Annotated in this window: 54 protein-coding genes (1 of these 54 only partly in view); 29 read left to right on the top strand and 25 right to left on the bottom strand. The window is 35.7% G+C overall.

Annotated elements, in window-relative coordinates:
* Positions 1–198 precede the first annotated feature (198 nt).
* Positions 199–1,512 carry a tRNA pseudouridine(54/55) synthase Pus10 gene (locus tag CFE53_RS03825; RefSeq protein WP_148120560.1) on the bottom strand — a complete coding sequence of 438 codons (1,314 nt, stop codon included), beginning with the start codon at positions 1,510–1,512 and terminating at the stop codon, positions 199–201.
* Positions 1,513–1,647: 135 nt separating this feature from the next.
* On the opposite strand from CFE53_RS03825, the gene CFE53_RS03820 reads away from it, so the two are divergent.
* From CFE53_RS03820 to CFE53_RS03810, 3 genes are all read left to right on the top strand, one after another.
* On the top strand, positions 1,648–2,400 hold the full coding sequence (locus CFE53_RS03820) for a TatD family hydrolase (RefSeq protein ID WP_148120559.1): 753 nt from the start codon (positions 1,648–1,650) through the stop codon (positions 2,398–2,400).
* Between the two features lie 11 nt (positions 2,401–2,411).
* Positions 2,412–2,771 carry a molybdenum cofactor biosynthesis protein MoaE gene (locus CFE53_RS03815; RefSeq protein ID WP_148120558.1) on the top strand — a complete coding sequence of 120 codons (360 nt, stop codon included), beginning with the start codon at positions 2,412–2,414 and terminating at the stop codon, positions 2,769–2,771.
* A 1,073-nt stretch (positions 2,772–3,844) separates the two neighbouring features.
* Positions 3,845–4,807: a hypothetical protein gene (locus CFE53_RS03810; protein WP_148120557.1), complete on the top strand. Its 963-nt coding sequence runs from the start codon at positions 3,845–3,847 to the stop codon at positions 4,805–4,807.
* A gap of 6 nt (positions 4,808–4,813) precedes the next feature.
* On the opposite strand, the gene CFE53_RS03805 is transcribed toward CFE53_RS03810, so the two are convergent.
* From CFE53_RS03805 to acsB, 6 genes are all read right to left on the bottom strand, one after another.
* Positions 4,814–5,158 (bottom strand): roadblock/LC7 domain-containing protein, encoded by a 345-nt coding sequence (locus tag CFE53_RS03805; protein ID WP_148120556.1) that lies wholly within the window; start codon positions 5,156–5,158, stop codon positions 4,814–4,816.
* A gap of 48 nt (positions 5,159–5,206) precedes the next feature.
* Positions 5,207–5,989, bottom strand: coding sequence for an adenosylcobinamide-GDP ribazoletransferase (gene cobS, locus CFE53_RS03800; protein ID WP_148120555.1), 783 nt, complete (start codon positions 5,987–5,989; stop codon positions 5,207–5,209).
* Between the two features lie 16 nt (positions 5,990–6,005).
* On the bottom strand, positions 6,006–6,686 hold the full coding sequence (locus tag CFE53_RS03795; RefSeq protein WP_148120554.1) for a TIGR02253 family HAD-type hydrolase: 681 nt from the start codon (positions 6,684–6,686) through the stop codon (positions 6,006–6,008).
* Positions 6,687–6,706: 20 nt separating this feature from the next.
* A complete protein-coding gene (ehbP, locus tag CFE53_RS03790; RefSeq protein WP_148120553.1) occupies positions 6,707–6,991 on the bottom strand; it encodes an energy-converting hydrogenase B subunit EhbP in 285 nt (94 codons plus the stop codon).
* Between the two features lie 534 nt (positions 6,992–7,525).
* The gene (locus CFE53_RS03785; protein ID WP_148120552.1) at positions 7,526–8,980 is read right to left on the bottom strand and encodes a phosphoadenosine phosphosulfate reductase family protein; all 1,455 of its coding nucleotides are present in this window, start codon (positions 8,978–8,980) and stop codon (positions 7,526–7,528) included.
* 499 nt (positions 8,981–9,479) lie between these two features.
* Positions 9,480–11,720, bottom strand: coding sequence for an acetyl-CoA decarbonylase/synthase complex subunit alpha/beta (acsB, locus tag CFE53_RS03780; protein ID WP_148120551.1), 2,241 nt, complete (start codon positions 11,718–11,720; stop codon positions 9,480–9,482).
* Between the two features lie 346 nt (positions 11,721–12,066).
* Between acsB and hisF the strand changes: the two genes are divergently transcribed.
* Both hisF and rpiA read left to right on the top strand, forming a co-directional pair.
* On the top strand, positions 12,067–12,891 hold the full coding sequence (gene hisF / locus CFE53_RS03775) for an imidazole glycerol phosphate synthase subunit HisF (protein WP_148121152.1): 825 nt from the start codon (positions 12,067–12,069) through the stop codon (positions 12,889–12,891).
* 10 nt (positions 12,892–12,901) lie between these two features.
* Positions 12,902–13,618 carry a ribose-5-phosphate isomerase RpiA gene (gene rpiA / locus CFE53_RS03770; RefSeq protein ID WP_148120550.1) on the top strand — a complete coding sequence of 239 codons (717 nt, stop codon included), beginning with the start codon at positions 12,902–12,904 and terminating at the stop codon, positions 13,616–13,618.
* A 1,015-nt stretch (positions 13,619–14,633) separates the two neighbouring features.
* Here the strand turns inward: rpiA and asd are convergent.
* The 7 genes from asd to CFE53_RS03735 all read right to left on the bottom strand — a co-directional run bounded on the left by asd (position 14,634) and on the right by CFE53_RS03735 (position 18,022).
* Complete coding sequence (gene asd / locus CFE53_RS03765) at positions 14,634–15,680, bottom strand: aspartate-semialdehyde dehydrogenase (RefSeq protein WP_148120549.1); 1,047 nt, start codon at positions 15,678–15,680, stop codon at positions 14,634–14,636.
* A gap of 18 nt (positions 15,681–15,698) precedes the next feature.
* Entirely contained in the window at positions 15,699–16,208 is a 510-nt protein-coding gene (gene comD, locus CFE53_RS03760) for a sulfopyruvate decarboxylase subunit alpha (RefSeq protein ID WP_148120548.1), read from the bottom strand.
* A 67-nt stretch (positions 16,209–16,275) separates the two neighbouring features.
* On the bottom strand, positions 16,276–16,461 hold the full coding sequence (locus CFE53_RS03755) for a 30S ribosomal protein S27ae (protein ID WP_148120547.1): 186 nt from the start codon (positions 16,459–16,461) through the stop codon (positions 16,276–16,278).
* The gene (locus CFE53_RS03750; RefSeq protein ID WP_148120546.1) at positions 16,454–16,765 is read right to left on the bottom strand and encodes a 30S ribosomal protein S24e; all 312 of its coding nucleotides are present in this window, start codon (positions 16,763–16,765) and stop codon (positions 16,454–16,456) included. Before CFE53_RS03750 ends, CFE53_RS03755 begins: the two co-directional genes overlap by 8 nt.
* Positions 16,766–16,777: 12 nt before the next feature.
* The gene (locus CFE53_RS03745) at positions 16,778–17,254 is read right to left on the bottom strand and encodes a GTP-dependent dephospho-CoA kinase family protein (protein WP_148120545.1); all 477 of its coding nucleotides are present in this window, start codon (positions 17,252–17,254) and stop codon (positions 16,778–16,780) included.
* 13 nt (positions 17,255–17,267) lie between these two features.
* On the bottom strand, positions 17,268–17,444 hold the full coding sequence (spt4, locus tag CFE53_RS03740; RefSeq protein WP_148120544.1) for a transcription elongation factor subunit Spt4: 177 nt from the start codon (positions 17,442–17,444) through the stop codon (positions 17,268–17,270).
* Positions 17,445–17,452: 8 nt separating this feature from the next.
* Entirely contained in the window at positions 17,453–18,022 is a 570-nt protein-coding gene (locus tag CFE53_RS03735; RefSeq protein WP_148120543.1) for a DNA-directed RNA polymerase, read from the bottom strand.
* 358 nt (positions 18,023–18,380) lie between these two features.
* Between CFE53_RS03735 and CFE53_RS03730 the strand changes: the two genes are divergently transcribed.
* The 6 genes from CFE53_RS03730 to CFE53_RS03705 all read left to right on the top strand — a co-directional run bounded on the left by CFE53_RS03730 (position 18,381) and on the right by CFE53_RS03705 (position 24,357).
* Positions 18,381–19,493 carry an iron ABC transporter substrate-binding protein gene (locus tag CFE53_RS03730; protein WP_148120542.1) on the top strand — a complete coding sequence of 371 codons (1,113 nt, stop codon included), beginning with the start codon at positions 18,381–18,383 and terminating at the stop codon, positions 19,491–19,493.
* A gap of 89 nt (positions 19,494–19,582) precedes the next feature.
* Positions 19,583–20,671, top strand: a complete 1,089-nt coding sequence (locus CFE53_RS03725) for a class I SAM-dependent methyltransferase (RefSeq protein WP_148120541.1) — start codon at positions 19,583–19,585, stop codon at positions 20,669–20,671.
* The gene (locus CFE53_RS03720) at positions 20,640–21,662 is read left to right on the top strand and encodes an iron ABC transporter permease (RefSeq protein WP_172456357.1); all 1,023 of its coding nucleotides are present in this window, start codon (positions 20,640–20,642) and stop codon (positions 21,660–21,662) included. The genes CFE53_RS03725 and CFE53_RS03720 overlap by 32 nt, the downstream gene beginning before the upstream one ends.
* Positions 21,663–21,667: 5 nt before the next feature.
* Entirely contained in the window at positions 21,668–22,423 is a 756-nt protein-coding gene (locus tag CFE53_RS03715; protein WP_148120539.1) for an ABC transporter ATP-binding protein, read from the top strand.
* 1,212 nt (positions 22,424–23,635) lie between these two features.
* Positions 23,636–24,007, top strand: coding sequence for a 30S ribosomal protein S6e (locus CFE53_RS03710; protein ID WP_148120538.1), 372 nt, complete (start codon positions 23,636–23,638; stop codon positions 24,005–24,007).
* 71 nt (positions 24,008–24,078) lie between these two features.
* On the top strand, positions 24,079–24,357 hold the full coding sequence (locus tag CFE53_RS03705) for a UPF0147 family protein (RefSeq protein WP_148120537.1): 279 nt from the start codon (positions 24,079–24,081) through the stop codon (positions 24,355–24,357).
* On the opposite strand, the gene fucA is transcribed toward CFE53_RS03705, so the two are convergent.
* The gene (gene fucA / locus CFE53_RS03700; RefSeq protein ID WP_148120536.1) at positions 24,326–24,880 is read right to left on the bottom strand and encodes an L-fuculose phosphate aldolase; all 555 of its coding nucleotides are present in this window, start codon (positions 24,878–24,880) and stop codon (positions 24,326–24,328) included. The two genes, CFE53_RS03705 and fucA, sit on opposite strands and share 32 nt — an antisense overlap.
* 230 nt (positions 24,881–25,110) lie before the next feature.
* Between fucA and oadA the strand changes: the two genes are divergently transcribed.
* From oadA to CFE53_RS03675, 5 genes are all read left to right on the top strand, one after another.
* Positions 25,111–26,814 carry a sodium-extruding oxaloacetate decarboxylase subunit alpha gene (oadA, locus tag CFE53_RS03695; protein WP_148120535.1) on the top strand — a complete coding sequence of 568 codons (1,704 nt, stop codon included), beginning with the start codon at positions 25,111–25,113 and terminating at the stop codon, positions 26,812–26,814.
* Positions 26,815–26,850: 36 nt separating this feature from the next.
* Complete coding sequence (locus tag CFE53_RS03690; protein WP_148120534.1) at positions 26,851–28,362, top strand: acetyl-CoA carboxylase biotin carboxylase subunit; 1,512 nt, start codon at positions 26,851–26,853, stop codon at positions 28,360–28,362.
* Positions 28,363–29,108: 746 nt separating this feature from the next.
* The gene (gene gatA / locus CFE53_RS03685) at positions 29,109–30,419 is read left to right on the top strand and encodes an Asp-tRNA(Asn)/Glu-tRNA(Gln) amidotransferase subunit GatA (protein ID WP_148120533.1); all 1,311 of its coding nucleotides are present in this window, start codon (positions 29,109–29,111) and stop codon (positions 30,417–30,419) included.
* 1,155 nt (positions 30,420–31,574) lie between these two features.
* On the top strand, positions 31,575–32,738 hold the full coding sequence (mfnA, locus tag CFE53_RS03680; protein WP_148120532.1) for a tyrosine decarboxylase MfnA: 1,164 nt from the start codon (positions 31,575–31,577) through the stop codon (positions 32,736–32,738).
* Between the two features lie 71 nt (positions 32,739–32,809).
* The gene (locus CFE53_RS03675) at positions 32,810–33,628 is read left to right on the top strand and encodes a DUF4013 domain-containing protein (RefSeq protein ID WP_148120531.1); all 819 of its coding nucleotides are present in this window, start codon (positions 32,810–32,812) and stop codon (positions 33,626–33,628) included.
* Between the two features lie 1,246 nt (positions 33,629–34,874).
* On the opposite strand, the gene tgtA is transcribed toward CFE53_RS03675, so the two are convergent.
* From tgtA to rpsB, 10 genes are all read right to left on the bottom strand, one after another.
* Complete coding sequence (tgtA, locus tag CFE53_RS03665; RefSeq protein ID WP_148120529.1) at positions 34,875–36,842, bottom strand: tRNA guanosine(15) transglycosylase TgtA; 1,968 nt, start codon at positions 36,840–36,842, stop codon at positions 34,875–34,877.
* A 249-nt stretch (positions 36,843–37,091) separates the two neighbouring features.
* Positions 37,092–37,730, bottom strand: coding sequence for a DDE-type integrase/transposase/recombinase (locus CFE53_RS03660; RefSeq protein WP_148120528.1), 639 nt, complete (start codon positions 37,728–37,730; stop codon positions 37,092–37,094).
* A 206-nt stretch (positions 37,731–37,936) separates the two neighbouring features.
* The gene (locus CFE53_RS03655; protein ID WP_148120527.1) at positions 37,937–38,743 is read right to left on the bottom strand and encodes a hypothetical protein; all 807 of its coding nucleotides are present in this window, start codon (positions 38,741–38,743) and stop codon (positions 37,937–37,939) included.
* 19 nt (positions 38,744–38,762) lie between these two features.
* On the bottom strand, positions 38,763–39,263 hold the full coding sequence (locus tag CFE53_RS03650) for an NIP7 N-terminal domain-related protein (protein ID WP_148120526.1): 501 nt from the start codon (positions 39,261–39,263) through the stop codon (positions 38,763–38,765).
* A 269-nt stretch (positions 39,264–39,532) separates the two neighbouring features.
* Complete coding sequence (gene aroE, locus CFE53_RS03645; RefSeq protein ID WP_148120525.1) at positions 39,533–40,372, bottom strand: shikimate dehydrogenase; 840 nt, start codon at positions 40,370–40,372, stop codon at positions 39,533–39,535.
* Between the two features lies 1 nt (position 40,373).
* A complete protein-coding gene (gene pscS, locus CFE53_RS03640) occupies positions 40,374–41,513 on the bottom strand; it encodes an O-phospho-L-seryl-tRNA:Cys-tRNA synthase (protein WP_172456356.1) in 1,140 nt (379 codons plus the stop codon).
* 1,002 nt (positions 41,514–42,515) lie between these two features.
* Positions 42,516–42,746, bottom strand: a complete 231-nt coding sequence (locus tag CFE53_RS03635; RefSeq protein WP_148120524.1) for a DUF167 domain-containing protein — start codon at positions 42,744–42,746, stop codon at positions 42,516–42,518.
* A gap of 306 nt (positions 42,747–43,052) precedes the next feature.
* On the bottom strand, positions 43,053–43,727 hold the full coding sequence (locus tag CFE53_RS03630; protein ID WP_148120523.1) for a 30S ribosomal protein S3ae: 675 nt from the start codon (positions 43,725–43,727) through the stop codon (positions 43,053–43,055).
* 21 nt (positions 43,728–43,748) lie between these two features.
* Positions 43,749–44,366, bottom strand: coding sequence for an HVO_0476 family zinc finger protein (locus tag CFE53_RS03625; protein ID WP_148121150.1), 618 nt, complete (start codon positions 44,364–44,366; stop codon positions 43,749–43,751).
* 16 nt (positions 44,367–44,382) lie between these two features.
* Positions 44,383–45,048, bottom strand: a complete 666-nt coding sequence (gene rpsB, locus CFE53_RS03620; protein WP_148120522.1) for a 30S ribosomal protein S2 — start codon at positions 45,046–45,048, stop codon at positions 44,383–44,385.
* A 181-nt stretch (positions 45,049–45,229) separates the two neighbouring features.
* Between rpsB and CFE53_RS03615 the strand changes: the two genes are divergently transcribed.
* The 13 genes from CFE53_RS03615 to hmdB all read left to right on the top strand — a co-directional run.
* On the top strand, positions 45,230–45,745 hold the full coding sequence (locus tag CFE53_RS03615) for a DUF531 domain-containing protein (RefSeq protein WP_371677811.1): 516 nt from the start codon (positions 45,230–45,232) through the stop codon (positions 45,743–45,745).
* Positions 45,746–46,313: 568 nt separating this feature from the next.
* A complete protein-coding gene (gene ahaH, locus CFE53_RS03610; protein ID WP_148120521.1) occupies positions 46,314–46,631 on the top strand; it encodes an ATP synthase archaeal subunit H in 318 nt (105 codons plus the stop codon).
* 30 nt (positions 46,632–46,661) lie between these two features.
* Entirely contained in the window at positions 46,662–48,725 is a 2,064-nt protein-coding gene (locus tag CFE53_RS03605; protein ID WP_172456355.1) for a V-type ATP synthase subunit I, read from the top strand.
* Positions 48,726–48,746: 21 nt separating this feature from the next.
* Positions 48,747–49,418, top strand: a complete 672-nt coding sequence (locus CFE53_RS03600) for a V-type ATP synthase subunit K (RefSeq protein ID WP_148120519.1) — start codon at positions 48,747–48,749, stop codon at positions 49,416–49,418.
* A 52-nt stretch (positions 49,419–49,470) separates the two neighbouring features.
* Positions 49,471–50,082 carry a V-type ATP synthase subunit E family protein gene (locus CFE53_RS03595; RefSeq protein WP_148120518.1) on the top strand — a complete coding sequence of 204 codons (612 nt, stop codon included), beginning with the start codon at positions 49,471–49,473 and terminating at the stop codon, positions 50,080–50,082.
* A gap of 28 nt (positions 50,083–50,110) precedes the next feature.
* Positions 50,111–51,265, top strand: a complete 1,155-nt coding sequence (locus CFE53_RS03590; protein WP_148120517.1) for a V-type ATP synthase subunit C — start codon at positions 50,111–50,113, stop codon at positions 51,263–51,265.
* Between the two features lie 13 nt (positions 51,266–51,278).
* The gene (locus CFE53_RS03585; protein WP_148120516.1) at positions 51,279–51,578 is read left to right on the top strand and encodes a V-type ATP synthase subunit F; all 300 of its coding nucleotides are present in this window, start codon (positions 51,279–51,281) and stop codon (positions 51,576–51,578) included.
* A 15-nt stretch (positions 51,579–51,593) separates the two neighbouring features.
* Positions 51,594–53,363, top strand: a complete 1,770-nt coding sequence (locus CFE53_RS03580) for an ATP synthase subunit A (RefSeq protein ID WP_148120515.1) — start codon at positions 51,594–51,596, stop codon at positions 53,361–53,363.
* A gap of 52 nt (positions 53,364–53,415) precedes the next feature.
* Positions 53,416–54,804: an ATP synthase subunit B gene (locus CFE53_RS03575; protein WP_148120514.1), complete on the top strand. Its 1,389-nt coding sequence runs from the start codon at positions 53,416–53,418 to the stop codon at positions 54,802–54,804.
* Positions 54,805–54,863: 59 nt separating this feature from the next.
* Positions 54,864–55,502 (top strand): V-type ATP synthase subunit D, encoded by a 639-nt coding sequence (locus tag CFE53_RS03570; protein ID WP_148120513.1) that lies wholly within the window; start codon positions 54,864–54,866, stop codon positions 55,500–55,502.
* Between the two features lie 2 nt (positions 55,503–55,504).
* A complete protein-coding gene (locus CFE53_RS03565; protein ID WP_148120512.1) occupies positions 55,505–55,873 on the top strand; it encodes a DUF22 domain-containing protein in 369 nt (122 codons plus the stop codon).
* Positions 55,874–56,087: 214 nt separating this feature from the next.
* Positions 56,088–56,993 (top strand): homoserine kinase, encoded by a 906-nt coding sequence (locus CFE53_RS03560; RefSeq protein WP_148120511.1) that lies wholly within the window; start codon positions 56,088–56,090, stop codon positions 56,991–56,993.
* A gap of 111 nt (positions 56,994–57,104) precedes the next feature.
* Positions 57,105–57,671 carry the 5' portion of a 5,10-methenyltetrahydromethanopterin hydrogenase cofactor biosynthesis protein HmdB gene (hmdB, locus tag CFE53_RS03555; protein WP_148120510.1) on the top strand. The gene runs 507 nt beyond the window's last position, so only the first 567 of its 1,074 coding nucleotides appear in the window; the start codon lies at positions 57,105–57,107; its stop codon lies off the right edge, out of view.

Here is a 57,671-nt window from a genome sequence, read left to right as displayed (position 1 = left end):
AAAAAAATATAATCTTTGTCTCTTAAATTATTCTGCATACTAGAAAAACTGGAGATTTTTATCAATCCATCCTTTAAGAAGAGTTTTTATTTCTTTTATTAATCTTTTTTCTATTTTTTTATTAATTATTTTTTAATTATTATTTTTTGTCTTGATAACAACTAGAATAACTACTACATATTAGCAATAAAGATAATGTTATTCATCATGAACCTTCAAAACATCTAACTCTTTACATACGCATTTTTTATTAAGAATCTCTGAAACTGAAGGAGTGGTTCTTCCCTCGTCTCCACTGATTAATTCTTTTATATACAACCCTCCATCACAGTATATCTTGAGTTTAAACCTCTTAGGATCCACCCTCTCCGCCCATACCTTGTATACCTTACGGATCCTCACTAGATCAGCCCTTCTATGGGATACACGTTGAGGAGTCCTCTGGTAGATGGTTAAATTCTCCAATTTTTTCTCTAACTCTGAAAGTTCCTCATCGGAAACTTCCTCCTCACATTCCACAAGTGCCAAGTATGTCTTTTTATGGGGCTTATTTTTAAATAGTATTACATCCTTCTTGCTACCGTACTCCAAGTTAAGTACTTCAACCATTCCACTTCTGTTTATCTTCTCTTTTATCTCCTCCAAGTTTACTTTCCTAATCTTAGGATTCCTTATCTCCAGGACAAAGGGCCTCCCATCTCCTAGCATTCTTACATCGATATCCTCCCTTCCAGCACCATGGAAAGCCTCACTTTTACCTTTTAGGGCCTCCATGAAGGGTTCTGCAATTATCTCCTCTACAGAGGTACTGTATTTCTTTCCAGTGTAGTTGCATTTTTCACATCCTTTTCCTTTACAGTAGCCACAGGGCCATCTAGTTTGAGGAATGCCCCTTACTAACTTTCTATACCTTCCTTTTATATATACAGGTGTAACTTGTAATCTTACCTTCTTCTTATACGGGTTTATGAGGATAACAATGTCGGGATTTTCTCTATCAACGGTTTTAGATGTTTTTTCTACTAGCAACTTTCCCATAGTTCTGTTGAACTCCTGTTTTATACTCTCCATATAGGGTGTTTTTATACTCTCCTCCAATTTTTTTACAGATTTAGGGAGTATAGTACCAACTAGGAATGTGTCGTACTGGTACTCCCTTAACAACTTTAAAGTTTTTTCCAGAATCTCTTCTAAGTTTTCCTCCTGGAATATACCTCTGCACCAGGGACATTTGCTACTGTCTACCACTTCTACATTTTCGATCTCCCTTATCTCTGTTAATCCACTTCTGTAAAGGTAAGATAGTTCTTCTTTTATTTTTTCTATTTCTTCCTCCACTTCTTCACATTTAGATTTTTCCTTTAGATTGTGCAATTTAGACTCCAATTCAATGGCCTTTGCCATCTTTATAGATCTTCCTCTCTCGTAATTTGAAGTATGGAGTAATTTGGCGTATAATCTCCCAAAACATCTATGACATAGTGGATAACTTTTAAGTATCTCTGTATCCATAGTGATCCCTTTAATACTCCTTTGATGATGTTAAAAAGTATTTTATAATACACCGATGGAATTTATATAAATTAATATTTTTATAATTATGATTAAAAATGGAATGAGATAATTATAATCAACTGGTGATTTTCCATGATCGATGCCCATACACACCTAGATGTTAGAAGTTTTGAAGATCTGGAGAAGATGGCCTTATGTGGTATGGAAATGGTTATCACCTGTGCCCACGACCCCTATAGGATGAGTGTTCCAGAGGTGTACCTCGATCACTGGGAGAGACTGATCAAGATGGAGACTAAGAGAGGTTCAATGGCAGGGATAGATGTTAAGGTGACTATAGGAGTACATCCGATGGGATATCCAAAGGAGTGGCACAGGTTGATAGAGGAGATGCCAAGATACCTAGAGGATAAAAACGTTGTGGGCATAGGTGAAACTGGGCTTCACTATCTAAGGGATGATGAGAAAGATCTCCTAAGGGAGCAACTTAAATTGGCGATGGAGTACAGTATGCCTATAGTTATCCATACACCGGAGAAGAACAAAGGAGAAGTTCTACAGGAGATACTAAAGATACTTAAAGAGGTAGAGATTGAGGAAGATCTGGTAATGATAGACCACATAAATAGGGATACTGTAGATCTCATAGATATGGATGTATATGTTGGTTTGACAGTACAACCTATGAAGATAAGTCCAGAAGAGGCTGTTGAAATTGTAGAGAACTACGATAAGAAGTTTATACTAAGTAGTGATTTAGGGAGTTTGAAATCAGATATCTATGCCCTTCCTAGAACAAGATTACTTATGAAGAAAAGAGGATTGGAGAGTAAGAAGATAGTAGAGAGTACATATAAAAATGCAAAGGACTTCTATAGGTTGTAGGTGGTGTTAGAATGAAGGTGTATAGTAACTATCAGGAATTTAAAGATACTGTAGAGAGACTTATAGATAAATATAAGGGTGAAATGGGTTGCTATGTATCTATAACAGGCTATGTAAGAAACTACGATATAGTAGATGGAAAAAAGGTGCCCTCAGAGGGGATAGTTGTAAATGATATGTCTAAAGAGATAGAGAATATATTAGAGGACGCTCTTGAGAGATTTGATATTATAGATGTAGTAGTTTACCACAATATAGGTTGTTTAAAGGTTGGAGATATAATAACCTCTATCTACGTATTTGCAAGACATAGAAAGGAGGCATTTTTAGCCTGTCAGTATATTATAGATGAGATTAAGAAGTATCACTAAGGGATTAGTTGGATAATATATTATTTTTTGAATATATTGGTTTAATGGTTATAAAAATTTTCTAACCTAATGAAAATAAGAATTATTATTAAAAATTTTATTAAAATTAAATAATAATTAATTAAAACCTTAGTTCCCACCAAGTAGTGATTAAAAGAACTATGAAAAAATGAAAAATAATAATAATTGTTATAATAAAAATCATAATGAAAATAATCAGTATAAAATCTATATATAAAAACTATTAAACATTCTAGGATCTTTCTGAACACTTAGATAAGATAGGAGATTCTTATTCTGAATCCCTGTATTAGAAGGTATACAGAGGATCATTCTCCTTCAATATTATTTTTAAAATTTTATATCTGGGATGATAGAAGTTTTTATTTTAAATTCTTTTTATTATTTTTATTATTTTTATAATTATTTTTATTATTCTTTAAACTATCCTTTTGATGGGAACTAGGGTTAATTAAAATAATTCTAAACTATTAGGTATACTAAATAATGAGAAGATAATAGCCACGAGATTTACTTTTACTTATTTTTACCTTCCTACCAATTTTTAAGATTTTTCTATTTAATTAAATTTTATTCTTATTAAAGTAATATTTTAAAAGTAAAAGTAATAAAAGAAAAATAAAAAATTAAGAATATAACTAAAAAATATTAGTCTATAATAATAATTTTAATAAATTTATTATAACAATTTTGGAATGATTATTCTCTATTTTTTAGTGTTTCAGGAAGTATCAAAGAGATAATATTTATTTCTATCCAAAAGGTATTTAACCACTTTTAAAGAGATAAAAAACAAAATAAAAGTAAAAAAACACTCCTGATTGTCTTTTCCTGTATAAAGGACTCCATCCATATAATAGAGAAGGATTAAGAAAAGTTTATCTTATTTTTTATAATATACAACAACATATACAAAAACATTTTCCAGAAAGCAAGATAAAATTAACTTCTTTTTAATTATATAACCAATCTTGATCATTAACAATCTTAATTTTTAATTTGGGATAATAATTCCTAACAATATTATAAATATAATAAAAACTGGTGGTTCCATGATACTTCCGCATAGAAAACCCTCCCTAAGAGGTTTGTTTGAATCTAAAGGAAATCTTAAAGAGTTGATAACTGTTATAAACGACTTCCTTAAATACGAGATGGATATCTCTATCCTACCCTCTGGAAACGCCGGATTATATATGGCATCCTACATACTGAAAAGTTTTGAAAAAAAGAAATGTGAAAATATTTTAGTGCCTGATATGGGAGGATGGAGAGGTTTTTTAGAGTATCCAAAAATGTTTAAATTTAACGTTGTTAAACTTAAAACTAACTTAGGTGTGGTGGATCCAAGTACACTGGAGGATGTCTTAAGGAAGAATGATATCTATGCCCTATTCTTAACAACCCTTGGAGGCTACTTAGTACGCCAACCTATGGAGGAGATAAAAAAGGTATGTGAAGATATGGATGTGATACTTGTAGAGGATGCCTCTGGAGGTGTAGGAGGAGCCTGCGGATATGGAGATATAGTAGTTTGCTCAACAGGATCTCCCAAGATAATAAACTGTGAGTATGGAGGATTCATAGGGATAAATAAAAAAATAGGAGATCTTCTCAGGGATAATGGGAAGATAGATGAGTTAAAGAGTCTCTTAAAAGCCTTCAAGGTAATGAATATATACGGTCTTATGAAGGAGGAGGCCCTCAATGCGAGGAAGACCTATAGGAGGTTGGTAGAATACTGTAATATTTTAAAGGAGGAGTTAGAAGGAGCATACTTTAGAGGTAAAGAAGGTGTCTGTGTGTTTGTGGAACATGAGGATCCAAGAGAAGTGTCAAAAAGAGTAAATGAAGTTATAAAGTTGGATAACGGAAAATCCTTCATCACCAAATGCCCCATATATGAAAGGATATTAAAAAAAGGTATAGTACTTGAGATGAAGAAGGTTGATATTCACTCCCTCTCTACCGAGGATGTCTATGATATAATAGATACACTTAAAAAGATACTGTAAAAATCATTACAGAGCATTCTTAACCTTCTCTGTACTCCTCTTCATGGCCAATCTTATCAGTCCTAGGTTTACATTGGCATCTGTAAGTACCACCAATATACCCTCTCCTGCATCAGTCATAAGTGTTTTACCGTGTTCTCCTTCTATCATCATCTGTTGTAGTGCTCCCTGGTTTATCTCAGATGCTGTCCTCTCAGCGGAACCATAGGCTGCAGAGGCCATTGCACCTATTAACTCTACATCTATCCCAGAGGGCATCTGGGCTGCTATTACAAGTCCATCTTTTCCTACAACCATTGAGCCCTTTATACCTTCTACCTTGTTCAGATCTGCCAAAATTCTATCGATCATAATTCTCACCAAAAAATTTATTATAATTTCTTATTTTTTTACAATATATTATATATATAGATTTATACCAAGGGATGCACTTAATAAAACCACCGCCCTTGTCATCTCAACGGTGGCACCTAATACATCTCCAGTTACACAGTTGATCTCACTGTTAGATCTCTTTGCAACAGCCATAGCGAAGAACACTGCAACAGTAGAACATAACACTCCAATCTTTGGTATATCTAAAATAAACGAGAGTATCATCATTATGAGATAACCTAAGGATAGATGGTACTCGTTGGTATTCTTGACAAAGTATCTCCCTGTACCCTCCTTAGAGGGAATACCACAACATGCACAGGTTAGAAGCCCTAACCTGGAAGAAGCCTCTGTTAGTACCATCAACTTCAAAAATGTCAGAAATGGAAGTTTAGAGTAGAGGTAGCCTATAGATGCCAAGGAGATCATCTCCACAAAGAATACAAACACAAGGGCACCAACACCTATATACTTATCTCTCATAACCTCCAACTTCCTCTTAGCACCTCCCATTACCATCCAGGCGTCTCCATAATCTCCCAACCCGTCTACATGGTGAAAACCCTGAATATACAACATAGTGAAGAGTACCAAGGTGCCTACTAAAATAGGTGACTCCACCTTAATATAGTAAAATGGGAAGGCTACAAGGGATCCTAAAAACCCTATAAACATTCCTATAAACAGTATAAACAGTAGATACTTAGAAATTTCCTCAAGATCACTGTGGAAATTCCCCACAGGTATCCTAGTCATAAAGGCTATCAATCCTTTAATTCCATCTATAGCATCACTTAGTTTTTTCATTCTACCTACTCTTTTCTTATTTCATTAACTTTTTTACTATATTCACAACCTCCTTTAAACTTTTAACTTCATATTTACATTTACCCTCCATATCTTTATATTTACCTCTAAGTATCCTTATGGTGTGCATACCTACCTTACTGGCAGGTATAATATCGTTATCCATCCTATCTCCCACATATACAACCTCTTCCCCCTTTAAATTCATCTTCTTAAGGGCATACCTGTAGAACTCTATGTTAGGTTTTCCAAGTCCATACTCCTCTGAAGTTATAACCTCGTCAAAGAATTCCGCAATCCCAAGTCTTATAAGTTTTTCCCACTGTTTTATAGTAATACCATCTGTAACCACCCCTAACTTTAGTCCCATCTTTTTTAACTCTATGAGAGTTTTTATAGTATCTGGATAGGGCCTCAAGAGGGCAAATTTAACGTTGTGATAGGTAATAATGCCCATGGTAACTATCTTAGGATTGTACTGTCCCTCTATAGCCTTGACTAGATCGTCAAAATGGTGACCATAATTCGAGCCCTTCTGTTTAATTATTCTCTGGAGGATATTATAGGCCTCCTCCTCTGTGGCATTCAATCCAGCATCTATCATCATCTTTATGGCCTCTCTTCTGGCCCTATCTACAAAGGTGGTAGAATCGTAGAGGGTATCATCTAAATCGAATAGTACTCCCTTTATAGTCATTTAGGCACCCTTTAATATTTTTATTTAGATCTCCTTACCTTCTCCCTCACCATATTAAAGAGACCTACAAAGTCATCCTCAGCCTTAACAGGTACAACTATAAGTCCCAATCTCCTATGCCTCTCTATCCATCCTTTGTCGTAAACTGGAACTTCTATCTTAATAGGTTCATCTGTAGGATTCCCTACTATTACATTCCTGTAGGGAAAAGCCTCTGCCTCCTCCTCACTGTAGGGTACTATAGTCTCCCTTATATACCCCCCTAACGCCATAGTTAACCTTGGAGGTAGTATCATCTTTGGCATACTGACCCCTGTTATATTAATTTTAATGATAACTATTGTTCTAATATTATTAATAATTTAGTTCTCTTATATTAAAAAGGAATTGTATATATAAATATGGTAAAATTTAAATTTTTGATCCTCTTTAATAAAAAGATAAGATTTAAAAAATTCTGTAAAAAATGGTTACGAAATAAAAAAGTAATTTATAAGAATTTGTTGAACGGTGGAAGGGAAAATGACTTTAGTTTTACAGTAAAAAGTGATTTACCTATCTTTCATATACCAATTATCAATGATACGATCTTATAATGTTTATCCCAGTACTTGGGAAACAAAAATTGGGTATAGGTTTTGATTTTTCTTTTAATTCTTATTTAAATAATAATTATTTTAATTTTAATTTTTTAAATACTTGAGGAGCCCTAAGTTAATTAAAAGAAGTAGAAATTCTATCTTTTGAAAAACATCTGCCATAAAATAATACTGGTAGAAATGAATTAGAAATGAATCAAAGTTCCTTATTAAACAGATGCACATGTATAAACTAAAAATTTACTGCTCCCTATATCTCCATCTCCAACCTCCTTTAACCCACTCCTCATCTAGGTTATTTTTCTTAGCATACTCCCTTAAATATCTCTCCCACCTCTCCCAAAGTTGAGGGTAGTACCTCTTAATCAACTCTATCTCTCCAAGTTCCATGGCAGGACAGATATAACATCCCACCCTGTCAAAACCTAACTGGTAAACTTTATTGTAAGGTGCTTTATTTTTAAAAAGGTACAGCCACACGTGCATAGCAGACCAGTGGAGTATTGGAGCACACTGTATTTGGCCCTTAATATGCTTACTTTTCCAGATACGTGGTTTTTTTGAACGGTTTATAGATTCGTACTTTCTAAGACCTACAAAGGTTAAACAGCCGTCTTTGTATCTACTTCTGATAAATCTCTCAACAGGTTTCATCTTACATATCTTACTGCACCACCTATAGTCCCTTCCAGGAGGACCATACTCCTCAAGTTTCTCCCAGAAGTCTTCAGACTCTATCTTGATCATCTCTAGGTTGTACCTTTTCTCCACCTCCTCTACGTTCTCCAAGGTTTCAGGTAATTCCAGCCCAGTATCTACAAATATCACGTCAAATTCAATTCCTCTGTCTCTAAATGCCTTCAAAGATAACAGTAGTACTGTGAGACTGTCTTTACCTCCGGAGTATGCTATAACTACAGGTTTTTTTATCCTCTCTACAGTGTTTCTCATAAACCCTATGGCCTCTTTCTCATATTTTTCAATAACATGTTCATTGGCCTGAATCATCTTATCTATAGATTCTTTTAAATCTCCTGTTTCTCTTAAATAAGTAGCCTCCTTAGGAGTTTCAGCATGCCTTATTTTAACTACCATACCCTTATCTCTCTTCATCACCTCCTGATAACCCATCCTCGCCTTCCCCACACCTAAAACCTGGGTGTCTTTAAAGTCCTCCTCATTTTCATCCATAACTAGAACTATAACCTCGTCTCCTTCCCTAATATCCTGGGAAAAATACACCACTCCAGGCCTTAAAACTGAGGCATGTCTCTCTAATATGTAAGGTACAACGTCTTTTCTAATTCCAACTATTTTCTTAAAACCTCCTGCATTTATTATTTTACGTGCCCCCTCTACAGTAGGTAGTATTGTCCAATTACTCTTTTCAACATCATATTTCAGAATAGCGAAGACTGTACCATCTAAGATAATCTCCTTCATATAGTCTACTCCAGGAGTCTTATTCAGCAGTACTATCCTATTTTTGAATATATCTTCTTGAACGTTAAATTGATCCTTTAAGATGTTGTTTATCATCTCTATATCCTTTGGAAACCCAGGTCTAACGTCTCCTGGAGGTGTTATCTTTACCTGGACAGTTTCTCTTTTACATACGTTACAGGTTTTATCCAACACTGGGAGATTACAGTATTTACACCATCTTAGATGGATCTTTCCAAGAAAGTGTTTCACAGATTTCACCTAATTTTATATTTTGATGATAATGGAATTTTTAGAGAAGGTATATTAGTATAGTTCTCATTAAAAAATTTTTTAATAAAAAATAATTATTATAAAAATAATTATAAAAAATAGCGAATAAATTAATAAGTTAAATAAAAACTCTTAATTTGTCTTAAATATAGAGTATTAAACAAAAATAGATGCAATATCTACATATTTTCTGAATATTTCTCGCAACAGGGATTGATATTTATATTCATTTAATTACAACTCTTAGACGTTCCTTATATTGCAACAGAACTCCCCACCCCTATTTATAGTTTTTTGGAAACATTGGGGATACAGATAGATTAATATTCTATTTCCTTTTTTCATTAATTTATTTCAATTTTTATAATCTCTATATTTATATTTTTAATTATTTTTTTAATTTCTATAATATCTATAACTAGCAAATATAAGAAAAAAATAAGAAGAAACATTAATGTAAGAAAAATAAAGAATAAATTTATTTAGGCCCCCTAAGACCTGGGAGTATTACTATTTCCTTTGCCTTTAGAACTATCCCCTTTAGTACCACCTTTGTATTAGGTGGTATAAGACTTATCGGCGAAACTGTTATTCCACAAGGTGTAGGTGCAATAGGTTCCTCTGTGGTTGTCTCTCTCTCCTCTACAACATCATCAGAAGTATCTTCCTTCTCCTTACCCTTCACTACAGGATGCCCCCTCTCAGTTAAAAACTTTTGAAGTTCCTCTATAGAGGATACATCCTTCTCTGTCGCTATTTTATCCCTTAGATCCTCAGGTATGGCGTCTATTACTCTCTCCTTCAACTCCGCTGGGAGCCATACTATCTTGTTCCATCCACCATCTCCCTGGAGAAACTTTGGAGACCTCATATACTCTATTGCAATACCTACAAACCCCTCCACCTGTTTCCCTCCACTACACTGGCCTGCAATAGCGGAAAACTTCATTCCATAAGGTGTCTCCCCCTTGAAGTGCCTATGTACTACACCGAAACCGTCAACCTCTGGGATGTAGAACACTATAGCCTCGAAGCATCCACAGGAGGTACATGGTTTTACTAGGGCACTGTGAAGGGCAAACTCCTCTATAGCACCTCCCGAGGTATTTTGCACCGTCTCATTTACCCCCTCGTATATCCCTAAGTTTTTATCTAGACATCTTCCCTTCTCAACGGCGAAGATAGGGCCCTCTGGATCCATCTTGGCGGCAGCCCTTGCATCGAAGTAGTTTATACTTCCACAGAGGGACGGCCTATCTGGAGTTATGATACATACATGAGTAGGTGCGAAACTCTGGCACATGATACATCCGTAGAAGACATCTACATCCTCCTCAGATAGGGATCTCGCCCTCTCATCCCTCTTTTTGTATACCTCCCTGGCCATCTCTACAGTCTCTTTAACCTTCTCAGGATCTGTTATTATTTTTACATGACACTTCTCTATTATTGGGAAGTGCTCCTTAAAGAGAACTCTTATAACCTCTCCTATGTGTTTTAACCTCAGTCCCTTGTTAAAGGCATCCTTACTGATCCTTATCCAAACGTTGTCCCTTTGGTTTAGATGCATAACTCCCTCTATGTAGTTGAAGAACTCATGGATTCTCCTCTCCAATACCCCTGCAATATCCTCCTCTAAGCCTTCTCCCGCCACCTCTACAACTATGGCAAAGGGCATAGTACTGCCCTCCTCTACACTGTCTATATCCTCTCCGACTATCTCTACTCCATCCTCTCCATCTTTCTTTATCAGAACTAACTCACAACCGTAGGATTTAGGCCCTGCCAGTTCTACGTACATGTCAGGTTTCCTTATCCTCTCCCCTTCATTCATTGGACCTACAGATACTGGAACATCGTACTCTGCAACCTTCACCTCAATTCCCTTCATCTTTAGGGCATTCTCTACAATGTTCTCAATATCTGAGGATTCTAAAGTTCCTTTAATCTCAGGTACCTCGTTGTTGGTGATCACTGGAACCCCTGCCTTAATACATCCCCCTCCCACTGCAAGGGCGATATCATCTAAAGGTCCTAAAGCCACTACAATAGCAGGTACCCTATTTTTTATGTATTCCACGATCTCCTCACTTTTACCAGGTTCTATACCTCCATATATCAAAGGAGCCCTTATTGCAAGGTTTGCAGCATGGATGGCAGAGGTGATATCCTTTCCAACAGGAACAAGGAGTTTATCTAAACCAAACTCTATACCTAAGGATATCATTTCCTGGACGATCTCGCCGATGAAGAGGCCCAATATATTCCTCTTTTGGATATCCTCTATAAGTTTCTTCAGTTTCTCCTTATCACCTACCTTACCAACTACCACAAGGATGGCAGGAATCTTACCCTCCACCAACGGCACTCCCAAATCCCTTAAAACCTCATCTGGGATAAAACCTGTGTAAGGAGGCTTGTAAGGTTCCTTTTCCAAGGCGTATTTAAGGGACTCTATGGCCTCTGCACATATTAGGGTTATAACTCCATCCTCGAGGGCGTTCTCCAATGTAGGTTCCTCTTTAATTTCCAAGGAGTTTATTAACTCTTTTAGGTCTTTAACACTCTCAATTTTTCTCCCTAAGAGACCGTAGATAATTGGGAGGTTGTAGTTAGTTCCTGGATAGCCTACTTTTATATTATCTTCTTTGTCTTTTAAGATATCTTTAGTTGTCTCCAGTACTTTTTTACTCCCTGAAATGATGCTCTCTATTAACATTTTTATCCCGCTAACGTTGTTATAACTTCACTTATTTAATGAAAGTATAAATACATGTTTAATAATCTCTTTAAAAGAAGTAATAATATTTCACAATAGATTAGATAAATAGTAATATCACCAATAGAGTGTCTTTGAGCACTAAGGTAGTATTTAGTAAAATTTTTCATTATAAAATTCTTTTATGATTCTAATTAATATTTTTATAATAAATATAATAAAAATTAAAAAAATAAAAATGGAAAATAAAAAAGAGCAATATACTTTTTTCACATGTTTTTATTTAGAGTATACAAATGGTGTATATCTATTAATTTGTATAAATATATTCTCAGAAGGTGATAAAATCTTAACGAAGAGGATAATCCCCTGCCTAGATATAAAAGAGGGCAGAGTGGTAAAGGGAACTAAATTCGTCCATCTTAGGGATGCAGGAGATCCTGTAGAGTTATCTAAGGTATACGATGAAGAGGGTGCAGATGAGTTGGTATTTCTAGATATTACTGCATCCTACGAGAAGAGGGATATACTGATAGATCTCGTTGAGAGGACTGCAGAACAGGTATTTATACCTCTAACTGTTGGTGGAGGTGTTAGGACAGTTGAAGACTTCAGGAGACTACTTAGGGCAGGTGCAGATAAGGTATCTGTCAATACTGCTGCAGTTAAGAATCCAGAATTAATTAAGGAGGCCAGTGAGATATTTGGGTCCCAGTGTGTTGTAGTTGCCATAGATGCAAAGAGGAGATACGTAGAAGGAGAAGAATTAGATACTGCCAGGGAGAGCGGTAAAAACATTGTAAAGGTTGGGGATAGGTACTGTTGGTTTGAGGTTTATATATATGGAGGTAGAAAAGAGACAGGGATAGATGCCATAGAGTGGGGTAAGAGAGTGTGGAAGTTAGGGGCTGGAGAGATACTCCTTACCAGTATAGATGCAGACGGTACTAAGAAGGGCTACGATATCCAGTTAACGAGGTTGATGTCTGAGAACGTTGGGATACCTGTTATAGCAAGTGGAGGTTGTGGAACACTGGAACATATATATGAGGCTTTTGAATATGGAAAGGCAGACGCTGCATTGATGGCAAGTATTCTCCACTACAGGGAGTACTCTATTAGAGAAATTAAAGAGTATCTGTCAAATAAAGGAATTCCAGTTAGATTATAGGGGGATAGGTATGGCTAAGGGTAGAAGATCGAAGTCAAAAACTACAAACTCTGAACAGGAGAAGTACATGGCAGCAAGGGAGGCCCTTAACCTTATAAAAGACGGTATGATAGTAGGTTTAGGTTCAGGTACAACTGCAAATATATTTATAGAGGAGTTAGGTAGGAGGATCGCAGAGGAGGAGTTAAGTGTATTTGGAGTACCTACATCCTTTGAGTCCCGTATGTTAGCCATCAAAAATGGGATACCGATAGTGTCCCTGGATCAGTGTGATGTTATAGATATTGCAGTAGATGGTGCCGACGAGGTTGAAAGGAGATCTCTAAGTCTCATAAAGGGAGGAGGGGGCTGTCATACGATGGAGAAGATAGTAGATTACTTTGCAGAGGAGTTTGTGGTTATAGTAGATAGTGGTAAAGTTGTGGAGGTATTGGGAGATAAGACACCTGTACCTTTGGAGGTACTACCTTGCGCATATCCCTTTGTTCTAAAGGAGTTACTTAAGAGGGATGCAGCTCCCTCTATAAGAATGGCTGAAAGGAAGAGGGGTCCGGTAATTACAGACAACGGTAATATGATAATAGATGTATTCATAGATCTAAAGGATCCTGAGAAGGTGGAGAGGGAGTTAAATACTATACCTGGGGTTGTGGAGAACGGTATCTTTACAAAGGTGGATAAGGTGATCGTTGGACATAAAAATAAGGTGGAGATATTGCAGAAGTAAAGTGTTTTTTATTCTTTACCTTTATAAATAAAATAATAATTATGATAAACTATAATATAAAATAACCTAGTTCCCATCAAAAAAATAGTTTAAAAATAATAATGATCAATAAAATTATAATAATTAAAAAATTAGAAGAAATTAAAAATAAAAAACTTCTATTATCCTAGATACAAAATTTTAAAATGAAGATTGGAGGAGATAGTCCTCTGAATATCTTCTAATATAGTGGATACCAGAATAAGATCTCCTATCTTACCTAAGTGTTCAGAAAGATCCTAAGGGTATTTATATGGGTTTTATATTGATTATTTTCATTGTTTTTTTTTAATCACTACTTGGTGGGATCTAAGGTAGCAATCCTACTTGTTTATCCAGTGTCCAATATAGAAAGAAAAAGTTATTTTATTTTTATTTTATTAATTTTATTCCTATCAAAAAAATTCTGATAAGAATAACAATAATAATTATTAATAAAGTATAAAAGGAAGGTGTTAAAATCAAAATAGAATAAATAATATTTCTTCTGGGATGCTATAAGATATATGGAAATAGAGCAGATCCTTCTTAGCAGGTTGCTATTATTAATTTTATTATCTTTTTTATTATCTAAATCTTACTTTGGTGGGAATGAAGGTTTATTTTATTACTCCTCTTAAGATTTTTATTATTTTTTATTATAATAATTATTTTTATTATTATTTTTTTAATCACAATCTTAATGGGAACTGGGGTATTAAATAATAAATATAAATTAAAATTTTAAAAATAGAAATCTTGAAGCACTAAATAAAGAATTAGGTATAAAGAAATAGTAGAAAGTAGTAAAATTTGCCAATATCTTTCCCCATACATTAGAACTAGAAGAACAGGATACAAATTTTTTCTTTTTTATTATTTTTATTCTAATTATTATTTTAAATTATATGTGTAAAATTATGATAAAAACAAAGAAATAAACACCTGTTAATTGCAATGAGCACTGAAAAAATAGATTATCTTCTATAAAAATGATTTAAAGATACTTCTTTATATAAAGTTCTGCATTCAATATACTTGCCCCTGCAGCCCCTCTAATCGTGTTATGCTCCAAAGCCATATACTTCACTGTAAATATGTTATCCCTTCTAACCCTTCCCACTGTAATAGACATACCTCTACCGTTATCCCTGTCCAACCTTGGCTGAGGCCTATCTATCTCCCTTCTAATAACAATAGGTTTCGCATAGGTTGGGAGGTTGTAGTCCTTTAAGGGATCGAAGTTATCCATAACCTCTACTATCTCCTCAGGCTCTGCATCCTCTACAGTCTTAACAAATATACTCTCCAAATGGCCATCTATTACAGGAACCCTATTACAGGATACCCCTATCTTGAAGTTGGCGTAGTGGAACTTACCATCTTTTAAATCCCCAAGTATCTTTAAACTTTCAGTCTCCATCTTCTCCTCTTCATTCTTAATATATGGGATTATGTTATCCAAGATGGCCATAGATGGAACTCCCCAATACCCTGCTCCACTGACAGCCTGCATCGTTGTAATATTCACCATCTCTACGCCAAATTTATCCATTATAGGTTTCAAGGTAATAACAGCGCAGATTGTGGAACAGTTAGGATTGGTGATTATACCTCCATCCCATCCCCTATTCTCCCTCTGGATCTCCAACACCTCAAAATGTTCAGGATTTACCTCAGGTACTACTAAGGGAACGTCCTCCTCCATCCTCATGGCAGAGGCGTTGGAAAAAACCAACTTGCCCCTTTTGGCAAATTCAGGTTCTAACTCCCTTGCCAGATCTGAAGGTAGGGCTGAGAAAACGATATCCACATCCTCAAATGCCTCATGATCTGGATCTGTAGGAATAACTATCTTTTCACCTATGTCCTCAGGTATAGGTTCTGGGAGGTACCAATAACATGCTTCAGAGTATCTCTTACCTGCACTTCTCTCAGAGGCTGCAAGTACCTCCAACTCAAAGAAGGGATGGTCCTTAAGTAGTTGGACAAACCTCTGTCCAACACTTCCAGTGGCCCCTAGGACACCTACCTTTATTTTCATAACATTTCACCGTTAACTTTATTCTTTATAATCGTACTCCCAATAGAGAGCATCAAAGAGCACTGCAACAGGATATCCTATAACATGGGCATAATCTACTCCATATTTGATGATCTTGTAAGCCTCCTCTGGAGTTTTTGGACAGTAGTAGGGCACCTCTACAGTATCAAGGAGTTTCTTAGTCCATCTCCCCATAGGAACTTGTGCAGGTATCTTCTCCTTTAGATCGCCCCTATGACTTATTATAAATAGTATAGGTATCTGATAAACCTTACATAGGGAGCCTATACTGTTTATAGAGTTTCCAAGGCCTGAGTTCTGCATAAGAATAGCACATCCCCTACCTGCAAGATGAGCCCCTGCACAGAGTCCAATCGCCTCCTCCTCCCTGGTGGCAGGTATGTATGTTAGATCGCTATCTTTTTCTACAAGAGATATGAGGTTCTTCAGATTGACACAGGGCACACCGGTGATAAAATCTATATTACTGTCTTTAAGTCCCCTGTAGATGGCTAAACTCCCTTCCATAATATTATCCTTAATTATCTTATTAATTATCTTATTATAATAATTATTATTAAAAAAATTAAAAAAATTAACTTTGCTTCTTCTCCGGTTTTTTCCACTCTGTATATCCACATCTTCCACAGGCGTACCTATTTAAGTGTTCTGCCATAAATACTCCAGGGCCACATCTTGGACATGTTTTCTTCAACCTTACTACCTTACCATCCTCAATTTTATAGTACTTGTACTTCTGGACATTCTGGTGTTTAGCCATTGTTCTCACCCTCACCCTCTTTTTCCTCATCTATCTTATTTTTCTCCAAGGTGGATTTTTTCTCTATCATTTTCATAGAATTCTCGTCAGAGTATATCTTTACATAGCATTTGGACTCCATCTTACCAAATTCCTGGTCTATCTTATCTACAATCACTAAGTTTTTATCTACATTGTACATCGCTGCTATTTTCAACTTTACATCTTTTATAGTAGGTGTTGAACCTTCATATCTTATTAAAAATCTGATTTCCTTCCTATTTAACAGGGGGTTTTCTCTCTCAGATAGTACTTCAATCTCCATCTTATCACCTATTTACTTCTTTATCATAAGTGAAAATATTTTATTTACCATCTCCTTTAAATCTTCATCTATCTTTAGTACCACTACACCCATATCAGGTTGTCCATAAAGTACATAGGTACCATAGGGAAAGTACTTTATAACAGGTAGTGCTAAAAGATCCTCCTCACCATCCACTTTCAAGGCTATATTTCCTTCCTCTATCTTGGAGAGATACCTGATCATCTCCATAGCCTCGTCAGATATGCATCCTGGAGGATTTTTAACTTTAAATACCCTCTTAAATCTATGCTCTATAGAGACAGGTATATTTCTCCTAGTTTTTAAGTCAAAAATGGAAAGATGAGGTACAATATTCTTAGATAAGAGATTCTTGGTAGTAATGTCTCCAATGGAGATAACCTTTCCATTTATATAAGGTAATTCTTTATATACTTTTCCAAAGGGTCTTTTAAGTATCTCCCTCAACTCCTGGGTAATTGCATACATGAGTTTCCCTACTCTATTTAACACTCAATGCATACTTTCCCTTGATGTCTATCTTAACCTTTTTCGCTATTTCAGATTTGAGAGGATCTAATACTATCAATAAACCCCTCCAGTTCTCCGACACCTCAGAGTTGCATATAGGACACCTATCTTTATCTGTTAAGTACTTACACTTCAAACAGGCCTTCATCGGATCACCTACTTAACCACCTGCAATTTTTTCTTTTTCTTCTCTTCCTCTATCCACTCTAACTTTCCCAATCCTGGCTGTCTCATCGTTAGGGCTATCTTACTTCCCCTCTTTTTAGTCTCCCTCAAACTTACCGCTATAATCCTTGCCCTAACTATATCCCCCTTCTTCACAACCTTTCCAGTATCTCTTCCCACCATCCTCTCGTTTTTCGGGTCGTAGGAGACATAATCATCCATAATCTGAGATATATGGACTAGACCGTCTAAGGGACCTAACCTTACAAATATACCAAATTCTACAACATCTACAACTTCTCCCTCTACAACCTCGTAAAGTTCAGGAATATAACATAAAGCATCGAAAACCACAGGATGGTAAGCTGCACCGTCCCCATATATTACCTTACCTTCACCTATCTCCTTAACGTCCCCAATTGAGAGGATAAGACCTATATCTTTATCTAAGATACCTTCGTATTTTTCTACCAGTATATTGTGTATGCTCTCCTCAAGGAGGTTTCCAAACATATTTGGAGGTACCCTAACAATATCGGAGATAGTCACCACTTTATACAATTTATCACCTTAAAAAATTATAGAGAAAAGAGGAATTGGATTTAAAAATATAATTAAAAAAGAGTAATTACAACGATGTTAGATATTATAATTAAGATATATATACTTTTTTATTATATTAAATGATCTGTTCAAATAAAGTCTTTCATTAATTTTAGGCGTTTCTATGAGTATTATTTCACATATTTTAAGTTTAATTTTATTTTTAAATTATAAAAGGTCAATTAGGGAGGGTTCTCAAAAAGATTTTTTCATTTTTTTAATAACAAAAAAATATTTATACATGTTTTGTAATATCCAATCCAAGATTTTTAATATTAATTATTAATATTACTTAATTTATAATATAGGTGATATCATGGCATTTAAGATACCAAGACTACTCCTGGGAATAATATCTGTAATTCTAGTATTGGGAATTTGTGGATGTATAAATAACAACGTAAGTGAGAATTCAAACACTGTAAAAATAGTAGATCTCTACAACAGGGAGGTAGAGGTTCCAAAGAACGTTGAGAGAATTGTCTGTTGTGGCCCAGGATGTCTAAGGTTGATAGTCTATCTAAATGCCACAGATAAGGTTGTTGGAGTTGAAAATGCGGAAAAAGAATGGATCCCTTGGGGAAGGCCCTACAGGATAGCCCACCCTGAACTTGCAGATCTACCAACCATTGGACAGGGGGGACCCTCTCCAAAGCCTAACCCTGAGGCGATACTCAAGGTAAATCCAGATGTTATATTTGTAACCTATATGCCTAAAGAGGACGTTGAGGAGTTGCAGGAGAGAACAGGGATTCCCGTAGTTGTACTAAGTTATGGGAAGTTGGCCACGTTTAACGATAGGGAACTATTTAGATCCTTAGAACTTGCTGGGAAAATTCTGAACAGGGAAAAGAGGGCTAAAGATGTTATAAACTTTATAAATGATACTCTAAGGGATCTACAGGAGAGGACTAAAGATATACCTGAGGATGAGAAGCCCAGGGTATATATGGGAGGTGTAGGTTTCAAAGGTGCGAGGGGTATTGACAGTACCATGTGTAAGTATCCTCCCTTTGTTGCAGTGAATGCAAAAAATGTTGTTGATGAATTAAACAAAGAGGGACATGTGTTTGTCAGTAAGGAGCAGATATTACAGTGGGATCCTGATGTTATATTCATAGACGAGGGAGGTTTAAAATTAGTCCTTCAGGACTATAAGAAAAATCCAGAGTTCTACAACTCATTGAAAGCCTTCCAGAATGGAGAGGTTTATGGCTTATTGCCCTACAACTTCTACACTACAAACATTGGAACCGCCCTTGCAGATGCCTACTACGTTGGAAAGGTCCTCTATCCAGATAGATTTAAGGATGTAGATCCAGAGAAGAAGGCAGACGAGATATATACATTCTTAGTAGGTAAGCCGGTTTATAAAGATATGAAGAACTTCTGGGGAGGGTTTAAGAGGTTGAACTTCAGTGAGGAGTAAATTTCATTTTTTATTTCTTCGTAATAAAATTAATATAAAAATAATAATTTTTATTATAATTACAAAAAATATTATTATTCAGGGATATTATGGAACTACTTAAACCTCCTGAAGTTAGTCCAAAGGAGTTATACCATCTACTACAGGATCTATACACAAAGACAAGGTTACTCTACCTTCTAAGATCTGCCATAGATCTTGGGATCTTTGAACACCTTGAGGACTTTAAAACTCCTAAGGAGGTTGCTAAGGAGATAGGATGTGATGAGGTACTCCTTGAACATACCTTGGAGGCGCTGAATAAAATAGGCCTACTTGATAAAAAATTGGAGGATGGAGATACCCTATATAAAAACTCCAAGATAGTTCAACTGTACTTAAAAAGGGATTCTCAGTACTCCTATCTAACTCCAATTAAGAGTATGTTTAAAAGACTTGAACATTGGAGAGATGGAGATGTCCTAAGAAATAAGATGGTAGTTGATGAAAGGGAGTTCTTTTCAGAGGTTGTTAAGGTAATGGCGGAGGAGTGTAAATGTTGGGAGTTGCAGAAGACTGTTGAATACCTGTCAAAATTTGAGGAGTTTAAAAGGGCTAAAAAACTTTTGGATATTGGAGGGGGACATGGCCTCTACAGTATAGGTTTTTCCATGGTAAATAAGGACTTGAAGTGTTACGTTTTCGATCTTCCAGGGGTTGTAAAGGTGACGGAGTACTACATAAGGAAGTACAATGGGAAGAATGTCTTTACAATTGAGGGGGATTTCTATAAGGACGATATCGGGAGGGATTACGATATAGTTTTCTCCTCCTACAACCCTGGAGGTAGGGATCCTGTTATTATAGAGAAGATATACAGGGCTCTAAAGGTAGGAGGTTTATTCGTAAATAAACAGAGTTTTCCCACCTCTGAAGATATTGGGGACATCCTAGATAATATAGAGTGGAACTTCTTCGAATTTAAGGGATATAAGAAGAAAAAATTTAGGTACTCCTTTGAGAGAAGTCTCCAATTCCAGGACTATATAAGGTTCTTAGAGGAGATAGGTTTTGAGGTTCTCGAAGTTGTCAGTTTAGAGGATATACTAGGTTACGATCTGAACAGGGATACTAAGATCGTAGTTGCTAAAAAGGTAGGGGATAAAAATGAGGGAGGAGTACAGGAGGTACATACTTAAAAAGATCTTCTTAGGGGGAATTTTAATACTATCTCTACTTTTACTCTCCCTCTTCGCCCTCGCTATAGGGGATTACAGGTTATCAGTTAATGAGGTTATCAACACCCTCCTTGGAGGTGGTAATAGATACCAACAGTTGGTAGTATGGAATATGAGACTTCCGAGGATCCTATCTGCGATTATTGCAGGTGCCTCCCTATCTGTGGCAGGTGCTGTTATGCAGTGTGTCCTTAGGAATCCCTTAGCCTCTCCATTTACTATGGGAGTATCCCATGGTGCCATGTTTGGTGCATGTGTAGCAATACTCCTCTTCGGTTTAAGTACAGGGATAGGAGGTCCATACGTTATAACCATCTTCGCATTCTTGGGGGCCCTAGGATGTGTTATGGCAGTACTAACACTGGCGAAAATAAGGAACCTTACACCTGAGGCTATGATACTCTCAGGGGTTGCACTAAGTTCCCTCTTTACGGCGGGAACTATGTTTATACAGTACTTCTCCGACGAGTTGGAACTTGCTGCAATGGTCTATTGGACATTTGGGGATCTCGGCAGGGCTACCTGGAGTGACATCTATATTATGTTAATTATCCTTCTAATTACCTCGATATACTTCATATGGAGGAGATGGGATTACAACGCATTGGAGGCAGGGGATGAGGTGGCAAAATCCCTTGGGGTGAATATAGAGGATATCAGAATGTGGAGTATGCTACTCTCCTCCCTACTAACTGCTGTAAATGTTGCATTCTTAGGTATAATAGGTTTCATCGGGTTGATATCTCCTCATATTGTTAGGATCTTAGTTGGAGGAGATTACAGGTTTCTCATACCTCTATCCTTTCTCTTCGGTTCAGTACTGTTGTTATCTGCAGATATACTGGCAAGAACTTTAATATCTCCTATAGTATTACCAGTGGGAATACTTACCTCCTTCCTCGGTACCCCTATGTTTCTCTATCTACTGTTGAGGATGTACAGTAAAAGGTGATCCATATGAAACTCTCCATTAACGGTGTAAAATTCTCCTACGGAAGTAGGGAGATCCTAAAAGGTGTCTCCTTTGAGGTAGAGAGGGGAGAGGTATTTTCCATATTGGGAACAAACGGCGCAGGTAAATCTACCCTACTTAAGTGTATAAACAGGATACTAACACCTAAGAAGGGCACTGTCCTGATAGACAACTTCGATATAAGGGAGATGGACAACTCCCAGTTGGCTAAATATATTGGCTACGTCCCTCAAAAATCCAACGGAAACTATATGACAGTTTTCGATACCTTACTTTTAGGAAGGAAACCTTATATAAAATGGGAGGTATCCAGAGAGGATATAGAGGTAGTATATAAGGTTTTGGAACTCTTAGGATTGGAGGAGCATACGTTGAAATACACCAACGAGTTAAGTGGTGGAGAACTACAGAAAGTAGTGATAGGTAGAGCCCTCGTCCAGGAACCTGAGGTTTTACTATTAGATGAACCTACAAACAACTTAGATATAAAGAATCAACTTGAGGTTATGGAGATTATAAGGAATGTGTCAAAGTCTGAAGGTATTACCTCTGTACTGGTGATGCACGATCTAAACTTAGCCCTTAGATACTCTGATAAGTTCGCCCTTATGAAGGATGGGAAGATATACGCTGTAGGAGGTAGGGAGGTTATAACACCGGAGAATATTAGGAGTGTATATGGGGTTGATGTGTATATTGAGCATGTTAAGGGGTATCCAGTGGTGGTTCCTGTGGTATAGTAAAAGAGTGTTATAAGCCCACAGTTTTTATTCTATATCTAGTAATAACCTTTTTTTGTTAGTGAGGTCTAGTTTACTTTTTAATATTATCCATTAGTATTTAACTAGTTAATCAAAGATTTTAATCTAATTTTTAATTCAACCCTAGTTCCCATCAAAAGGATAGTTTAAAAAATAATAAAAATAATTATTAAAAATAATAAGATAAAAAAATTAGAAGAAATTAAAAATAAAAAACTTCTATTATCCTAGATACAAAATTTTAAAAAGAAGATTGGAGGTGAATGATCCTCTGAATACCTTCTAATACAGGAATTCAGAGTAAGATCTCATAATATTATCTAAAGATTCGGAAAGATCCTAATGGTATTTAATAATTTTTATATTGGTTATTTTCATTGTTCTTTTAATCACTACTGATGGGAACTAAGGTTAATTATTATTTTTTTAATCACAATCTTGATGGGAAGTGGAGTTAATAAAATTAATTAAAAATCTTATATTAATTCGGATAATAATAAGATAAAAAATAATAAAAAAGTTGTTTCAAAAATAAAAAACTCCTATCTATCTAATCATAAATACAATCTTTCCCTCCTTGAAAAGATTGGAGGGGGGGTGTTTCTTCTATATGCATTTTAACCACAACTGTCGGCTATCTTTCTCAAAATCGAATTTCCCATCTCTCGCCTCCAGAGTTTAAGAAACTTATGAAATTAAATAAAATTAATATTATTACTTATTTCCAATTTTAATTTCCTTTTTATTAATTATTTCTTGTTTTTTATATTCATTATTATTTTAATTGATATTTATTAAATGAATAAATTAAAATAATAAAAATCTTTTAAAATTGTATTGAGCACCTGTAAGAAATGAAAAAGGAGGAATAAAATATTCTAAAAAAAGTAATATAGAGAAAAGTTTTAACTATCCCCTATTATTTTTACCTATGTTAATTATATAGAGCATTACTATAAAGGGAACAGTAAAATAGAGAGTAACTTATATTTTATAATCTCTCCCTACAAATATTAAAACCATATATCAAAAGTTTTATATATAATATTTATGATAAAAAGATAAAAGTAAGTTGTGGAAAACTATAAAAATAATAAGGATAGATATTGGAGAGCATTTTTTAAATTAAATTTTTTTAATATCTCTATCAAATTCTTTTATTTTATTTTAAAAATTAACTAAGGTGATAATTTGCCAAAGTTTAAAGTAGTAGTATCTGATGACGATGGAAAATCCTACCAGTTGGAAGTTGAAACATCTGCGTTAATAGGTAAAAAAATAGGGGATGTTATAGACGGTTCCCTCATAGGTTTGGAAGGATACAAGTTAAAGATCACTGGAGGATCTGATAAATGTGGATTTCCAATGAGGCCTGACGTCCCAGGTACTGGAGTTAAAAGGGTATTATTAAGTAAGGGTCCTGGATACAGGCCTAAGGAAAGAGGTATAAGGAAGAGAAAGAGTGTAAGAGGTAATACAATTTCTGAGGATATAGTTCAGGTAAACACAAAAGTTGTAGAGTATGGAGAGAAACCTATAGCTGAGTTGATAGGGCAGGGATAAGTTATATTTTTTTAAATTATACTTTTTTCACTGTTTTTTAACTATCCTTAAAAAATCCTGGGGGTGAGAGGGTGTTTAAACCTAAAAAACTTAGTCCAGAGGAGAAGTTAAAACAGATAGCCCAGATGTTAGACGACATTATAAACGACACTACAGTTCCAAGAAACATTAGGGCTGCAGCACAGAATGCGAAGGATGCCATACTAAATGAAAAGGAGGAGTATATTGTAAGAAGTGCCACTGCAATACAGTACCTGGATGACATTAGTGACGATCCAAACATGCCCCTTCATACAAGAACTCAGATCTGGAGTATAGTTAGTGCCTTGGAGACTGTAAAAGATGAATAATAAAGTTTAACTTTGCAACCTCTTCAATAACCTCTGTTTTTATATAGGCATCCCTTAAATTCCTTCCTAGACATACAACACCATGGTTTTTAAGTACAATTACATCCTCCTTCCTTTTAGATACCTCTTTAGCCAACTCCTCACTACCTGCCTCTAAATAGGGAACATAACCTATCTTTTTTATGAAAACCTTAGATTCAGGGGTTATCAACTCTATTTTTCTATCTAGCACTGAGAAGGCAATAGTATAGGGGGAGTGGGTATGTATTATACTATTCACATCTTCTCTACTTCTGTATATTCCTAGGTGCATCTTCAACTCAGAGGATGGTTTGCCCTTTATAATATTGCTCTCTATATCTACAATGGAGATATCCTCTTCCCTTAAACATCCCAGTATAGATCCTGTAGGGGTGATATATACCCTGTCGCCTTCCCTGATACTTACATTACCTCCACTACCTACGATGTACTTCCTCTGGTACAACATACGACAGATGTTCACAAACTCCTTTAAGTCCATAATATATCGCCTTTTTAGATTGATTTTTGAATAAATTGTTGATATCGATATAATATATAATCTTGTCATTATGATCTCAGAAAGATAAGATTTATAACAACTTTTTATAATTATTATTTTAAAGTGAAAAAAGTATAAATAACACTTTATAGAATAGTAATATAAGGTAGAGAACTATTTTTATTAAGATTTTGAAATACTGATTTCAACTATTTTTAAAGGGGGAAAGTATGGTAAAGATAACAGACGTTACATTGAGGGATGGGCATCAATCTCTTATGGCCACAAGACTGAGAACGGAGGATATGGTACCTATTTTGGAGAAAATGGATGAGGTAGGATTCCACTCCCTAGAGGTATGGGGTGGAGCCACTTTTGACGCCTGTATAAGGTATCTCAATGAAGATCCCTGGGAGAGATTAAGAATTATAAGAAAGAGAGTTCAGAACACACCTCTTAAGATGTTATTGAGGGGGCAAAACCTTGTGGGATACAGACACTATCCAGATGATATTGTAGAGAAGTTTATAGAGAAGGCTTATGAGAACGGTATTGACATATTCAGGATATTCGATGCCTTAAACGATATTAGAAATATGGAGTTCTCCATAAAGGTTGCAAAGAGGTTAGGGGCTCATGTACAGGGGGATATATGTTATACTGTAAGTCCAGTACACACTATAGATCAGTTTGTAGAACTCGCCAAGAAACTTGAGGAACTTGGTTGCGATTCCATAGGTATAAAGGATATGGCAGGACTACTTCTACCTTACGATGCTAAGGAACTTATTAAGAGGTTGAAGGAGGAGGTTTCCTTACCTATACACCTCCACAGCCACTGTACCAGTGGTATAGCCCCATTTACCTTCATGACTGCAATTGAGGCAGGGGTAGATGTGGTAGATTGTGCCATGTCCCCACTGTCAATGGGTGCCTCTCATCCACCTGTAGAGAGTGTAGTTGCTGCACTTAAGGGTACTCCCTACGATACAAAGTTAGATCTAGAACTTTTAAACGAGATTAGGGAGTACTTCGACAAGGTTAGGGAAAAGTACAAGTATCTCATAGATCCAATAGCAGAGAGGATAGATACAAGGATACTTGTATATCAGATACCTGGGGGAATGCTCTCAAATCTTATATCCCAATTGAAGGAACAGGGAGCCTTGGATAAACTACAGGAGGTATTGGAAGAGATTCCAAGGGTAAGGGCAGATCTAGGTTATCCACCTTTAGTAACGCCAACATCTCAAATAGTAGGTACTCAGGCTGTAATGAACGTACTTACAGGGGAAAGGTACAAGATCATTACAAACGAGGTAATAAACTATATAAAGGGACTGTATGGAAAGCCACCTGCTCCAATAAGTAAGGAACTTATGAAGAGGGCACTGGGAGAGGGTGAGAAACCTATCACCTGTAGGCCTGCAGATCTCTTAGAACCTGAGTACGAGAAGTTTAAAAAGGAGGCTGAGGAGAAGGGGATAGTATCAAAGGAGGAGGATATACTAACATATGCCCTCTATCCACATATTGCCCTTAAGTTCTTGAGAGGAGAGTTGAAACCTGAGCCAATACCAGAGGAGAAGGAGGTATCTAAGTTCTTAGAGATACCAACTGAGTATATAATTGAGGTGGATGGGGAGGCATACGAGGTTAGGATAAAGCCTAGGTATGGAACTGAGATGAAGAAGAAAAAGGAGGAGATCACTGTAGAGACAGAGGGGGCGGTAACCTCTCCTCTTAGAGGTATGATCACAAAGATAAAGGTGAAAGAAGGAGACACTGTAAAGAAGGGGGATGTTATACTTATACTTGAGGCTATGAAGATGGAGAACCCTGTTGAAAGTCCTGTAGATGGAAAGGTTGAGAAGATCCTCGTCCATGAAGGGCAGACTGTGAATGTGGGGGATATCCTTATGATAATAAAATAAATTATAATTATTATTAAAATTTTTAATAGTGATACTATGTTCAAGAAGATACTTATAGCCAACAGGGGGGAGATTGCAGTTAGGGTTATAAGGGCATGTCAGGAATTAGATATAAAGACTGTTGCAATATACTCCCAGGCAGATGAACATGCCCTATTTACATCCTTGGCAGATGAGAGTTACTGTATAGGGCCCCCACAGGCATCTAAGAGTTATCTAAATATAAAGAGGATAATAAAGGTTGCAAAGAAGAGTGGTGCCGAGGCTATACATCCTGGTTATGGTTTCCTCGCGGAGAATCCAAATTTTGCCAGAGCCTGTGAGGAGAATGGGATAGTATTTATAGGACCTCCTGCCGAAGCTATAGAAGCCATGGGTAGTAAGATAAACGCAAAAAAGATAATGAAAAAGGCTGGAGTGCCAGTACTTCCTGGTACAGATGGGCCAGTTGAGGATGTAGAAGAAGCAGTGGCAGTTGCAGAGGAGATAGGTTATCCTGTGATAGTAAAGGCCTCCGCTGGAGGGGGAGGTATAGGGATGGCAGTGGCCCATAACAAGGAGGAACTGATAGAAACGATAGAGTCTACCCAATCCATAGCAAAGAGTGCCTTTGGGGATCCTACCATATTCATAGAGAAGTACCTTGAAAAACCGAGACATATAGAGATACAGATACTGGCAGACAAGTATGGAAATGTGGTATATCTTGGAGAGAGGGAGTGTTCCATACAGAGGAGACACCAGAAGTTAATTGAGGAGGCACCTTCACCTATTATGACTGAAGAGTTAAGGAAGAGGATGGGAGAGGCTGCAGTAAGGGCTGCAAAGGCTATAAACTACTGCAATGCAGGGACTGTAGAGTTCCTGTACTACGATGGAGAGTTCTACTTCTTGGAGATGAATACAAGGATCCAGGTTGAACATCCAATAACTGAAATAGTCACAGGTATAGATATTGTAAAGGAGCAGATAAAGATAGCCTACGGGGAGAAACTCCCTTTCAAACAGGAGGATATAGAGATAAGGGGACATGCCATAGAGTGTAGGATAAACGCAGAGGATCCTCTAAGGGAGTTTGTACCATCTCCAGGGAGGATAAAGTACTACAGATCCCCAGGAGGGCCTGGAGTTAGGATAGACAGTGGTGTCTACAGTGGTGCAGAGATACCTCCTTACTATGACTCTATGATAGCAAAGTTGATAACCTATGGAAGGGATAGGGAGGAGGCCATTGCAAGAATGAAAAGGGCACTTAAGGAGTATATAATACTAGGTGTCAGCACAAACATACCCTTCCACAGGGCAGTGATGGAGGAGGAAGACTTCAGAAAAGGGAATATATCAACCCATTATATAGAGGATCACAAGAAGTATCTGAAGGAAAAGGTAACTAAGTACGCTATAGAGGCCATGGATCTTGAAAAACTCTTCGAAGAGAAAGTATTCCACGATAGTAAGAAAATAGTTGCACTTGCAGGAGGTTTAAACGCCTACATTACAAGTGTTGTAAATAGAAATAAGTTAAATGATAAATATTCAGGGGAGTAGAGGGATTGATGTTTTATTAATCTCTTTTTAGATAGAATACCAATGTTTCAAAATTTTTAAATAAAAATCAAAAAAAGTAATAATTTTTAAAATAATAGTTTTAATAAATTAAAATAAAAAAATATTTCATAGTTATTATTATAATAATTCATTATCCTATCTCTTTGGAATGTTCCTTAGTAGTGGAAAAAAGTTGGGTTTTTTACCCTTCCTGTCAAAACACTAAAAAGGTTAAATAGTTCTTTTAATATTAAAACGGCAAAATTGTTATTATTGCAATATTGTTATTATGATAATTATCATTTTATTATCTTATTTGATCTCATTTAGTCTATTATCTGTTTATGCCTTTTAAAAATTTATAATTTTGTAGTTTTTATTTTATAAAACCTTATCTTATTTTTTAATTCTTATTTTTTGTAATTATTATTATAATTTTATTTTCATTATTTTTTTAACACCTAATATGAGAATTAGATTATTATTCTTTTTATTTAATAGGTTTTGTTTATTAATATTAATATGGAAGACTCAAAATATTTTATTTTATTATGAGTTCAAAAAGTTATATATAGGTAATTTAAATGACCCAATATCTTAAAAACATCTAATTTTTTATCAATATCTTCAAATATTTTAAAGTAAATTTTTCCATATTCTAATTAAAGGTTTATATATTAAAAATAGAGTAGATTTAGAGAAAAGAGAGATAATTATTTTTTGTAAATAATCAAAAGGTGAATAGAATGGGCGATATTGTAGAGAAGGTTCAGGAGTATCTTGAAAAGATAGAAAAATCAGGTATAAATGCGTACATACAGATAGATAGAGAGAGGGTACTTAAAGAGGCTGAAGATTTAGAAAAAAATGAGAAGTTAAAGAAGAAACCATTATACGGTAAAATCATTGGGGTAAAGTCCAACATAAACGTCAAGGGATACGTAGTATCCTGCGCCTCTAAGACACTTGAGAACTATGTAAGTCCCTACGATGCCACTGTAATTAAAAAGATAAAGTCCCAGGGGGGTTTAATAATCGGTATGACAAATATGGATGAGTTCGCCTGTGGAAGTAGTGGGGAGACATCTTACTATGGGCCTACGAAGAACCCTATGGCTGAAGATAGAATACCTGGGGGAAGTAGTTCAGGGAGTGCAGCTGCAGTATCTGCCGATCTCTGTGATATGGCATTGGGGAGTGATACAGGGGGAAGTATAAGAAACCCTGCCTCCCACTGTGGAGTAGTTGGATTTAAACCGTCTTATGGAGTTGTAAGTAGGCAGGGGCTCTGTGATCTAGCCATGAGTTTCGATCAGATAGGGCCACTGACAAAGAACGCCAGGGATGCCCTATTATTAACTAATATAATTAAAGGGAAGGATTTCTCAGATAGTACAACTGTAGACACTCCAGAGTTCAAGGTATGGGATGGGGAGGAAATGAAAAATTATAAAATAGGGGTTGTTAAGGAGTTTATGGAGGTTAGTGATGAGAAAATAAGGGAGAGAATCGAAAAGGGTATTGAGGTTTTCAGGGATCTTAACTGGGAGGTTGTGGAGTTAAGTTATAAGTATGTAGATCTAGCCCTTCCTACATACTACCTTATAAACTACGTTGAGTTCTTCTCTGCAACAAGGAGGTACGACGGTAGAAGGTACGGATATCCGATAGAGGAGGTATGTGGGGAGGAGGTACTTAGGAGGATATTGATAGGTAGGCATATAAGTGAAAAGGAGTACAGTGGGAAGTATTACAAAAGGGCACTACAGGCTAGGAGGATGATGAAGAGGGAGATGTTGAAACTCTTCAAGGATGTTGATGCTATAGTATCTCCTACAGTGCCTAAACTTCCTCATAAAATAGGAGAGGAACTTACTCCAATGGAGATGTACGCCTACGATGTCTTAACTGTGCCTGCGAACCTCTGTGGTATATGTGCAGGTGTAGTTAGATGTGGAGATATAAATGGGATACCTGTGGGACTGCAGATAATGGGGAAGCCCTTTGATGACGAGAAGATATTGAATATTATGATACAATTTGAGAAGAATTTCTGAGGGTTATAAATGATTGTTAAACTAAATAACAATTAATAATAACTTATAAAAAGGAAAATTAAAGAATAATAAACCTTAAAATTATTAAACATCAAATAAGAATATAATCAAAGTAAATCTAATCTTTATCCTTCTGGTTCATACTGTGTGCTGGAAAAGTTTTTTATTTTTTATTTTCTTTTTTATTTATTAATTTTTTACTTTTTTACTCTAATTATTTTGTTCTCAGTTTAGCCTACTATAACTGATGGTACAATTTATAGAATTCTAAGTAATATTCCTACTTTTTGATACTAGAAAACATTTAGGATTTATTATTATTTCCCAATAGAGTATTCGGTTTTTTAAGAATTTTATTAACCTTAGTTCCCATCAGTAGTGATTAAAAGAATAATGAAAAAATGAAAAATAATAATAATTGTTATAATAAAAATCATAATGAAAATAACCAATATAAAAACTATATATAAAAACTATTAAACATTCTAGGATCTTTCTGAACACTTAGATAAAATAGGAGATCTTATTCTGAATCCCCGTATTAAAAGATATACAGAGGATCATTCTCCTCCAATCCTATTTTTAAAATGCTATATCTAGGATAATAGAAGTTTTCTGTTTTTTTTTAAAACCTTTTTTCTTTATTTTTATTATTTTTATAATTATTTTTATAATTATCCTTATTATTCTTTAAACTATTCTTTTGATGGAAACTAGGGTTTTATTAATTATTTTATTACCATCATTAATAGGAACTAGAGTAAAAAAATATAATAAAAATAATAATAATAATAAAAAATAACTAAAATCAAAACAGTTAAAAGGTAAAATCTCATCGTTATCTCTTGGAACATCTTAAATAAAGGAGTTTTTTATTTTATTTTTTAATTATAGGTATTTTAGATTAGATTTTAGAAAAACCTTTTAGTTCTAACAATATGTTTACGAAGTTTATAGTACTTATCTTATTATTTAAGGGACCCCCTTTTATTCCTCCACTATCCAGAGTAGTTAGAGAAAGATATTTATTTTTATTTTCAGAGTTTAACAGTTTGAAGATTTATTTTTATTATTCCCATTATTCTCATTTTATTAGTTTTTATGATTTAAAAGTTGAATAACTACCAAAATCAGTTAAAGGATCGAAGGGAAAGTATGAAAAAAGAAAAGGAGATTCTAGAAAAATTAAAAAAATACAGAGAAATGGATCTAAAGTACGAGGATGGTAGGATACTGGGATCTATGTGTACTAAACCTCATCCAATATCTAAGAAGATCGTTGAGATGTTTCTTGAGACAAACTTGGGAGATCCAGGTTTATTCCCAGGGACTAAGAGGTTGGAAGAAGAAGTTATTAAGATGATAGGGGAGATGCTCCACAACAATAATCCCTTCGGTTATATCATATCTGGAGGTACAGAGGCCAATATAACTGCTATGAGGGTTGTAAAAAAGATGGCGAAGGAGAAGGGTAGAAGAGAGGCAAATATTCTTATACCTGAGACTGCACATTTCTCCTTTGAGAAGGCTAGGGAAATGATGGACCTAAACTATACAGTGGTACCTCTCGATAGAAAATACACCATGGATGTGAAGTACCTAAAGGACTACATAGAGGATAACATAGAGAAGGGCATAGATGGGATAGTAACTATAGCAGGTTCCACTGAACTTGGTACCATAGATAATATTCCAGAGATCTCCAAGGTGGCTAAGGAGTACAACATATATATCCATGTAGATGCTGCATTTGGAGGTTTTGTTATACCCTTCTTAGAGGAGAGATACAAATTAGAGGGATATAACTATCATTTTGATTTTTCACTAGATAATATCTTCTCCATTACAGTAGATCCTCATAAAATGGGCCTTGCACCGATACCTGCAGGGGGTATATTATTTAGAGACTTCTCCTTTAAAAGATACTTAGATGTGGAGACTCCCTATCTAACAGAGGACTCCCAGGCTACACTTATTGGAACGAGAAGTGGTATTGGAGTGGCTGCAACCTGGGGTATAATGAAAGTTTTAGGGCCAGATGGATACAGAGAAATAGTATCCCAGTGTATGGAAAATACCTATTACCTAGTAAAGAGGATGAAGGAGTACAGTTTCGAGAGGGTAATAGATCCTGTTTTAAATATTGTGGCGATAAAAGATGAGGACCCTGTAAATACATCTCTAATACTTAGGAAAAAAGGATGGTACCTTTCAATCTGTAGGTGTGTAGATGCCCTTAGGATTGTGGTGATGCCTCACATCACCAAGGAACATATAGATAGGTTCATTGATGCCCTTGCCCAGTGTAAGAGGGATTGAATTCTTGAATAACTATATGCACATTATTGTTAAGATAGAAATTAACCGGTAAGATTGAAGAGGTGATATTTTTGTCTTTTTTAGAAAAATATCTAATAGAGCCATTTAAATATGCTACATCAGATCGGTTAAAAGTGTTAATAGTTATTTTATTGTTAGGTATCCCTATAGTTATTATCTCTATATCATTAATAGCGTATATAAAATTGAATTTCTCTACATTTATTTTAACGTTAGGTATAGGCCTATTATTCTTTATAATAACCTCTATGGCTATTACAGGATACTACATAGGGGTGGTAAAAAACACCCTTAAAGGACTTGATACACTACCTGACTGGAGTAACTTTATTGAAATCTTAAAAGATGGAGTTTTGTATACTGTTGCACTGTTTATATTGATATTGTTAGCCTATTTACCTGCTATTTTACTTTTAATAATAGGGATATTTTTTACAGGAGCGATTGCGACGGTAGATAGTTTTAGACATAGTGATCTCTGGACAATAATCACATCCCTGTTAGCATATATATTGGTACTACTCCTATATATGTTAGTAGTGTCTATAGCACTTAAAATATACGTTCCACTAGCAACAGTAAATTTTGCTAAAAAAGGATTTTCTGGATTCTTCAAATTTTCCGATGTACTAAAAAAGATATCTTTTGAGTATATATTGATACTACTGTTGTATTTTGTAATAAACTTTATTTTTAACTTTATTTTGGAAACTATTGCCAATATAATTGTACCTATGTTGGATATATTTATCTCTATAATAGTGATATCGATCTACATAATGTGTAATACTATCATGTCTTTTATATTTGGAATAATGTCATACAGGGCAGTAACCAAGTACTACCTAGAAAGAGAGAAGGAACAGTAAAAAACTGTTGTTAAATTTATCTATAATTTTTCAAAATAGATTAAAGAGGTAGTATTAATGTCTTCCATAGAGAAATATTTAGTAGAACCCTTTAAATATGCTACATCAGATCGGTTAAAAGTGCTTATTGGAGGATTACTGTTGTTTTTTAATATAGTCGTAGATTGGCTATTGTCAATACTTTTAGGGCCGCTTTCACTTATCCTTATTCCTGGAATAACTCTAATTTTTACTGTAATCATAGTAGGATACTGTATAGAAACCCTAGTTCCCATCAAAAGAATAGTTTAAAGAATAATAAAAATAATTATAAAAATTAATAAAAATAAAAAATAAAGAATAATATTTAAAAAACAGAAAACTTCTATTATCCCAGATACAGCATTTTAAAAAGAAGATTGAAAAGGAATAGTCCTCTGAATACCTTCTAATACAGGAATTCAGAATGAGATATTCTATCTTAACTAAGTGATTAGAAAGACCCTAGAATGTTTAATAGTTTTTATATTGATTGTTTTCATTGTCCTTTAATCACTACTTGGTGGGAACTAAGGTTGTATAGAAGTAATAAAAAACACTGTTAAAAGACTTGATACCCTGCCTGATTGGAGTAATTTTACTGAGATCGTAAAAAATGGAGTTGTGTATATTTTTGCACTGTTAATATTAAATCTAGTGGTGTATTTACCTATTACTTTACTCTTAACAGTAGGATTATTTAGTACATTGGGAGGGCTTACAGGTTATTTGACCTATCTGTTATCTCTGTATATATGTTGGTGGTGCTGATAGCACTTGCAATATACATCCCACTAGCAACGGTAAATTTCGTTAAAAAAGGATTTCTTTGTAATGTCCTTATTATTCTTCTAATTATAATCTTGATAGGAACTAAGATATACATAATAAATAAAAATTATTAAAAATTTTAAAAATAAAAAATCTCTATGTAATGAAGTATAAAATCCCATCTTCTAAATATCCTTAAAATGATAGGGAACATTTTTAAAATTTCTGTTAATTCTTCTTCTTAAGAGTTTTTACATTTCTTTATTTATTATAATAATATTGAGCTTTATTAGTTTAAAAAAGTTTATAATTTTATAACAATATAATAATAAAAGAATATAAAAATAAAATTTCACCGTTTATTTTACTCTACGCCAAATACTAGGGAAGGAAAACAGATTTTTGTCACTTCTACTTTTTTAGGTTTTATTCTTTTTATTTTTATGTATTAGTTTAATTACTCTTTATCGTCAATCCCTCCCCTCATATCAACTGCAACACCGTAGTTAAACTCCATCAACTCCCTACCGTTGAGTATAGTAGTACCGTATCCCAAAAGTTCATCATCCTCATTTACAACAAGTACCTCCTCATAGGGCCTAAGATCCCTATCACAGTCTACAACGAACTTAGCATATACAGATCTCCCCTCCCTTGCAAACCTCTCAACAGATCTATCTACAACAACCCTGTACTTTGGATATGGTATCTTACTATGTAGGAGTTTTGCTCCCTCCTCTGTTGGTATAAGGAAGTTGTCGTAGGATCTTAAAGCAAATAAAACCTTTTTTTCACCGTTTTTAACTATAAGTACATTCCTTATCCACCCTGTCCTTTTACTCCTCCTTACTATTATCTTTTTCATAATCTCCTCGTCTAATATCTTAAATCCGTACTGATACTGGAGCATCCTGTCTATTTTCAGGATATCACTATCTATCTTATTTTTATTCTCCTTGGAGTTGTAATAACTGATATAGTAGTTGTAGGTAACAATATCCAATATTTTATCTTTATATTTTTCAACGAACTCCTTTACAAACTTCTTATTGAACTCCTTCTCAATATCGTAGAGTTCAGGTATCTCACTTTGTAGTAATGGATAGATAATATCTATATTCAGTGGTATCAACCCAAATACGTCATCCTTTACAAGGATATCCACATCACTTGGAAGGATATTAAGGTTCTCACTGTAGGGCTTCTCCACATCCTTTGACACTGTAGTTATATATATCTTCTCAAATTTTATCCTATGAATCCTCTCCTTATGTCTTATTACTTCAGGTCTAAATAAACTCTCGTATCCACCGTAGAAAAACCCAGACTTCTTAGTGACAGGATCGAACTTCTCTATAAATTCAACGTACTTCAAGGCCTGTCTGTATGCCTCCAACAACCTTGGATGGCTTCTACATCTCAACTCCACCAACTCCCAGAGGGCACCTTCCCTAATAGCCTCCTTTACCCTACTCATCTCCTCGAAGGTAACGTACAGGTTATGTTCTGCTAATACCCTCTCCCTCTCCCTTTTATCCATGTCATATACTTCCTTTGGAGAGTACTTACTGCATACTGGACAGGAGCATGGGAACTGTTTAAGATCCTTTAAATCCTCTAAATAGTAAGTACCATACTCTGTTAGATACCTGTCATCCTTGGCGTAGAGGGCGTAGGCTGCACTGTCAAATAGATCACATCCAAGGAGGACGGAGATGGCGAATAGGGTGGGATGTCCACATCCAAAGAGATGAACAGGTTTGTTGGTAGGTAGGCCCATCTTTGAGTTGAGGATAACATCTACAAGGGTTTTATAGTCGTACTTTTCCAAAAGAGGTACAACTGCACCTATAGGATATATATCGAAACCCATACTTCCCATGATCTCTGCGCATCTTCTCCTGAGATCCATATATGTAGATCCCTGAATAGTCCCATTTAGGAGCATCTTATAGTTGTTCTTTCTTTTCAACTCAAGGGATTTCCTACCTCTCCTTATAGTCTCCTCTAAATCTCTCTCTGCTCTTTCCCTATCTGCATAGGGCGGTGTAGGTATATCCAATATAGTCCCTACATCTACCCCTATCCTCTCCTGGAATTCCACTATTTCTAATGGTTCTACATCTATATTTCCATATACACTAAGTTGGAAGGAGCCACTGTCTGTAACCACTACCTTATCAAACCCTATTAACCTATGAACGCCTTTCTCCTCTGCTATTTCTCTAAGTTCTGGTTTAGAGTATATAATATAGGAGTTTGTAATCACCACATCTGCAAGTTTTTTAACAGTCTCCATTGGGACAAGTTGCTTATCTGGGTTGGGATGTATAACTGGCATTATCGTTGGTGTTTCGATTATTTTTCCATTTATCTCCAATTTCCCGATTTTTCCTAGTCCATCTCTCGATTTTATCTGGAACATGGAGTCACCTGTTGTTGTTTAGTGTTTGTATCTTATTTTATGAAATAGTTAAAAAAAACAATAAAAAATAATAATGATAATATTAATTAACGATAGTAATCACAATAAAAAAATAAAACAGTTCCTTATTGATATTATAAACTCTAACTATATAGTATAATAGTAAAATCACAACTCAAGGAGCAGTATTTAAGGGAACTTTATTTATTTCTTCCAGTATTTAAGTTTTCAGTTTCTGGACCTGTCCACTTAACATAAACACCACCTCAGTTTATTATAATACAGAACAAATAACCTACAAAAGAAGTTCCAGTTTCTAACAGGATTTTTAGCATTAATAGAGCAGAAAAAGATCTTTACCCTCTGCTTCAGAGAAGAAAACACCGATTCTATCAAACTCCCCCGCCCAAAAGTCTGATGTTCAAAGTTTAAATTAAGACTTTTTAGAGCACTAATTAGCCATGGGGCTTTATCTATAAGGAATTTAGGCTCACCCCTACAGTACTTCAGTACTTTCTTTACAAAGGACCTCGTAATTAGATGATTCCTTATTGTATAGACTCTCATTAAAATTAATTCATTCCTCTCAACATCTACAGCTGAATAAACGTAATAGTGCTTCCCGCCACCTTTAACAACAGTTTCATCTATCGCTATTAGATCTCTTTCTCTTTCCTCTGTTGTAATGGATAATTCTTCTTTAAACTTATTTATCCAGTTCCAAACTGATGTTTTTGAGACTGGATAAATCTCTGAAAGAATTCTGGCAGTCCTTCTTACTGAAGATGTCTGAATGTAGGTTGCAATGGCGAGTGTTTTAATTTCTATAGGTATTTTGTTCCTCTTAAAGATTTTTAATTCCTTTATAATATCTTTTACTCTTAGCATAATAGTATCTTATGTACATTGTTATATATGATGTTTGTTTTATGTGGACAGGACCCAGTTTCTTTTCCATTTCTTTTTAAAGTAGTTTAATAAATTTATTATATTATAAAATTTCTTCTAATTTTAATAATAATAATTTTTTTTATTAAATATAATATTATTAATCTTTTTTAAATAAAAGAGGAAAAAACTTTATCTATCCTTATCTACATCTCCTCTATCTCCTTTATAATATCCATAACCTCTTTATCCTTTCTCTTTATGGCGATATCTTTTATCTTACTAAGGATATTCAAGTTCTTACCAAAGAGTTTCTTATACTCCATACAGTACTCCACAATGTCCCTGTAGAACTCCTCTAAGATCTTCCTGTTGTAGGAGGCTAACTCGTAGGCAACAACGCCCTTTAAAACATTCTCACTGGAGAAGAGATATAGAGGATGTATCCAGATTATAGTCATATCTTCATCTTTTTCAACAATGTTCTCCATGATATCTAAATCCATAAATATATCTGTGTATACTATAAAGTTGTAATTCTCCATACCCTCTACCTTTTTTAGATCCTCGCTTACCCTCTCTACAATGTCGTAGAATCTATCAAGTTTTTTATCCAACTCCTCTTCAGAGAGTTCGTTCCACTTTAATATCCTCTCTCGATGTTCGTATGTGATATCCCTGTTAGGTCCAATAACCTTGTAGTCCTCATCTACCTTGAAAGAGTACCCTTTAGATGTTTCCGAGGACAGAAGTATCTCCAGAGTATCGTTGTGAATGTCTTCTAAGTTAACTCCTTTAAGGATGTACCTCCTATTCTCCACCTTAAAAGATGGTAGAGACTCACAGTCCTCCAGGGATTCTACAGTTCTCCTCTTTCCAGTATTTCTATCTACTAAAAATAGGCCCTGGAACTTTACGTTGTAATTACAGGCTCTTATTAGATCCTTGGAGTACTCGTCTAAATTTCTATAGATATCCTTTAGTATCTTACTTATAAGTCTCTTAGATTCCATAGTATCACTGAAAATTTTTTTATCCACCTTCTCTCAAATACCATCCCTTATCTATAACGTTCTTAATAATCTTCCCTCCTCCGTAGTTACCGATCCCGAGAAACTCCCTATCCATGTTAAATATGGCCAACCTCCCTCCACCCTTTAACTCCAAAACAGAAGACAGGAATATATCCCTACCGTACAAGAAGAGAATTTCTCCCTTTCTATTAACTACAGCGTAGTTTTTAACGATATCCTTGGAAATGAGAGTCATTCCCTCTAAGGACAGTGTAAATTTAATCTTATCTTTACTCTTTTTAAAACTTCCAAATATTAAACCTGCACCGTAAATATTTTTAAATAACTTCAGATTTTTTAAGACATCCTTGGTGGTGTAGATAACATCGTACCTATCCTTATCGTATAGGAGGTATAAATTCTCGAATTTAAAATTTTCTATAGTCTCCTTATTGAGATAATAATTTAATATATTTTTTATACAGTTGATCTCCTCGAGATTTAATTCTCTGGATTTCATGTTCCCAATATCTACCTTCTCTCGAGATATCAGTGGTAATAACCCCAACCTTGCCGATTTTATTTCTTACTAATTATTCAGAAAACCATATAATGGAAACGTAGAAAGAATTTCTTATTTCCGGAAATCCCTCAAGAGTGGGGAAAAAGGACATATTTTTCATGATTTATAATTATAGTTATTAGAATTAAAATAGTGATATGTTTAGTATAAATAATTTATGTTTAAAATGAAAGTTATGAAAGATATTTATTGATTATTCCACTGATTTAATATCCTAAATGGTCCTCTACACTTCTCCTCATAACCTCAACATCTGGTTTTACACCTGTCCATATCTCAAAGGCTAATGCACCCTGATATACCAACATCCCAATACCGTTGATAGTCTTCGCCCCCCTCTTTTTAGCCTCTCTAAGTAGTACAGTCTCCCTTGGATTGTATATGAGATCCATAACTACCATATCACTACGTATATTATTTACGTCTATTACAGGTTTTACATTAATATGAGGATACATACCAACTGGTGTAGTGTGGATAACTATCTCGTAATTTCCTATATCTACACTTAGATCTCCATACCCTACTTCTCTATTTAACTTTCTAGAGATCTCCTCTGCCAGAAGTTTAGCCCTCTCAACTGTTCTATTCACTATGGTGATGTTGTTATCCTTAGCCAGTTCAAATGCCACAGCCCTTGCAGCACCCCCTGCACCTACTATGAGGATATCCCTACCCTTTACCTTTCCTACCTCCTCCTCAAGGGACATACGGGCACCTAATCCATCTGTATTGTATCCTATTGCCCTATCATCTTCGATCTTTACAGTATTAACCGCCCCTATAAGTTGAGCCTCCCTATCTAACTCATCTAGATACTTTATAATCTCCACCTTATGAGGTACTGTAACGTTAAAACCTCTAAATGTCCCAAGTGCCTTTGCACCATCTACTACGTACTTCAACCTATCAGGATGGACGTCGAAGGCCAAATATACGTAGTTTAGATCTTTATCCCTTAGGGCTCTATTGTGCATAATAGGAGACAGAGAGTGCTCCACAGGATGTCCTATAACACCTAAAAGTTTAGTTTTAGAGTCTATCATATTAACACCTCTCCACTATCTCCACAATAGCATCAACTACGTACTCCACCTGCTCCCAGGTTAATCCATATACACTCATCTTTATCTCCTTTGTAACCCCTGGCACTATACCTCCAATACCTCTCTTCTTCAACTCCTCGTAAAAGAAATATCCCCTTCTCTTATCCCTCTTGGATATCTCCTCAAGTACAGACGTCTCGAATTTAATGAGATCATGCTCCTTAGGTTTCACACCTAACTGTTTAAAACCTATCTCCTCCAACCTATCTACCACGTACCTAGTCTTCTTTAACTCCTCATCCCATCTCTTAACCCTCTCAACAACGTATGGAAAACTTGCCATAAGGGAGATGAGAGGCACCCCTCTACTTGTACATCCTAAGAGTTCCACCTCCTTCTTAGGATGACTCTTAGATCTCCTCAGCACCTCCTCTGCAAACTCCTCCCTCATGGAGAGGATGCCTATTGGGCCAGATGCTGCCATACTCTTATGTCCAGAGCATGCTAAAAAATCTGCCTTCAACTTTTTCCCCTTAACTGGCATCCTCCCAACTGTATAGGCACAGTTTAGGAGGAATGGATATCCCTTTTTTTTGGCAATCTTTCCCACCTTCTCGGCATCACTTAGATTCCCATAGGATCCATCTACATGGGTAAGTAGTATTAAACCTATACTCTTCCCCTCATCCTCCAATTTATCGATAACTTCCTTATATCTTTCAGGTTTTATTCGATAGGTGGGATACCCGTCGTTCTTCACTGTGGCGTAGTTCAACCTCGCCCTCTCTATAGCCACGTAGGAGGTATAATGGGCATTTTTATCTAACACTACGTAGTCCCCCTCTTTACATATGGAGTGCATAACTATAAACTTACTCTCTCTCGCTCCATGGGTGGGCCTGGAGATATCCATATCCAAGAACTTAGATATATCCTCTAAAAACCCACAGACTGGAGGTGTCTTTATCTCATCTAAACGTCCCCCACAGTAATCACATACACTGTAACCATCCCAGAACTCGTAAATAGCCTTCTTAGTTTCTACAGGAAGAACTCCTCCCCTCTGAATAGGATTTAGATTTATAAGTTCTCTCTCAAGGTGTCTACTGAGATTTTTATATTTGTCCAAGTTTATCTCCATTAAATCACCTAGGGAAAATCTTAGTAATATTATCAGTATCTTATGGTTATTATAGGGTGTTATCATAGATTAATAGTACAATAAAAAATTATATAATAAATAACCCTAGTTCCCATCAAAATGATAATTTAAAGGATAATAAAAATATTATTATAAAAATAATAAAAATAAAAAAAGGTTTTAAAAAAAAACAGAAGACTTCTATTATCCTAGATATAGCATTTTAAAAATAAGATTGGAGGAGAATGATCCTCTGTATATCTTTTAATACAGGGATTCAGAAATAAGATCTCCTATCTTACCTAAGTGATTAGAAAGATCCTAGAATGTTTAATAGTTTTTATATATAGATTTTATACTGATTATTTTAATCATGATTTTTATTATAATGATTATCTTTTTCATTATTCTTTTAATTACTACTTGGTGGGAACTAAGGTAATAAATAATATCTAATTTTTTAACTGAATAATATTAATAAAGCTCTAATTCCCATCAAAAAATTCTGATAAAAATAATAAATTATAAAAAAATAATAAGGTATAAAAAGATCAAAATAAGAGATAAATAATCTCTCCTAGGGTGCTTTAAAATACTATGGAAGTAGAACAGATCTTTTCTAATAGGCTGGTTATTATTAATATTATATTATTATAAGATAATATTTTAATATTCTTTCAGTCTTTTTTATTATTTAAATCATTACTTTGATGGGAATTAAGGTTATTTACTTTTTTATTTCTATCCCTTCAGGATTATTTTATTGTTATTTACTCTTAAGATTTTTATTATTCTTATTATGATATTTTTTATTATTCTTCTAATCACAGTCTTGATGGGAAGTGGGTTTATATTTTTATAACATTTCTAAAAGATATTCTAGGCTTTCTTATTATCCTTTCTATGGTAGCTTCATTTACTTCTTAAATAAAATTAACTTTAAAGCCTAAAATATATCGAAGCTTTCGGAATCTGTAAAACTTAAAAACTAAATTTTCCAATTTACTCAAAATTTATCTTTATAGTTTTATTTCGAGAAAATTTACCTTTAATTATCTGAATACTTCCCTTACTAGTTTTAAAATATTCTGATAAAACTTTTATAAGTTCTTCATTGGCTTTTCCATCTTCAGGAGGTGATTTTAGATATACTTTTAATCTCTTTTCTTCCTGCACTATTTTTTGTTTCTTTGCCTTTGGAATGACTTTAATATTTATAAATTTTTCTTTCATATCTAACCCTTAATAGACTTTCATTATATTTTAATTAGAATATAGTAATTCTCCACTATTTTTAATATAATTTTTACAAATATATACTCAAAATTATGAAAATGTCTGACACATAAAAAGAGAGTAAGAACTTACCATACACACCTAAAGACTCTAAATAACTGTGAGAACAGGTAAACTCTTAACGAAAAAGGATTCATCCTTTTCGAGATTTTAGAGTATTTCAAGAAAAAAGTAGATATAGAATTAGGAGTTTCCCATTCTTATTTCTGTTTTTCTTTATTTTAATTTTTTTATTAATTATAATTATTCTTCCTTGCCTTCTTCTTTTGCTTCCTCTGACTCTCTACTCTCTTCCTCTGGTGTCTCCAATGGCTCACCAAACTCCAAAACCTCAGACTTATAGATTTCCACTTTTTTAAGTGGGAACATCTTCTTACATTCCTGGTATATCTTTGTACTCAACTCATCTAAGAGCATAGCCTGGACAAACTCTGGGAATGTTGAGTTCTTTGCAGTTTCTCTAATGATCTCCTCTGTTTTCTTCCTAATATCAGTTTTATGACAGTCCCTTGCCCTATATGCAGTTAGTACCATAGCCTTTACTCTTATCTTATAGTTGTCCTTAGTTCTCACATCTACAATTGTTGTTATCTTACTCATTCTCCTTCTTACCAGGGATTTTATATACTCCCTTGTTGTATCATGGCCTATGAACTGTGTAGTAGCGTTGTTACCACTAACTCCATTTATCTTAAAGTACATCCTTATCATATGTTTAGCAGGGTCGTTTATGAGGTCTTTTAAACTAACCTCTGCTACCCTTCCAATAACCCTAGCAGGATCGTTTGCAGGGGTCTGTCCTATTAAAACACCTCCAAAGGCTTGAGGTGTATATATATTATACCATACTTTTGTTTTCCAGGTATCCTTAGCAACCTTTTTCCCCTTACCAGTGGTTCTAGCCCTCATCTTTGCCATATTTACACCTCATCTTATATTTTATATCAGATATTCTGTTAGATCTACGTAGTTTTTAAAGGGTTTTGTAGGTTGGGCATATATTCTCTTTATATTCCTAGCAACTTCCCTTTTAGAGGTTCCTTTTTCCGTTTTTATCATCTTTATCTTAAAGAAACCATTTCCAACACGGTAGATATATCCACTATCAAATATATAATCTTGGGGAACAAGTACATTTACAGAGTACGTCCTTCTTCCATCGTTGATAGATATCCCTACTTTTTTAGGAATACTTAAAGATTTTGTCCATATAGTTTCAATATCTTCAACCTTTGAAGAAAGGGTTCTTTGGGCACCTTCTATACTAGTTATCTCTAAATCCTCCCCCTCTACATTAATCATATCTCCAACTTTTATAACTTCCCCGATAGGTATCTGGATAACCTTTTTCTCAGATTTTCCATACCTACTGATTATCACTTTCACATCCTTCAACTTAACAGTCCTCTCCATCTCCCATATATGGCCACATTCTAGACATTTTACCTTTAACTTGATGTGTCTCTTAGACTCCTGTTTCTTTATAACACTATGTGGAGTAATATCATCACATAGAGGACAGTGGAGGGAGAGGATTTCTTCACCTTTATCTTCCATTTTCCCATCCATCTATTTATTTCTTCCTTTTCTTTCTTCTCCTACCCTTCTGGAACTGCTGTGGTATAATTCTTACCTGTACATTCATAGCCCTCTCTAGGAACTCCTCGTAGGTGAAAGGTACCTCCTCTCCAATTACACCTCTATTTTTTAGATACTCCCTAGCCATTAGGTAGTAGAGTAGAGCAACTGCCTTTCTACCCTTGTTGTTTGTTGGAATTACAAAGTCTATAAAGGAGGTTAAATGTTCCGTATCACACATACCTACAATAGGGATCCCTATCTCGATAGCCTCCTTCAGTGCCTGTCTATCTACCCTTGGATCACTGAGGAATAAAACTTCAGGCTCCATAAAACTCTTAGTTACAGGGTTAGTTAGGGAACCTGGTATAAACCTTCCTGCAACTGTCGTTATACCTGTTACCTCTCCAAATTTCTTCAATGGGCCCATGGAGTATATTCTCCTTGAGACTGCCAAGATATCTTCAGGTTCATACCTTGCTAAGAATTTACTTGCCAACCTTATTCTTTCATCCGTCTTTCTAACATCTAACACGTAGAGGCCATCAGATCTTACCCTATAGATAAACCTCTTCATGTCCTCTGTTTTCTGCATGGTACCTATATGTACTCCTGCAGCCAAGTAGGTATCTAATGTTACCAGCATGTTCTCCTCTGTCATACTACAACCTCCAAAAGAGTGGTTTTTAATTTTTATTAAAAATTTTTTTATTAAAAGAGTGGTTTTTACTGTTGCTATTTGGATAAAATTCCAAAGTATTTAAACCTTTCGGTAGAAATATAGGGATACTAAAGTCTCACAATATTCATAGGAAACTTATCTATATTCTAGAGTGGTGATTATGGTTATTAAGAGAATGACTCTAATACTCTATAATTCTTACGATAAGAGGAGATGGCACGAAGCCCATAAAAGAGCCATAGCCAGAGCGGCACCTGTATGCTATGCCTTCAACTGCAACCTTGCAATTATGGATTTCCCCTGTACTAAGGAAGATATAAGTTCTATAGAAACTACTATTGGAGATTCTGGAAAGTATCTGAGGAAGTTAATAGAGAGTAATAGATTCAGTATAGTGAATAGTTATCAGCCCCAGTTTGGAATACCTATTGCAACAACATCGAAACCAGATGATAAAAAGTCCATAACACCTGAGGAGGTAGCACAACTACTATTTAAAAAACCCTGTGGATTGTATGTGGGTCTTGGAAGACATGGATTACCTAAAGAGATATTTGAGTTCTGTAAATATCACCTAGATATAACTAAAAGAAGAATCTCCCTGGAGACATGTACTGCCATAGGAATAATACCTGCTGTAATAAATACATATATTGAAATATTTAATAGACAATAATTTAACTTAAATGATAGGCTAAAAACTATAATAAAATTATACAAATAAATATTATATAGTTTATAAAATAAAAATAATTATTTATACTATCAGATGTTTCCTAAACACCAAAATAAGATATGAGAACCCTCTCCTATAATATTAAAGACATCCTGGGGTTGTGGTTAGAAAAAATATTCGAAGAAAAATCTCCTCTTTTTTCAATGTTTAGGAGTAGTGGGAATACCACCTTTTAAAATTTTAAAAAATTAAATTAAATATAGAGTTTTATTTTTAATATCTCTTTATTATTTTAATTATTATTTTATTATTTCCTTTTTTATTGTTCATTATTATTTAATATTTTTATATTTTTATTTAAAATTTCTACCTAATTAATAATTTTACACTACAATTATTAAAACATTATGAACAATTAGATATAATTCCCCTTTTTTATATTATTTATAATTACATTTTATGTTATTAACAATATTGTTACTATATTAACAGTATAAAAAAGAAAATTATATATATGGGATAATTTTAAAAAGAGTTATAAAGTTTAAAAGATAAGGGAGGTAATCCTGTGTCCGCAATAGAATCTGTTAAAAAAATAAAAGAGGCTGAAAAGGAGGCTGTTGAGATAATAGAAAATGCTAAAAAAGAGGCAGAAAAAATAAAGTTAGACGCAATAGAAGAAGGTAAAAAAATTATAGAAGAGACTGAGAAAGAGGCTCGTAAAAAAGTAGAGGAGTTAATTCAGAAAAGTGAAGAGATGGCTAGAAAAGAGGCACAGGATATTATCGAAACTGGAGAGAGTGAAATATATGAGATGGAATCAGTCGCTAAGATAAAAATACGATCGTTGAAGTTGGAGGATGTGCTAGACATCTTTAAAGTTTAACATTGTTTAACATTAGAGAGGGTGGTTTTAGTGAGGCCTGCAAGGATGAAGAAATTGAGAGCGGTGATTTTAGATGAGAAGATGGATAATGTGGTAAGAGAACTCCATGAAGAGGGGTTAATAGAACTCTGTGATTTAACTACAAAGTTGGAGGATCCAGAGTGGGCAGATTTGCTATCTCCTTCTACACCTGCGCCTTATATACGAGACGTTTCAGCATTGTTAATTAAAACTAACAGGTTTTTAGATCTCTTTGACAGTGTTAGATCTGAGGACGAAAAGGGATTAAAGGAGTTGTTAAATCCAACTCTACCACCAAGAAAGAAGGTCACATTTTCATCTGCAGATGAGGTAATATCCTACAGTAAATCCCTGTTGGAGGATGTAGAAGGAGATGTAAAGGAGTTGGCAAATAGGTTAAATGAATTGGAGAATAGAATTAACTACCTCCAACAGTTAAAAAAGTATATGGAGTATTTAAAAGATCTCGATGTAGATCTTGAATATGTTAAAAGTGGACCTTATACCTACATAGTTGTAGGTCTAGTACCTGAAGATAAGATAACTGAATTAAAGGAGAAGATATCTTCCATTACAGAGGGCCTCTCTGAAGTTATAGAAGGGAGATCTATCATCACCAGTGAAAACGAGAGAAAAGTTCCTGTTATAGTTATTACATTGAAGGAGTATAGAGATAGTGTTAGTGGAGAGTTAAGAAGAGGTGGATTTGAGAGGATAGATGTCTCTAACTTAAAGGGAACTCCAAGGGAAAACCTGGAGAGTATTGACAGGGAGATAAAGGAATGTGAAAAGGAGAAGGAGAATATTTTAAATAAGTTAAGGGAGATGGCCAATAAGTGGTACAAGGAACTTTTAGTACTACATGAATTACTAGAGATTGAAAAGGAGAGGGCAGAATCCTACACATACTACGGTAGAACTAATAGAACCTACATGTTGGAAGGTTGGGTACCTGCGAAGTATGTAAATAGGGTTAAAAGAACTATAGAAAGAGCATCTCAAGGCTATGCAGTTGTAGAGGTAGGGGAACCAGATGAACCTGAGGAGAAGATACCTGTAATGCTGGACAACCCAAAACCTGTAAAGCCCTTTGAGATGCTCACAGAGATGTTTGCACCTCCAAAGTACAACGAAGTAGATCCCACCATGTTGATAGTTCCTGGATTCTTAATGTTCTACGGTATCATGCTTACAGATGCTATATACGGGTTGTTATTGGCGATACTTGGGTTATTTGTCTGGAAAAAACTAGGTAAGGTAAGTGAGGGAGCCCGTAATATAGGATATATACTAACCTTGGCTGGTATAGCAACAGTTATCGCAGGTGTTATAACTGGAGGATATCTGGGAGACTTCCTAAAACAGTTCCTAGGGTTTGACATATACAAAACTCCTCTTGCTCTAGTGAATCCTTTAGGAGAGAGTTTCTATATTAGTGAGTCCAACCCACTCTTTAACTTTGGGAACATATCTGTAAATAACGGTCCAATTGCAATACTCCTGTTCTCTATAGTTGTAGGGATAATACACCTCTTTATAGGATTGGCTATAGGATTTAAAGAGAACCTTAAGAAAAAAGGATTCAAAGAAGCCTTTTTAAATCAGGGTATCTGGCTCTTCTTGATAATAGCCCTGGCTGTAGGTATTATCGCCAATGCACCTTATATTATAGGTGGTGCTGTAGTACTTGTAATACTTCTCTGTATGATCAAGGGGTATATGAGTGGAGGAATACTAGATGCGGCCTTAGGGGCCATGGATATTACAGGATTCTTAGGTAACGTACTCTCCTATGCAAGGCTTCTGGCCCTCTGTTTGGCTACTGGAGGTCTTGCAATGGCAGTGAATATAATGGCCAAGTTAATTGGCGACAGTGTCCCAGTGGTTGGGATACTACTGGCAATAATAATATTACTAGTAGGGCATACTTTCAACTTTGTAATGAACGGCCTTGGGGCCTTTATACACTCTCTGAGGTTACACTACGTGGAGTTCTTTGGACAGTTCTACGAAGGTGGAGGTAAGAAATTCTGTCCCTTCAAGGCTAGAAGGGAGTATACTACAGTTAATTAAAAATAAAAAGGGTGATAGGCTATGGTATTTGACAATCCTTTACTCCTTGGAGCTATAGGTGCAGGTCTAGCAGTTGGTATTGCAGGTTTAGGTTCAGGTATTGGAGCAGGTATTGCCGGAGCAAGTGGTGCAGGGGTAATTGCAGAGGATCCTTCAAAGTTTGGTACAGCAATAGTATTTCAGGCACTACCTCAGACTCAGGGACTGTACGGGTTCCTCGTTGCCATCCTTATACTCTTCGTATTTAAAAGTGCCCCTGAGTGGGCCATGGTAGGTGCAGGGGTTGCTACAGGTTTAGCAGGTCTTTCTGCAATTGGACAGGGAATAGCCTCTTCAGCAGGATTGGGGGCAGTGGCAGAAGATGATAAGATATTCGGTAAGGCGATGGTCTTCTCAGTACTCCCTGAGACCCAGGCAATCTATGGTTTGTTAGTGGCTATCCTTCTGTTAGTGGGGGTCTTTGGAAACAGTCCTGGAGCAGCTACAATAGCAGCCTTAGGTGCAGGTCTGGCAGTAGGGTTTGCAGGTCTCTCTGGTATTGGGCAGGGTATTACAGCTGCAGGTGCTATTGGAGCAACTGCTAGAGATCCAGATGCCATGGGTAAAGGTCTTGTATTAGCAGTTATGCCAGAAACCTTCGCTATCTTTGGTCTATTGATAGCAATACTGGTAATGCTCGGAATAATGTTTTAAAATTTAATTTTTTAGTTTTTAAAATTATTTTTTCAATAAATAGGTGAAAAAGATGGGAGCAGAGGAGATTGTCTCTAAGATACTGGAGGATGCTAAAAGAGAGGCAGAGAAGATTACAAAGGAGGCTAGGCTAGAGGCCGAGAAGATATTAGAGGATGCTAAAAAGGAGGCAGAGAAGAGAAAAAATGACATACTTAAAAAGGGAGAGAAAGAGGCTGAAATGGTAAAAAACAGAATTATCGCAGAGGCTAAATTAGAAGTTAGAAAAAAGAAACTGATGAAAAGGGAGGAATTAATCGAAATGGCTGTAAAAAAGTTGAAGGGGGATCTAATAAAGTTACCAGAGAAAGAGGAATATAGTACTCTACTCTTTAAATTAATAATTGAGGGTATAATTGCTATTGGAGAGGAGGAGGTAGTTATAGATCTCAATGAGAAGGACTATAAAACTCTTGATAGTAAAGTAATGTGGGCCATAGAGAGTGAGATGGAGAAGTTACTGAACAAACCAGTTATTGTTAGAAAGGGTAATATTGTTGATATAATAGGAGGATGTATTGTAAGGAATAAAGATGGTTCTAAGATCTGTAATAACAGTTTAGAGGCTGTATTTGAAAGGAACTTAGAGAATATTAAGGGGAAAATTGCAGAGTTGCTGTTCTAAGGGGGAGTTAAAGATAAAAGGTGATTGAATGGGAGTAGGGGAGATAATTACATGGATGTCTTCTAATATATTTGTTGCACTGTTGATACTAACAGGAATATTGATTCTCTTAGTAATAATAGTGTATCTAATAAAGTATCTCATAGATAATGCCCCCTATGCGTATGTTAATGCAAGAGTTAGGAGTATGGAATCTAGACTCCTAGATGATCATAAGTTAAACGAACTTATAGAGGCTGGAAGTTTAGTGGAGGTTGTAGGTCTCCTGGAAGATACCGACTACGGTAAGTATATTTCGACAACCTCTAAGGATGTGTACTCCGTAGAAAAAAGTTTAGATATGCATCTAGCCCATATCTATAAAACATTGGCAGAGATATCTCCAGATAGATCGAAGAAGATACTAGAGTTGTTTGAAAAGAGGTACGACGTTAAAAATATTAAAACTATTCTAAGGGCTAAGTACGCCGGGTTAGATGGGGAGAGTATCTTTAAAATACTGATACCTTTAGGTAGAATACCTGAGAATAAGTTAAGGGAACTCTGTGAGGCTAAAACTGTTGAAGAGGTTGTGAATGGGTTGGAGGGCACTGAATATGGAAAGATACTCTCTGAGAATCTCTCAATCTACGAGGAAAGTGGTAATCTAATACCTCTAGAGTTGGCCTTAGATAGGTATATCTTAGAGGGGCTCTGGAAGGTTGTAGGTATCGAGGGTACTAACGAGGATATTTTCAAAGAGTTTATTGGAAGGATGATAGATATAGAAAACCTGAAGATAATACTTAGATGTAAAGGAGAACGTGTATCTTCCGAGGTTATCTTAAACTACCTCTTAGGTGTAGGTTACGAGTTGCCTCCATGGAAGTTGAAGGAATTGGCAGAAGCAGAATCCATGGAGGGTGTAGTAAGTTCATTGGAAGGTACAGAGTACAGTAATATAATCTCAGGTTGTTTAGAGGAGTATGAAAAGTGCAAGAGCGCCTATGTATTTGAGAGAGCATTGGATAACTATCTAGTAGAGATAGGTAAAAAGTTGTCCCTAAGACAGCCCTTTGGTGTAGGGCCAATAATAGGCTTTATCACCTCAAAAGAGATGGAAGTAAAAAAGTTGAAGGTCATTATAAAGGGGAAAATGGAGGGATTATCACCAAGGGATATAAGGGAGTTGATTACAACATAATTGGGATGATAGTATGAAAATTGGAGTAGTTGGGGATTCCCACATAGCTATAGGTTTTAGGTTGGCAGGTCTTACCGATGTTTATGAGGTTGAAAATCCTGATGAAGCTCTAAAAATCATTGGAGAATTGGACAGAAGGAAAGATATAGGTTTAATAATAATCTCTGAAAAACTTGGAGATGCTCTAAGGAATAAACTCTCCAAGATAGATACCTTCGTTGTAGAGATACCTGATAAGAATGGACCAATTGTTAGAGAACGTGATCCAATAAAAGATCTTGTGAGAAAGGCTGTAGGTATAGAACTTAAATAAATAAGGGGTGAGTATATGGTAGTAGGTAAAATAATTAAAATAGCAGGACCTGTTGTAGTAGCAGATGAGATGAAAGGATCTCAGATGTATGAGGTAGTTAAAGTAGGTGAAGAAAAGTTAACTGGAGAGATCATCCAGTTGAAGGAGGATAGGGCTGTTATCCAGGTGTATGAGGAAACTACTGGTATAAAACCTGGAGAACCTGTAGAAGGTACTGGGGCACCTCTCTCTGTAGAGTTGGGGCCAGGTATGTTAAAATCTATATACGACGGTATTCAGAGACCTCTAACTGCAATAGAAACTAAAACTGGAAGTATATTTATACCAAGGGGAGTTTCTGTACCCTCTCTACCAAGAGATATAAAGTGGGACTTTGTACCTACTGTAAATGAGGGGGATTACGTAGAGGGTGGAGACATAATAGGTAGAGTTGAGGAAACAAAATCCATCGTACATAGAATATTACTCCCTATAGGTATAAAGGGGAAAATAAAGGAGGTAAAGTCTGGAAAGTTTACAGTGGAGGAGACGATTGCAATAGTAGAAACAGAGGATGGAGAGGAGAAAGAGATCAAGATGATGCAGAAGTGGCCTGTAAGAAAACCAAGGCCTTACAAGGAGAAATTACCTCCTGTTATTCCACTAATAACTGGGCAGAGGGTTGAAGATACCTTCTTCGGTCTTGCAAAGGGGGGAACTGCAGCGATTCCAGGACCCTTCGGAAGTGGTAAGACGGTAACACAGCACCAACTTGCAAAGTGGTCAGATGCAGATGTAGTAGTATACATAGGATGTGGGGAGAGAGGAAACGAGATGACAGAGGTTATTGAAGAGTTCCCCCATCTTGAGGATAGGAGAACAGGGAACAAGTTAATGGATAGAACTATACTAATAGCAAACACATCAAACATGCCAGTAGCGGCGAGGGAGGCATCCATTTATACAGGGATAACCATAGCGGAGTACTTCAGAGATATGGGTTATGGAGTACTGCTAACTGCTGATTCAACCTCCAGATGGGCAGAGGCTATGAGGGAGATATCAGGAAGATTGGAGGAGATGCCAGGAGAGGAAGGATACCCAGCCTATCTTGCCTCTAGACTTGCCCAATTCTACGAGAGGGCAGGAAGGGTAAAATGTCTAGGTAGCAAGGATAAGGAAGGATTCGTATGTATTGTAGGTGCAGTCTCTCCACCAGGAGGAGACTTCTCAGAACCTGTTACATCTAACACACTGAGGATAGTTAAGGTATTCTGGGCACTTGATGCAAACCTTGCAAGGAGGAGGCACTTCCCAGCGATCAATTGGCTACAGAGTTACTCCCTATATATAGACGACATAACTCCATGGTGGAATAAAAATACAGGTCCAGATTGGAGGGAGTTAAGAGACGAGGCTATGAGGCTACTCCAGAAGGAGGCAGAACTCCAGGAGATTGTCCAACTTGTAGGACCTGACGCTCTTCCAGACAGGGAGAGGGTAATCCTAGAAGTTGCAAGAATGCTAAGAGAGGATTTCTTACAGCAGGATGCATTTGATGAGGTAGATACCTACTGTTCCCCAATGAAGCAGTATACCATGTTGAAGATAATAATGACATTCTACAGAAAATCTTTAGAAACTGTTGAGAAAGGTGTAGATCCAGGAGAGATAGCGAAGGTTTCTGTTAAAGGAGATATTGCAAAGATGAAGTATCTACCTGAAGATAAATTCCTCAAAGAAGTCGCTCCAAGTATTATGGAGAAGATCGAGAAGGAGTTAGAGACTCTTGTAGAAAACCTATAAATTAATTTTTAATTTTTTATAATTATTATAATAATAAAAAGGAGGGTTAACCATGGAGGCCCTAGACAAGTACGTAGAATACACATCAGTATCAAGTATTGCAGGTCCTCTGTTGATAGTAGAAGGTGTTAAAGGAGTTGCATACGGAGAAATTGTTGAGGTAATAACTCCAAGTGGTGAGAAGAGAACAGGACAGGTTTTAGAGGCTAGGGAAGATATTGCTGTTGTACAGGTATTTGAAGGTACCTCTGGACTAAGTACAGATAGAACAAAGGTAAGATTCACTGGGGAAACTGCTAAGATCGGAGTATCCTTAGAGATGTTAGGGAGAATATTTAACGGAGCAGGGAAACCTATAGATGGAGGACCTGAGATCATACCTGAGAAGAAAATGGATATCAACGGCTATCCTCTAAATCCTGTATCTAGAAGGAATCCTAACGATTTTATTCAGACTGGTATCTCTACAATAGATGGTCCAAATACCTTAGTTAGAGGACAAAAACTACCTATATTCTCAGGTTCAGGTCTTCCACACAACGAGTTGGCAGTGCAGATTGCAAGGCAGGCAAAAGTTAGGGGAGAAGGAGAGCAGTTTGCAGTAGTATTTGCAGCTATGGGTATTACTTCCGAGGAGGCAAACTTCTTTATGGAGGAGTTCAAAAAAACAGGAGCCCTTGAGAAGGCTGTAGTATTCATAAACCTTGCAGACGATCCAGCTATTGAGAGGATTCTAACTCCAAGAATTGCACTAACTACTGCAGAGTACTTGGCATACGAGAAGGACATGCACGTCCTAGTTATACTTACAGACATGACCAACTACTGTGAGGCTCTAAGGGAGATCGCTGCAGCAAGGAACGAGGTACCTGGTAGAAGAGGTTATCCAGGATACATGTATACGGACTTAGCTACCTTATATGAGAGAGCAGGTAGGGTAAAAGGTAAGAAGGGAACTATCACCCAGATACCGATACTTACCATGCCCCATGACGATATTACCCACCCAATACCTGACTTAACAGGTTATATTACAGAGGGACAGATAGTGCTCTCAAGAGAGTTGCACAGGAAGGGTATATATCCACCAATAGACATACTTCCATCCCTTTCAAGACTTGCCTCAAAGGGACAGGGTGCAGGTAAGACTAGGGAAGATCATTCAAAGGTTATCAGTCAGATCTACGCAGCCTATGCAGAGGGTAGAAGTTTAAGAGATCTTGTTGCAGTTGTTGGAGAAGAGGCACTTACTGAGAGGGATAGGGCCTACCTGAGATTCGCAGATGAATTTGAGAAGAGGTTTGTCAGTCAGGGTAAAGATGAAGATAGAAGTATAGAGGAAACTTTAGATATAGGTTGGGAATTGTTGACTATACTACCAAAAGAGGAGTTGAAGAGAATACCTGAGGAGTTAATAGAGAAGTACTTACCTAAGAAATAACTATTTTAACTTTTTTATTATTATTTTTTATAATAATTCTATTTTTAAAAGGTGTAAGTATGGCAGAGGTCAACCCTACAAGGATGGAGTTGTTAAAACTTAAGAACAAAATTAAACTTGCCCAGAAGGGGCATAAACTCTTGAAACAGAAGAGAGATGCGCTTATAATGGAGTTTTTCGATATAATTGAGCAGGCCTCAGGAATAAGAGAGAAGGTAAATAAGGCCCTAAGTGAAGCCTATAGAAATCTAATAATGGCAGAGGCTGTAATGGGTACATTAGCAGTTAAAGAGGTTTCCTTTGCATCAAAAAACCCAAATATTAATTTGGACATAGACTCAAGGAACATAATGGGCGTTACTGTACCTGTTATGGAAGTGGAGAATGTAAGGAGGGATATATCTTCGAGAGGTTATGGGCCTTACGGTGTATCCTCCAAGGTAGATGATGCTGCAAGGGCATTTGAGGAATCTTTGGAACTTATAGTGGAACTGGCGGAGATAGAAACCTCTATAAAACTACTTGCAGAGGAGATAATTACTACAAAGAGGAGAGTTAATGCCTTAGAGTACGTGATAATCCCTAAGTTGGAGGAGATGAAGAAGTATATAGCAATGAGACTGGACGAGATGGAGAGGGAGAACTTCTTCAGACTGAAACTGATTAAAACGAGAATAAGTGCCAGGGAGGAGGGTTAAGTATGTTCAAAGTTAGTGGTATTATTCATGATATCGAAGAATCTATAAAAAAGAAGAAGGGTAGGATCGAATTGGAGATAAGTGGTAAGAGGATACCTATTATAGCAGATGAGGATGTAAATTTTAAAAGTGGAGAGGTAAAAACTGTAAAGATAGAACCTATAGATATACCTTCCTGCACTGTTACCATTATCGACGGTTATGAGAAACATCCCATTGGAGTAACTGTATCCATAGGGGAAGAGATATCCTCACCTTTTGACTCTGAAAGGAAGGGTAAGCATGGAGTATTTATCGCCTTTAAAGATGGACAGGTTAAAAAGGGAGATGTTATCGGTGGGGTGTTTTTGATCCATCTCCATAGGGAGTGATGTTTTATAATGTAAATAATAAAAATATTTTAAATAAATCTAATACAGCAAAAAAGTAAAATAAACTCTCATTTTTTCTAGACTACATTAGATACTGGAGAAACGTAGAATTTTTTAATACCTTTTTTTAGTTTTTTATTCTTTTATTTTTTATAATTTTTATCATAATTATTTTTTATTATGGGAACTTTTATAATATTATCAAGGTGAAACTATGGAGAGAATAAAGGTAACCTCACCTGCAACCTCTGCAAACTTAGGACCTGGTTACGACATCTTTGGACTTGCACTCTCTGAACCATACGACACAATAACCCTCTCAAGATCTAAAGAAGGCATAAGTATATCTCTAAAGGGAAAAGGGGCAGAGAAGATACCTACAGATGTTGATAGAAACACTGCTGGTGTTGTTGCAAGGGAGATGATAAAGGATTTCAACATCGAGGAAGGAGTAAAGATAGAGATCGAGAAGGGAATCAGACCTGGTAGTGGTTTAGGGAGTAGTGCAGCCTCCTCTGCGGGGGTTGCCTTTGCCATGAATGAACTGTTCAACTTGAACCTCTCTAAACTGGAACTTGTTAAATATGCATCCTTAGGTGAGTCTATCTCTGCAGGGTTCCCCCATGCGGATAACGTTGCACCTGCAATATACGGCGGTTTTACAATGGTGATCAACTACGATCCCTTAGAAGTTTTACACATACCTGTGGATTTTGAGGTAGTGGTAGCCCTCCCAGATATAGAGGTGTCTACAAAGAAGGCGAGGGAGATACTTCCAGATAGCGTACCTCTCAGATCTATGGTGAATAACGTAGGGAAAGCCTGTGGGATGATCTACAGTCTCTTTAAGGATGATGTGGAACTCTTTGGAAGGTGTATGATGGGGGATAAGATTGTTGAACCTTATAGATCTCAGTTAATACCTGGATATTCAGAGGTGAAGGAGGAGGTAAGGGATCTAGTTTATGGTATAACTATAAGTGGATCTGGGCCTGGGGTGATAATTGTACCTAAGGAGGGCGAGGTGTCTAAGATAAAGGAGATACTTAATGAGGTATGGGGATGTCCTGTATATCACACTAAGGTAGGTTCAGGTGTTCAGATATTAGAGAGGGATTAATTATTTTTATTTTTATAACACCAATCATTATCATTTAATAGAAAAATTAATAATAATAAAAATATTAAAACCTTAATTAAAAATAATTAATATCATTATGATGGTGATTTAATGGATTTCTCTAAAATAAAAAAGAATTTTCAAAAGTTAAAAGATGGAGAAATTACAGTTAAAGATGGTTTAATATCTAAGGAGGATGCTTTAAATCTATTTAAAATTTCCAAGTTGGAGGACTATATAAAACTCTTTTACTTAGCCTCCCAGGTAAGAGACTACTTTATAAAGGAGATCGAGATAACCTCCACAATACATATAACAAATATTTGTGAAATATCTCCAAAGTGTTTCTACTGTGGTTTCGCAGCAGGTACCTCTAAGGTAGGTTATTATGAACCCTTTAGATTGTCAGACGAGGATATAAAGAGATGTGCTATTGCCATAGAGAAAAGTGGAATATGCCGGGTAAGTTGCTCCTCTGGACATGGATATGAAGGAAAAGAGGTTATCAGGGCTCTAAGGATAGTTAAGGAGAATACCAACTTGAAGGTTTTAGTTAATGCTGGAGGGGATCTAACTGAGGAGAGTATTAGGAAGTTGAAAAAATATGGAATAGATACCATATGTTGTAATTTGGAGACTATCAACAGAGAACTCTTTGAAAGGTTGAAACCTGGGGAG

It is taken from the genome of Methanofervidicoccus sp. A16, assembly GCF_003351865.1.
Classification (GTDB): Archaea; AGJL01; Methanococci; order Methanococcales; family Methanococcaceae; genus Methanofervidicoccus.
Note: the sequence above shows the minus strand (reverse complement) of the source record. Positions and strands in the feature narration are given on the sequence as shown.

Excerpts from the sequence above, each read along its gene's own strand:
- spt4 (WP_148120544.1), bottom strand. The coding sequence starts at position 17,444 with ATGAAGGCCTGTTTGAAGTGTAAGTACTTAACAGATAAAGATAGGTGT.
- CFE53_RS03810 (WP_148120557.1), top strand. The coding sequence starts at position 3,845 with ATGATACTTCCGCATAGAAAACCCTCCCTAAGAGGTTTGTTTGAATCT.
- CFE53_RS03690 (WP_148120534.1), top strand. The coding sequence starts at position 26,851 with ATGTTCAAGAAGATACTTATAGCCAACAGGGGGGAGATTGCAGTTAGG.
- CFE53_RS03825 (WP_148120560.1), bottom strand. The coding sequence starts at position 1,512 with ATGGATACAGAGATACTTAAAAGTTATCCACTATGTCATAGATGTTTT.
- asd (WP_148120549.1), bottom strand. The coding sequence starts at position 15,680 with ATGAAAATAAAGGTAGGTGTCCTAGGGGCCACTGGAAGTGTTGGACAG.
- CFE53_RS03575 (WP_148120514.1), top strand. The coding sequence starts at position 53,416 with ATGGAGGCCCTAGACAAGTACGTAGAATACACATCAGTATCAAGTATT.
- CFE53_RS03650 (WP_148120526.1), bottom strand. The coding sequence starts at position 39,263 with ATGAAATCCAGAGAATTAAATCTCGAGGAGATCAACTGTATAAAAAAT.
- CFE53_RS03660 (WP_148120528.1), bottom strand. The coding sequence starts at position 37,730 with ATGCTAAGAGTAAAAGATATTATAAAGGAATTAAAAATCTTTAAGAGG.
- CFE53_RS03815 (WP_148120558.1), top strand. The coding sequence starts at position 2,412 with ATGAAGGTGTATAGTAACTATCAGGAATTTAAAGATACTGTAGAGAGA.
- comD (WP_148120548.1), bottom strand. The coding sequence starts at position 16,208 with ATGGAAGGGAGTTTAGCCATCTACAGGGGACTTAAAGACAGTAATATA.
- CFE53_RS03795 (WP_148120554.1), bottom strand. The coding sequence starts at position 6,686 with ATGACTATAAAGGGAGTACTATTCGATTTAGATGATACCCTCTACGAT.
- CFE53_RS03730 (WP_148120542.1), top strand. The coding sequence starts at position 18,381 with ATGGCATTTAAGATACCAAGACTACTCCTGGGAATAATATCTGTAATT.
- aroE (WP_148120525.1), bottom strand. The coding sequence starts at position 40,372 with ATGATAGACTCTAAAACTAAACTTTTAGGTGTTATAGGACATCCTGTG.
- CFE53_RS03570 (WP_148120513.1), top strand. The coding sequence starts at position 54,864 with ATGGCAGAGGTCAACCCTACAAGGATGGAGTTGTTAAAACTTAAGAAC.
- CFE53_RS03585 (WP_148120516.1), top strand. The coding sequence starts at position 51,279 with ATGAAAATTGGAGTAGTTGGGGATTCCCACATAGCTATAGGTTTTAGG.
- mfnA (WP_148120532.1), top strand. The coding sequence starts at position 31,575 with ATGAAAAAAGAAAAGGAGATTCTAGAAAAATTAAAAAAATACAGAGAA.
- CFE53_RS03615 (WP_371677811.1), top strand. The coding sequence starts at position 45,230 with ATGGTTATTAAGAGAATGACTCTAATACTCTATAATTCTTACGATAAG.
- tgtA (WP_148120529.1), bottom strand. The coding sequence starts at position 36,842 with ATGTTCCAGATAAAATCGAGAGATGGACTAGGAAAAATCGGGAAATTG.
- ehbP (WP_148120553.1), bottom strand. The coding sequence starts at position 6,991 with ATGCCAAAGATGATACTACCTCCAAGGTTAACTATGGCGTTAGGGGGG.
- CFE53_RS03590 (WP_148120517.1), top strand. The coding sequence starts at position 50,111 with ATGGGAGTAGGGGAGATAATTACATGGATGTCTTCTAATATATTTGTT.
- CFE53_RS03720 (WP_172456357.1), top strand. The coding sequence starts at position 20,640 with ATGAGGGAGGAGTACAGGAGGTACATACTTAAAAAGATCTTCTTAGGG.
- CFE53_RS03625 (WP_148121150.1), bottom strand. The coding sequence starts at position 44,366 with ATGGAAGATAAAGGTGAAGAAATCCTCTCCCTCCACTGTCCTCTATGT.
- CFE53_RS03560 (WP_148120511.1), top strand. The coding sequence starts at position 56,088 with ATGGAGAGAATAAAGGTAACCTCACCTGCAACCTCTGCAAACTTAGGA.
- CFE53_RS03745 (WP_148120545.1), bottom strand. The coding sequence starts at position 17,254 with ATGTATGCAATTACCCAGGAGTTGAGGGAGATACTTAAAAGACCCTTT.
- CFE53_RS03725 (WP_148120541.1), top strand. The coding sequence starts at position 19,583 with ATGGAACTACTTAAACCTCCTGAAGTTAGTCCAAAGGAGTTATACCAT.
- CFE53_RS03595 (WP_148120518.1), top strand. The coding sequence starts at position 49,471 with ATGGGAGCAGAGGAGATTGTCTCTAAGATACTGGAGGATGCTAAAAGA.
- rpiA (WP_148120550.1), top strand. The coding sequence starts at position 12,902 with ATGGCTAAGGGTAGAAGATCGAAGTCAAAAACTACAAACTCTGAACAG.
- acsB (WP_148120551.1), bottom strand. The coding sequence starts at position 11,720 with ATGTTAATAGAGAGCATCATTTCAGGGAGTAAAAAAGTACTGGAGACA.
- CFE53_RS03630 (WP_148120523.1), bottom strand. The coding sequence starts at position 43,727 with ATGGCAAAGATGAGGGCTAGAACCACTGGTAAGGGGAAAAAGGTTGCT.
- CFE53_RS03635 (WP_148120524.1), bottom strand. The coding sequence starts at position 42,746 with ATGAAAGAAAAATTTATAAATATTAAAGTCATTCCAAAGGCAAAGAAA.
- CFE53_RS03715 (WP_148120539.1), top strand. The coding sequence starts at position 21,668 with ATGAAACTCTCCATTAACGGTGTAAAATTCTCCTACGGAAGTAGGGAG.
- rpsB (WP_148120522.1), bottom strand. The coding sequence starts at position 45,048 with ATGACAGAGGAGAACATGCTGGTAACATTAGATACCTACTTGGCTGCA.
- fucA (WP_148120536.1), bottom strand. The coding sequence starts at position 24,880 with ATGGACTTAAAGGAGTTTGTGAACATCTGTCGTATGTTGTACCAGAGG.
- cobS (WP_148120555.1), bottom strand. The coding sequence starts at position 5,989 with ATGAAAAAACTAAGTGATGCTATAGATGGAATTAAAGGATTGATAGCC.
- oadA (WP_148120535.1), top strand. The coding sequence starts at position 25,111 with ATGGTAAAGATAACAGACGTTACATTGAGGGATGGGCATCAATCTCTT.
- CFE53_RS03565 (WP_148120512.1), top strand. The coding sequence starts at position 55,505 with ATGTTCAAAGTTAGTGGTATTATTCATGATATCGAAGAATCTATAAAA.
- CFE53_RS03655 (WP_148120527.1), bottom strand. The coding sequence starts at position 38,743 with ATGGAATCTAAGAGACTTATAAGTAAGATACTAAAGGATATCTATAGA.
- CFE53_RS03750 (WP_148120546.1), bottom strand. The coding sequence starts at position 16,765 with ATGGAGATTGAAGTACTATCTGAGAGAGAAAACCCCCTGTTAAATAGG.
- CFE53_RS03580 (WP_148120515.1), top strand. The coding sequence starts at position 51,594 with ATGGTAGTAGGTAAAATAATTAAAATAGCAGGACCTGTTGTAGTAGCA.
- gatA (WP_148120533.1), top strand. The coding sequence starts at position 29,109 with ATGGGCGATATTGTAGAGAAGGTTCAGGAGTATCTTGAAAAGATAGAA.
- CFE53_RS03755 (WP_148120547.1), bottom strand. The coding sequence starts at position 16,461 with ATGGCTAAACACCAGAATGTCCAGAAGTACAAGTACTATAAAATTGAG.
- CFE53_RS03820 (WP_148120559.1), top strand. The coding sequence starts at position 1,648 with ATGATCGATGCCCATACACACCTAGATGTTAGAAGTTTTGAAGATCTG.
- pscS (WP_172456356.1), bottom strand. The coding sequence starts at position 41,513 with ATGGAGATAAACTTGGACAAATATAAAAATCTCAGTAGACACCTTGAG.
- CFE53_RS03600 (WP_148120519.1), top strand. The coding sequence starts at position 48,747 with ATGGTATTTGACAATCCTTTACTCCTTGGAGCTATAGGTGCAGGTCTA.
- CFE53_RS03805 (WP_148120556.1), bottom strand. The coding sequence starts at position 5,158 with ATGATCGATAGAATTTTGGCAGATCTGAACAAGGTAGAAGGTATAAAG.